Source organism: Gordoniibacillus kamchatkensis (genome assembly GCF_000829455.1).
GTDB lineage: Bacteria > Bacillota > Bacilli > Paenibacillales > NBRC-103111 > Gordoniibacillus > Gordoniibacillus kamchatkensis.
In genome coordinates, this window is sequence record NZ_JXAK01000048.1 from 1 (window position 1) to 57,191 (window position 57,191).

Sequence of the window (57,191 nt, forward strand, 5' to 3'; positions counted from 1 at the left end):
ACCGCTTCGGCCGGCAGCCGTACCGCCAGGCGCTCCAGCTTCGCCCGGAGCGCCTGGCGCGCGGCGTGCACCGCCGCCGCCCGCCACGCGGCGCCGTCCGGCGCTGCGCCCAGCCCGGCGAGCAGCACGTACGGCGCCGGCCCGTGCCCGTACGTCGGCAGCAGCGCCGTCTCGCCGTCTTCGCCGGCGAACGTCTTGCTGCCCGCGCGCCGGCGCACCTCCGCCTCTACGCCATCGCCCAGCGTTATCGTCCGCTCCGCCAGCGGCTTCGCGCCCGACGCCTGCTCCGGCGTCACCGGCAGCACCAGCGCGTCCGGCTTCGCGGCTGCGATCGCCGCAGCCGCTCCGCCTTCCGCCGCCTCAATCCGAAACTCGATTGTATTTCGCTCTCTCATGCTGCCGTCTCCTTTGCTTTATCCGAAATAAGCCGTCGCTTGGCGAATTACCGTGCTCATCGGCAAATGATACGGACATTTCTGCTCGCACAGCGGAGTCTCCCGGCAAGGCTCGTAGTCCGCGCACGAAAATATTTTCTCCTTATGCTTCTGGTAAAATCCGTCGCCCTTAGGCAGCAGCCCGAAGGAGTCACGAATGCGGCTGGAAATCATGACGTCGGGAATCGGAATTTCGAGCGGGCACGAGCAGTAGTTGCAGCGGCGGCAATTGTGCTCGCCGAGCTCCCGCGCCAGCCGCTCGAGCTCATCTTTCTCCGGCTCTTCCACATCGCGCGCCATGGCCGCAAGATTTTCCTTCACTTCGGCTGCGCTGGTCATGCCCGATATGATCGTGTGCACGTCTTGGCTGTACGGGTAGCGAATCGCCTTATCGACCGGCTGAATGAAGCCGCCGGACAGAGGCTTCATCGCCACCCGCATCATATCGCGGGCCGCCGCTGCCGGGATCAGTTCGTCAAGAGCGAACGGCTGCGCCAAATTCAAATGGAACAGCACCTGATCGAATTCGTGCTTGGTCACCCACTTCGCCAGCAGCTCCGGCCGGTGCCCGGTAAGGCCGATATAGCGCACCTTGCCCTGCTCGCGCGCTTCGAGCGCCGCACGGTAAGCGCCGTCCTCGCTCATAATTTGCTGAAATTCCTGGACGTAATTGACGTAATGGATTTGCAGCAGATCGACGTGATCCGTCTTCATCCGCCGCAAGCTGCGGTCGATCTCTTCCTTGGCGCGGCGTAATCGCGTTTGTTCGTTTTCGTCGCGAGGAAAAACTCGCTTCTGCGATGCGAGATGCTCTCGCCGATAATTTCTTCGCTGTTGCGGTACGCCGCCGCCGTATCGATATAATTAATGCCTTGATCGAGCGCGTAATTGAGCGCTTCGCGCGCTTGATCAAAGGGCACTCCGGGCAAATTCATGGCGCCGAAGCCGAGCGCCGATACGCGATATTCCGATTTGCCGAATCTGCGGTAATGCATCGCGAGTCTCCATCTCCCTGTCCATGTTTATCTCCAACGCTCCGTGCCCCTCCACATAGCCGGTATCGGCTTAATGAAGCGGCAGTTGAACGCGGAATGTGGTGCCGACCGATAGTTCGCTATCGACTTGAATCGTGCCGCCGTGATTTTTGATAATCCGGTAACAGACGGACAAGCCGAGACCCGTCCCTTCCGACTTCGTCGTGAAGAACGGGTCGAACAGCCGGCTGAGCGTTTTGGCATCCATTCCTCTGCCGTTGTCCCGGAACGAGATCCAGACCGAATCGTTCGACCGCTGCACGCGGATATGCACCCGGCCGCCCCGCTCCGGCTGGCTCTCCCCGATAACCTCCACCGCATTTTTGATAATATTGAGGAACACTTGCTTGATCTGCTTCGTATCGACCGAGATGATGATGTCGTCGTCGATCGGGTCGACGTCGATCTGGCACCCTTTCAGCAGCGCCTCGCTTTGAAACAGCAGCGTCACTTCGTGCAGCAGCTCGGCGACCCGCACCTTCCGTTTGTCCGGGGCGCTCGGCTTGGACGAATTGAGGAATTCGTAGATGATTTCGTTCGCGCGGTCGATCTCGTCCAGAATGATGCGCCCGTACTCGCCGCGTCCGAGCTTTTGCAGTTCCGGCAGCAGCAGCTGGATAAAGCCGCGGATCGAGGTGAGCGGATTGCGGATTTCGTGCGCGATAGCGGCGGCGATTTTGCCGAGCATCGCCAGCTTGTCGTTATGGTAGGCGGACTGCTCGATTTTTTTGAATTCGGTGACATCTTTGACGCTGATGAGGATGTCGCCTTCAAGCTCCTCGTCGTATTTCGCCGATACGAGAAAATGTCTCCCGTTCCCGCTCGTCATCTCCTTGAACGGAACCCTATACTCGACGAGCTCCCGGTACAGCCGGATGAACATTTTGCGCTGCTCCCGGTCGATGCCGGGCGCGCGAAGCAGCGAGATGAAATCGCGGCCGAGGAGCGTTTTGCGCGGAATGCCGATAATTTGGCTCAGCTTCAAATTGGCGAACGACAAATATCCTTCCTGATCGAACAGGGCGATGCCGCTGTCCATGTGCTGCAGCACATTCTCGTATTTGCTCTTGATTTGCTTGAACGAATGCTCCGTCTTGATCAGCATTTGCCGCAAGTCGCTCAGCAGGTCTTCTTCGTGCCCGGTTTGCCGGCGCATCCGCGTGAAGACGATGAGCTCGATAAGAAAAACGAACGACTTATGATAATATTGAAGCGCACGCTCCAAGCTTACACTCCGAATAAGCACCTGCATGCTCTCTTCATGAAGGGCGATCAAGTCTTCCGGGAGCAGGCCCGCGATCACCGGGCCGAGCTCGGACGTGTAGGCCATGCTATCGTCGCCCGCGCTTTGTACGTATTTCGTCAAGGCGTTCAAATACATCGTGCGTATGTCGGGCATGTGGCTCCTCCTTCAGCAGCGCGATGCCGTCCCCGGGCAAGAATCGCCCGGTTCGCGCGCAAGCGAGCCCGGCCGAACGCCGCCGGGTATCAGTACAACTCCTTATTCAGCCATTTCCGAACCATAACTTTAGTGCCGCTTCCGATTGCCGTATCGACGGAAAACTCGTCCATGATTCGTTTGGTGCCGGGCAATCCCATTCCGAGTCCGGCGGACGTCGAATACCCGTCCAGCATCGCCTTGTCCAAATCCGGAATGCCCGGTCCCTCGTCGATAGCCCTGATCTCGATTCCTAGCGTACCGGCGCAGCGAACGATCTCGATCTCGATCTTTCCTTTTCTTGCATACAGAACAATGTTGCGCGACAATTCCGAAATGCCGATGGCAATGCGAGTTTGGTCGACGAGATTGAAGCCGGCGGAACGAGCCATTTCCCGTCCCCGCCGCCGAGCGAAAATCGTATCGCTCTCAGATACGATCGAAATGGACTCCTTCATAGCTTCGCTCCTGTCCGTCCGAACGAGACGAACGTTATGTAGGTTACGAGATTGACGCCCTCATTCTATCATAAAGCGATCGAGAAAATCGAGGGATAACAAACAGATTTGGAAAAATTAACAACGATCCCTAACGGGCAGCCATCGACAAAAAAATCCCGCCCTTGCAGGCGGGAGACGATTTTCTGCTGTACATCGCAAAGTTCGACAATATTCAATCTTGCCCGTCTTTTTTCTGCTTGTCGTCCTTTGCCCCGAATCTCCCCGCCGCGGAATCGTCCTGCTTGCCGTCGTTTTTCCGCTGCGGCGTATCTTTCTTGCCGCCCTCCCCGGACTTCGCTCCGGATTTGCCGTCGCCATCGTTTTTGTCGTCGCTGTTCGAATCTTTTCTGCTGCCGTTGTCCTTGATGTTGTTCGATTTATCGTTATGTAAGGAAGAGTCCTGCTCGGAGGATTTCGATCCTCCGGCAGGCTTTTCGGGTGACGGCTTGCCGTTTGTGTTTTTGTTGTCGCGGCCGTTGTTGCCGTTTTTGTTGTTGCCGTTGTTGCCGTTGTTTTTGCCGTCTTTCTTGTCCTGGTCGTTCTTGTTGTCGTTTTTGTTTTTGCCGGGAGGCGTTTGCCGTCTTTGTCGCCATCTTGCGCTTTCGAGTCGTTTTTTCCGTCTGGTTTATTCGACTTTTTGCCGCTGCTGCGCTCTTCGGCCAGCTTCTTGACCCGTTCGTCCAGCTTTCCCGACTTCTCGTCGTCAAGCAGCTGCATGAACAAGCCTTTGGCCGGGGGCTGCTGCGGGTTGACGAGCGCCTCGATGCCGCCGTTCTGCTTCGCCAGCTGAAGGACCGATTCTTTCTTCAGGTCGTCCAGCGCCAGCGGCGTCCCGTTGTTCTTCGCGCTGAGGTAAATGGCGTACTTGCCCATCGAGATGCCGTTCGCCTCGGCGGCCTGGCGAACTTCCTGCGGCGTAGCGAACGCCGCCACCTCGTATTGATTCGCCTGATTCGGATGCTCCATCCGAATATGTTTCGTCACTTGTTCCTTCAGCTTGTCGGCAATCGCGACGTCGCTGATCTTATCCGTGTTTTTGACGACGGAGCTGGCGATCACGATGTCGCCTTCGCCTTTGGCGAGCGGCCCTTGTTCGGCCCGCTGCAACACCTCGTCCGTCACCGTTTCCAGCGGCTTGCCTTTGTACTTAAGGCCGGCGATAAGCTTGGTGCCGTCATCGTTGAGCCCTTTAAGATCAAGCACCTTCTCGGAACTGTCGATGCCAAATTCGACGCTCGGGTTAATATCCATGGATACGTAAGCGACGACTTCGGCGCTTCCGGTCAATCTGGTCATCGCCCCGACGATGACTATGCACATCACCACCGCGGCAACTAGCCCGGACAGTTTCGCCATGGGGGGGGCTTTGCGCGCGACCGGCGGCTCGGCGAACAAAATCTCTTCACCCACTTCGCATGTGCGCCCGTCTCGAGGCAGCTTGCGGAACACGCCGCCCGATGTCATCACAATCACATGCCGGTCGCTCAGTTCCATGACGATCCCTTTATTCATGGGCCATTCTCCTTCCTGCAGGAGCGTCTGCTTCGTTGTCTTCTTCTTCGAATCGCAAGTATTCGCGTAAATAAGGGTAAGGACCGTTAAGAATGAGAGCCAGCGCAATCAGAAATTTGCGGTTGCGTTCCAACGTCTTGCGTGACACGTTCACTTGCTCGAGCAGCTCCTTGATCGGCAGCATCCGCTTCGTTACGACAACTCGCATAAGCCCGGCGTCGGCGGCCAGCTTGTGCCCGATGCCGACAAGCATGCGCCGCGAGTCTTCGTGCTTGGGCGAAAGCTCGGCCAGATCGGTGAAGGAGATGCCGAACTCCTCCAGCACCCGGCTGAAGTCCGCAATCTCGCTCTTGCGCTCCTCCAGCCCTTTCTGCTTCTCGTACTGCTCGATCGCCTGATGAATTTCGACGGGGTTGATCATATTGTCCTCGTCGTCCTCGATCTCGAACGAGCTGTACGGAATTTGCCCGCGGAACCGCTGCTCCTTGCGCACGAAGTCGATCAGCCGGCGGCGCATGACTGTCTCCGCGAAGCTGAGGAACGAACGCCCCGCTTGCGCCGAAAACTGGTTGATCGCTTCGTTGAACGCCGCCAAGGCGATGCTGAACTCGTCGTCGCGGGCAGGGTCTATGTACCGTTTGCAAAAACGGCTCGTCACCTTGGCCACGTATGGCTGGTAATCCGCAATAAATTGATTGCGAAGCCGTAAATCCCCCTCCTGAATGCGCTGAACAAGCTGCTCCGGCAGCGCTGCTTCATCTATGGAACTAGGGTGGTAAGCCTGACGTTTACCCAGGAACTTTTTGAATAGTACCAGTAACAAACGTTCCACCTCACACTACAGATTTTTCGCTCACCATGATGCCGATGCGGGGGTACTTCCCCGCTATTTAGCGCAGGAAAACAAAACTATTATAGCATAAGTTTACTTATCGATGTCGGCTGGCGAAACCTGGCAAACCGAACGGGCGGAAAACGGGCTTATTCGCAGCAAAATGGCCCCGTGACCGAATTCGGTCGCGGAGCCATTTTGGCACGGGCATTATCCTGCCGGATCGTTATGGCGTGTTGTTGAGGAAGCTTAAAATGAACGTCGTTTCGTACTTGTCGGACACAAAATCGATATCGCCGTTGTTTTTTTTCATAATCTGCTTGCATATCGCCAGGCCCAGCCCCGTACCGTCCAATTTGCTCGTCACGAACGGTTCGAACAACGAATCTCTCAGTTCCCGCGGGATTTCCGGGCCGTTGTTGGCGATCATCACATACGTGCGCTTCTCGTCTTGTCTGCTGTAGATTCTCATCGTTTTTCCGTCGTGCTTGTCTTTTAACGCATCGATGCCGTTGTTGATCAAGTTGGATAGCACCTGCTGGATCGGCACCTTTTGTACGTGCAGCAGCACGTCGCATTGAATATCTACGGCCAGGTCGATATTTTCGTTAATCATGCGCGGCTTCACCAGCACGAGCACCGATTCGATCAATTGGCCCAGGGCGATGTCCGAGCTCTCTTCCTCGATGACACGCTTCTTCGAGAAGCTGAGGAAGCCCGTAATTTGCATTTGAATATTTTCAAACTCGTTCTCGATAATATCCATATATTTTCCCACATGCTCGAGCGATTGCTCCGAGAGTTGGCCGCGCATGAGACTGATGAAGCCTTTGATCGATGTGAGCGGATTTCGGATCTCGTGGGCCATGCTGGCCGCCATTTTGCCGATGAGATTGATTTTGTCCTCGTGCAGCTCGTCCAGCCTTCGGTCCTGCTCCTTCATTTTCAAGCTGGCATATTCCCAATAGAAGTGTACTACCGCCCGGTCAAACGAATCGACTCTCGATCTGATGGCGGCCATAACGTCGCATATTTCCGCGCGGTCGTGATCATACGGCGACAAGATCTGTATGACGGCTTCCCTTAACAGATGCGAGCCGTGCAAAGCGTGTACGACCGGCACCCCTTTTTCGGCGATATTCCGGCACCAGTCCGGAACTTTTTCGTACACAGGGTGAGACTCGACAGGGGTTTGAATATCGAATATCAATTCAAGATAATGGCGTCCGTTTCGGTGCATTCTCTCTATATCTTTGTATTCGGGATATTCCTTTTTCATGGATAAGGACCATTGTTCCAATATCTGATTGATATGCCGATGCAGAAAAAGTATGGCCGATCTATGATCCACGCGGCAGACGCCCCCAAATTCATCCAGATACTTATCAGTATATTTTATAACAGGCAAATTCCGCAACGGGAAAAGGTACGCCGGCGTCTTCGGAAATGCAAAACGCCGCCCTCCCCAAGACGGGGATGCGGCGGCATTTTGCCATGCGGATCGTTTACGAACTGCGCTGATTGTTCCATTGGTTGTTGTCGTCCCGCTTTATCTTCACGCTATGCTCCGGAACCTTCTTCACATTGCGAAAGCAATACTTCAGCTTGGTCAACTTCTGCTCCGCGTCTTCTTCTGGCATGGGACCGGCCAGGATTTTGTCCTTGTACGTAATGTAAAATCTGTCCATCGCCTGCCTCCCCTTTCGCGAGCGTGTCTTACCTACATGAATTCGTTCTGCGTCCGGCGATAAAGGGGGTAGGCGCATGAAAAAGAGGCCGCTCCTCCGCCATCTGCGATGACGTTCGGACCGGCCCCGGATTTATGCGGTTGCGTTACAGACAACCTTAATTCTTCATTCATTGGAACACGGCGCAGCCATACTTTCTCGGGCAGTCTGGAGCGCTATGACTTATTTTTCGACGTACGTTTGGCTTGCAGCTTTCTTTGCCGGTTGCCCAGCATTTGCAAGCGCCGCTTCAGCTGCTCTTCCCATTCCTCGTCGCCGATTGTCTTGGCTACGGCAAGCAGGTCAAGCGCCATATCGATCTGATTGCGCACAACGTCCATCGGATCTTCCTCTTCGTTGCTCACGCAATTTTCAAACAGATCCCGGTCGCTTTTCGTCTCCACGTACTCGAGGAAATCGACGTCCGTCGCTCCGTCGCCGTGGGCGTATTCGGCCAAAATCTCGTATTCGTCTTCTACCAAATAATGAACTTCGGTGCGATGGCAAACCGGACAAAACAAGACCGGCACGTTATGAATGCGCGTGCGGATATGTTTCAGCGTGCCTCGAGTGCCGATCATACTGGCGCCGCAACAAAAGCTCATGAGCGGTCCCCCTCCTCCAACATGTACTCCCGAAGGCTCGATAAGGTTTGAAAAAATATATTCCACAGCATACATGATAATTCCTTTTTTTCATAGTAGCAGATTTTAGGGAGCCGCATAATCGGCAGTCCGCCGCCGCATCCTATATGGGGATTAGGCTTGGGAAGGGGGCGGAGCTACGGGTTGGAATATGGGGTTACGGCTCCGTTGAACTCGTGTTCCTTGGTCAATACTTCAAGGTGGGAACACGAGTTCAAAAGTCGCTCTTCACCCCATATTCCACCCTCCGCTCCACCCCTGCACCACGCCTGCAAAGATGGGAAGTGATGGCTTGCCTAGACATTTGGTCGTTGGAAACGGAAAGTTCCTCATCAATCTTGACCGCTACGGCTACATGCGCGACTTGTACTATCCGTACGTCGGCCAGCTCAACCATATTTGCGGCTATCATTGCCGCATCGGAGTATGGGTCGACGGCAGCTTCTCGTGGCTGAACGGCCCGGGCTGGGATATCCGGCTCTCTTACGCGGAAGACTCCCTCGTGACCGAACTGGCGGCGGCGCATGCCGGACTCGGCATTACGCTGCTCATCAACGATGGCGTGCACCAGCGCGAAAATATTTTTCTCAAACGCATTCGGATCGTTAGCCGCAGCGGAACCGCGCGCGAAGTCCGCGTGTTTTTCAATCAGGATTTCGTTATCAACGAGACCGAGGTAGGCGACACCGCCGCTTACTATCCTGCGCTGAACACGGTTTTCCATTATAAGCGGGACAGCTATTTCATGGTGAACGGTTCAGCCGGAAGCGAGGGCATATACCAGTATACTACTGGCGTCAAGCGGTTTCGGCACGCCGAGGGCACTTGGCGCGACGCGGAGGACGGCCATTTGATGGGCAACGCTATCGCCCAAGGCTCCGTCGACTCGACGGTGTCCTTGCGCCTGTTCATTCCGCCGGAAGGCGAGCAGACCGCATATTACTGGCTCACCGCCGGGAAAACGCTGGAGGAAGTAAAGAAGCTCGACGGCTACGTTCGCGACAGCGGGCCCGGGAAGCTGCTCGACCGCGTAAAAATTTATTGGCAGCGCTGGGCAAACAAAGAAGAGCGCAGCTATGCGGACCTTCCGCAGAGCGTAGTTCGGCTGTTCAAGCAAAGCCTGCTGATCGTGCGCACCCAGACGGATGCGGGCGGGGCGATTATCGCCGCCAACGACTCCGACATTATGAACAGCAACCGCGACCACTACAGCTACATGTGGCCCCGCGACGGAGCGCTAATCGCGTATGCGATGACAACGGCCGGCTACAATGAGATGGTGGCGCCATTTTTCAACTTTTGCGCTAACGTGCTGTCGCCGGAAGGATACTTGCAGCACAAATTCAATCCGGACGGCACCGTAGGCTCAAGCTGGCATCCGTATATTCAAAACGGCCACATGCAGCTGCCGATCCAGGAGGACGAGACGGCTCTCGTGCTGTTCGCGCTGTGGCAAGACTACAAGCTGCACGGCTCGCTCGAGAAGGCGCAAAGCCTGTACCGCAGCCTCATCCGCCGCGCAGCCCGCTTCATGACGAATTATATCGAGCAGGATCTGGATTTGCCGAAGCCGAGCTACGATTTGTGGGAGGAGCGTTACGGCATTTTCACCTTCACCGCATCCGCCGTGTACGGCGGGCTTATGGCCGCCGCGAACTTCGCGTCGCTGTTCGGCGACGACGAGCGCAGCGGACGGTACCGCCGCGCCGCGGAGCAGATCAAGGCCGGCATTCTGAAGCATTTGTATGACGAGGAGCTCGGCCGTTTCGTGCGCGGTCTGTACAAGGACAACGGCGCTTGGATCCGGGATACGACACTCGAGAGCTCCGTATACGGCATTTTCGAATTCGGCGTTCTGCCTGCCGACGACCCGCGAGTCGTGCGCACGATGGAGGCGAACCGGATAGGCCTTGCGGTAGGAACCGCTGTAGGCGGTTTGGCGCGATATAAGAACGATTACTATTTCCAGCGCTCGTCCGATATCGACAACATCCCCGGCAACCCATGGATCATCTGCACGCTGTGGATCGCCGAATGGGAAATCGCAGCAGCCAAAACGATCGCCGATCTCGAATCGCCGCGCCGCACGCTGGAATGGGTCGTGAGGCACGCATTAGAAAGCGGCATTTTGCCGGAGCAGCTCGATCCGTTCGACGGCTCGCCTTTATCGGTCGCACCGCTGACGTGGTCGCATGCGACTTACGTGCTGGCGGTTACGAAGTATGCGCAAAAGTACAAGCAGCTCGCTGCGGCAGGCGAACCTTCCAAGGATAAGGCTCGCTTGAGTTTTGATGCCAAGTAAACGCTAGACGAAAACCGCCGCCAGTCCCTCAACCGAGGAACGGCGGCGTCTATGTTATAATGAAAAAATTTTTATTGATGTTCGTTTAACAATTGAATAAGCGGATGTAAACGACAACACACTACATACAAAAATCAAAACTGAAAAGGGTGGTTGCTGTATGATGTTTGGAAATAGTTCTCGCAACCGGTTCGCAAAAGCGCTTTGCGCGGCGGTGATTCCCTGCCTGCTCATTGCCGGCGGCTGCACGAACCAACAAGTTCAGCCTAAAGCAATTCAACCTGCTTCGCCAACGATCCAGAGCGCAAGTCTGCTTGTAGGAAACAACCCGGTTTTCTCCAACGTTCCGGTCTATAAAGAGACGAGCGGACTCGTCTGGGTACCTTTGGAGGAAACGGCCAAAGCGCTGGATTTCGATGTGCATTACACCAACGCCGGTTATTCGGTCGGAAATACGGATTCGCTCTTTCACCTGAAAATGGACCACCCTCAAGCGACAGCAGCCGATCAAACCGTCGGCCTTCCTCAAGCGCCAAAATTAATCGGCAATAAGCCTTACGTAACAACACAAGCGTTATCCACGCTGCTAGGCAGCCCGGTGAATTGGAACAACTCCGCTAACCAGGTCGTCGTTTCGCCAATTGATGACAGTACCGCATCCAATCAGCAAAACGGAACCGGCGTTGGAACGACAAGGAGCTTGGCGGCAACTGCAGCCAATACCGGCAGTATAATCAACTTCGCCAAAAGCTTCCTGGGAACGCCGTATCAATTCGCTGCCGGCCCTTACGCTCAAACGCATACGTTCGATTGCTCATCCTTCGTCCAATATGTGTATGCACATTTTGGCGTCAATCTTCCCCGATCTTCACGCGCACAATCGCTTGTCGGTCAAACCGTATCCGTTGATCAACTGCAACCGGGCGACCTGCTGTTTTTCTACACTCCCGGCCGGTACGCGAGCAACAAAATGGTCGGTCACGTCGGGATGTATGCCGGAAATGGCCAAATTATTCACACCTTCGGCCATCCTGGCGTTACGATATCTCCGTTAAACGGGTATTGGAGAAATCGTCTTCTATCCGCCAAGCGCGTCATCTAGCTCCGGAAAGGGGCTTATAGCATTCTGCGCGAAAAAGCTCCAGGCACAGCGCGTTAAGCGCATTGCCTGGAGCTTTTTACATGCCCGTACGGGCTTGTCCGTCTTACTTCGCAACGAGGTGCTTGTCCCCTTTTTTCCAGCCGATCGGGCACAGGCCGCCGGATTGGAGCGCATCAAGCACGCGCAGCGTCTCGTCGACGGAACGGCCGATGTCGTTGTGGTGAACAACGGAATATTTCAGTTCGCCTTCCGGATCGATGATGAACAGGCCGCGCAGGGCGATGCCTTCCTCTTCGATCAGGATGCCGTAGTCGCGAGCCACTTGCTTCGTGATGTCGGCAGCGAGCGGATAGTTGATGCGGCCGAGGCCGTTCGAGTCGCGAGGCGTATTGATCCAGGCGCGGTGCGAGTGGATGCTGTCCGTCGATGCGCCGAGCACTTCGCAGTTGCGCTTCTGGAATTCGGTGTACGCTTCGCTGATGGCCGTAATTTCCGTCGGGCACACGAAAGTGAAGTCCAGCGGGTAGAAGAAAAACACGAGCCACTTGCCTTTATAGTCGGACAAAGATACTTTGCCGAAGCCGTCTCCGTTGCCGAGCGCGGTTTCCATGGTGAAATCGGGGGCTTTTTTGCCAACCAAACGTTCTGCCATTGTTACGTAGTTCCTCCTTTTATATACTGTGGTTTCTCGACTAAAATCGTATCATTCGCCTATTCGAATGTCAATATTACACGAAATATTATTTGATAATGATTCTATTTAACGTTCACAGATCGAACTGAAAATCGGCATCCGCGAGCGGCTCCACATGAATGGCGCGAACGTACCCGTTTCCTTTCTTGGAAAAGAAGTCGTGCTGCTTCGTCCGAGTGCTGATGCCATTCAAAACGATAGGGTTGATATCCTCCTCCGGAAACAACGGCTCCAGCCCCAAATTCATCATTGCTTTATTCGCATTGTAGCGCAAAAATGCTTTTACTTCGCCCGCCAGCCCTACTGCAGAATACAGCTCCTCCGTATACCGCTCCTCGTTGCCGTGGAGGAAGCGGAGCAGCCCGCGGACCGTTTCCAATGCCGAATTCTGCTCTTCCTGATCCATTGCAGCGAAAACTTCTTGCGCCAGCACGCCGACATACAAGCCATGAATGCTCTCGTCCCGCAAAATCAAATCGATGATTTCGCCGCTGCACGTCATTTTGCCTTGTCCGGCCAAATAGAGCGGGTAAAAAAATCCGCTGTAAAACAAGTAGCTTTCCAGCAGCACGGATGCCGCCATTGCCAAATACAGCTCTTTGCGCGTCTGGATGCTGTTGTAATACTGAGCGATCGTTTCCGCTTTGGTCTGCAAAAAGCGGTTATTTTCCACCCAGCGGAACACCCCGTCGATTTCCTCGGTTGTTGCCAACGTTGTGAAAATGCTGCTGTACGACTTGGCGTGGATCTGTTCCATCATGCCCATAAAGCCGAGCACCGCTTTGCGCTGCAGCCCTTCGACATGCTCCAGTATTTTCGGCATGCCGACGCCGCCCTGCACCGTGTCTAGCAAGGTCAGCCCGCCCAGCACTTTCATATACAGCTCCCGCTCGTCATCGTTCAGAGTCAGCCAGGACATTTTGTCGTCGGATAGCGGAATTTCCTCGTCCGTCCAAAACTGCATCATATTTTGATTCCAGAAGGCGATCGTAAAATCGTCATCCGGCCGGTTCCAATTCACGGCTTTAAGCGCGCACATCCGTTGTCTCCCCATTCCTGTTTATATGGCGCAGCTGACGCACTCTTCGACGGACAGCTTGTTCGTCCGGGTGTAGTAGAGCGACTTCAGGCCTTTTTTAGCCGCGTAAATGTAATATCGGGCGAGCTGCCTCGTGGTCACGTCGCTGTTGACGTGCAGCACGGTCGAAATCCCTTGGTCGACGTGCGCCTGAATTTCCGCGATGACGTCCAGCACTTTGAACTGATCCATTTGATAAGCCGATTTATAAAAGAAGAAATTGTCCCGGCTCAAATACGGCATCGGATAATAGGTCGTCGAATTGGCATAAGTGCGGGTTTCGATCGGTTCCACGATCGGCATGACGCTGGACGTTGCGTTCTGAATGTACGAAATGCTCTGCGTCGGCGCGATCGCCAGCCGATAGGCATGATACAGCCCGTGCGTTTGCACTTTGGCCTTCAGCTGTCCCCAGTCTTCCGGCGACGGCACCGTCATTCCTTGAAACAGCGCCTTCACTTTGCTTGTGACAGGGCGATAATCCATCTCCAGATAACGGTCAAAATATGTCCCCTTGGCGTATTCCGATTGCTCGAAGCCGGAAAACGCGACGCCGCGCTCTTTGGCGATCTCCATGCTTTTTTCCAGGGAATAGTAATTCATCATCATAAAAAACGCGCGGACGAAATCTTTCGCCTCGTCGCTTTCGTACGCGATTTTGTTTTTCGCGAAATAGCCGTGCAAATTCATCGCGCCGAGGCCGACCGAATGCAGCTCGCGGTTCGCTTTGACCACGCCGGGAGCGTTGGCGACGCTCGACATGTCGCTTACCGCCGTCAGCGCAATCATGCCTTCGTATACCGATTCCCGAACCATGTTGCGCTCCATCACGTTCACGATGTTCAAGGATGCCAGATTGCAGCTGATGTCCCTGCGAATCACATCCGGCTTGCCGTAGTCGCCGATTTCCGAAGTCTCCTGCAGCTGGAAAATTTCCGTGCACAAGTTGGACATCTTGATCGAGCCCAGGTCCTTCAAAGCGTGGGAACGGTTGGCGCTCGTCTTGTTCATGATATAGGGATAGCCGGATTCGAGCTGAATCGTGGCGATTTTGGTCAGCATGTCCCGCGCTCCCATAACCGCTTTTTTGCGCACGCGGTCGTCGGCCAGCAGCCGGTCATACATCTCATCGAGATCCATGTCGTCCAAATGCGTTCCATACGCTTGATATACGGTGTATGGAGCGAACACGCAGAGCGGCTTGTTTTCCTCGGCCAGCTTGTAGAACTTGTCCGGCACGATCAGTCCGATCGACAGCGTCTTGAGGCGCGTTTTCTCGTCCGCGTTAATTTTCTTGCTGTCCAGAAACTCCATGATGTCCCAGCCGAAAATGTTGTAATACGCCGCCCCCGACCCTCTGCGCTGCCCCATCTGATCGGCGTAGGAGAAGGCGTCCTCCATCAGCTTCAGCACCGGCATAATGCCTTTCGCCGCTCCTTCGACGCCCTTGATCGATTCCCCGCGTCCGCGCAGCTTGGACAAGTTGACGGCGACTCCGCCCCCGATTTTCGACAGCTGCATGCAGGTGCCGAGCACATAGTTGATCGAGTTGAGCGAATCGTCCATCTCCAGCAGGAAACAGGACACCATTTCGCCGCGCCGGCTTTTGCCCGCGTTGAGGAACGTCGGCGTCGCCGGCTGCAGCCGTTGCTCCATCATCGCCGCGGCCAGCGAACGCGCCGTCCGGAAATCGCCCCGGGCCAGATAGAGTGCCACGATCGCGACTCTGTCCGGGTAGTGCTCCAGATACAGCGAACGGTCGTTGCTTTTCATCGCGTAGTCGGTATAAAACTTCGACGCCGCCATATAGGACGAAAATTCGAAACGATAGCCGCGCGTCAACCGGAAAATCTCTTCGACTTCGGACTCCGTGTACCGATCATACACGTCCTCGTAATAGTCGTTGTCGATCATGTAGCGGATCTGGGCCCGGGTATCGGCGAAGCCCATGCTTTTGCGTCGCACTTCCTCCATAAATTCTTTGACCGCTTCTTTATCCTTGTCCAACTGGAAAAAGCCGTCGGCGTCTCTTTGCATCAGCAAATTGTTCAGCTCAATGTGCCGCAACCCGGCTCACCCCCTGCATAAACTGTTCTACATTATGGCTTGTTCCCGACAGCTCGAATTTGCCCAGCACCGGCACACCGTACCGCTCCGCAATGCGGTCGGCGCTGCGCGCAAACCCTTCTCCCCAATTGCGGTTGCCGCTGGCCGACACGCCTCGCAAATAGCGATAGTTCCGCTGCAGAAAAGCCTTTACTTTATCAGGCACCTGGCCGAACCCTGTCGTATACGTGATAAGCACGAACGGCTCGTCCACCGCCATCCCGTCCTCAATTTGAACGGTCGGCACCGGCAATTTTTCGGCAAACCGCCGAACATTGCCCGTTCTGGAATCGTACACAATCAACATGCTCCTTCGTCTCCTCCCGTTCCCCTCTGAAGCTGAAGCACATAAACGAAAAGGCGCATCCGGCAATGGAAGGGCCGAATGCGCCTATGCTGCGTGCAGGTCAAATCCTGCATATCACGTCAAGGACGAAGCGGACACCTTCCTGTTCTCCGCAGGGGTCGTGTCAATGAACAGGCTGGTCTCCTGGCTTGAGGATCATGGTTCCCGGTTCGCCTTCCCAGCTTCAAGCCAGTGGCCTTTCGAACCGCTACTCCCCTCTTACAGTGGCGGGACCGCGCCGGCTTCGCACCGGACTTCCCAATTAAGCTCTTTCGTCTTTTCGACAAAAAGCACCTGTTAAAACAATATGTAGTTTGTAATCTGAAATATATCTCAATATATGGTGTTTGTCAACCAAACAATTTGCTAGTTTCCTGTCGAAATGAAAAAGGCCCGCCCGTTTTCCGCTTGCCGCCGCAAGCGGAAACTCGTCGAGGCCCTTTCATTTCGCAACTTATTTGCTCATCGCAGCTACGATCAGATCTCCCATCGCGGTCGTGCCGATCGCCTTGCTCTTGTCGACGGCGATGTCGCCCGTACGATGGCCTGCGTCCAGCACGTTCTTCACCGCGCGCTCGATGCTGCCCGCCGCATCATGATAGCCGAACGTGAGGCGGAACATAAGCGCCACCGACAAAATGGTCGCAATCGGGTTGGCGATCCCTTGGCCGGCAATGTCCGGCGCCGAACCGTGAACCGGCTCGTACAGGCCGAAGCTTCCTTCGCCCAGCGAAGCGCTCGACAGCATCCCGATCGAGCCCGTCAGCATCGCGGCTTCGTCGCTCAGGATATCGCCGAACATGTTTTCCGTGACGATGACGTCGAAGCTCGACGGACGGCGCAGCAGCTGCATCGCGCAGTTGTCGACAAGCACGTGCTCCAGCTCGACGTCCGGGTAGTCGGCGGCGATCCGGTTCACCGTCTCGCGCCACAGGCGGGACGTCTCGAGCACGTTCGCTTTATCGACGGATGCGAGCTTCTTGCGGCGGGTGCGGGCAATATCGAACGCCTGGCGCACGATGCGCTCCACTTCGCTCACGTTGTATACGCACGTGTCGACGGCTTCCTGGCCGTTGGGCGTGTCGCGGCGGAACTTGTCGCCGAAGTAGATGCCGCCGGTGAGCTCGCGCACGACGATCAGGTCGGTGCCCTCCAGCACTTCCGGCTTCAGTGTCGACGCGTCTTTCAGGCAGTCGAAAATAACCGCCGGACGAATGTTCGAGAACAGGCCGAGCGCTTTGCGAATGCCGAGAAGGCCCGTCTCCGGACGAAGCTCCTTCGGGTTATTGTCCCACTTCGGGCCGCCTACTGCGCCGAGCAGGACGGCGTCAGCCTTTTTGCACATCTCCAGCGTTTCCTGCGGCAGCGGCGTACCGCGCTGATCGATGGCGATTCCGCCGAACAAACCGTGCTCCGTCTCGAACTTGTAGCCGAACAGCTCCTCGGTGCGCTTCAGTACCTTTTCCGCTTCCGCGATTACTTCAGGACCGATGCCGTCGCCGGCAATTACTGCAATTTTTTTCACGTCAGCCATAGCCATACTTCACTCCTAGTCTACTCTTGTTAATTTTAGTTGTAGCATATTTCGGATGGGGAGACAAAGACGTATAAGCTATGAGCTTTATAGGCGGAACCTATCGTTTACGGCTTCATGATCATAAAGATGAAGAGCAATACGCCGAGCGTCGAAGCGCAGTAATACAGGCTGCTCACTTTGCCAAGCAGGCTGCGCTGCTGAGGCGGAATCTCCTGCGCCCGTTCGTTGGCCGGATCGAACACCCAGCCCGCCAGCTTTTTCTGATTCGGCGTTATGATGCCGATCACAATAACCTGGATCAGCACGTACAAAATCAACGACCCGTACAGCCACAGCTGCGCGAATGAACCGTAATTCCCAACCCAGATCAAAATCAACCCGGACAAAACGGCGATGCTCCCGCCAATCTTCGGGAAAGCTTCCAGCCGTTTGCCGATGCGCAGCGAGGCCCGCAGATCGTGCAAGCTTTGCTTGCGCCGCAGCAGCACGTGCCCGAAGAACGTCGGCCCAACCCCGATGATCGACGACAGCACATGAAGTAAAATCAACCATTTCATGCTTTCTACGCTCCTTCATCCCCAATAAGTTTTTAGTTCACAAGTCCTAATGTAGCAACAAGAGGAACAAAATAGAAGATGTTTTTTTGTATGGCTCGTCCGATTTTATATGCTTTATGCGACAAATGGCAAAAGCGCCTTCGTTCCTTGCCCAGCCGAACGCGAAATTGCTCCCGACTATTTCGGTTGGGGCGGAACAAGCTTGTCTTCATTTCGGTAGTCCCGAAAAAACCATGTTTGGTACCCGTCGACTTTGGATCGCGCTTCCTCGCTTGAGACGTCGCTTGTTTTATAGTAGGAGGACTCATATGAACAATCCGGCGCGCGTTGATCGGGAAAACGGAAACTGATGGACAGAGAGGGGTAAATCCGTTCTGCCTTGACATATTTTTTGAAAAATTGGTCCTCGATAACTTGCGTCTGAAAGGAAGAGCTGAGAACGGTTTCTTTAGTTTGATAAAAAATGTCCAGCCTATCCGCTTCCTCTATAGGGCCATTCATCCAGTACGTGAGCACCAGCTTAGAAGGCGAGAACTTGGTGTCAAGCTCGCGGATTTGATTATGGCGTGTTTTCATGGTTTTGCCCAACTGCTCCAACACCGGTGCATGAACTTTCGTATACGTGGTACAGCCGTTTAAGCAAACCAACATGACGACAATTAGCGTCCAAACGGAACGATTCTTCATGATGATTCATACCCGTTCAGTTTGCTTCGGGTACGCTGTTAAGCACAGCGTCCCATGCAATATCTGATGCAATGAGGCCGAGGTTGTTTATATCCAAATTCTGATTTTCTACTTCATTTGTGCTCGCCATAAATAAAACATCGCCGTCAAACAAAGTATGGAAAGGATAAATGGCGCGAGCCATCGATGTATGAATCTGTTTGGAAAGCTGCCGCAGCGCACCTGCCGGCAATTTTTGATTGGTGACAACAAGAGTCAATGTTGTGTTACCGGCGGTTTTATCTGCAATGATTTGCTCCACGTTCAAATATCGCGCATTTTTTTCCTCATGGAAGAATCCTCTTACGTACTCGCCTCTCCGGTTCATAATCCCGCCCAATGCATTCACGATGGTGAAGACGGCAATTTTGGTTTGTCCGATCTGCCTGAATGCGCCTCCTTGTCCCGCGCTTTCCCATTGGTTAAATCCCTTTCCAACGGTTGCCGCACGCCCTGCTCCGCAAGCGCCGCAAGGAAATTCATTCTCGACAGCGCTTCGAAACGCCGCCCTGCCCAACGCCTTATCCGGATAAATGGAATTGTTTCTTGCCACAAAATCATAAATTGTCGCTCCGACTACTTTTGGCATCCATTGGGTTGTATAATGATTCAATCGCAATAGTTCTGCGGTCACACCGGTTACTGCTTCCAAACCGTGCACCGAACCGCCAGTAAAACATACAGCGTCCAGTATGCGTTCCCCAGCGGAAAGATTGTGATTATCCGTAGTGAATGTTGAAGGGGATCCCCCGCGTATATCAACGCCAGCCACCGCCTCGTTTGGAAAGTAAAATACCGTGCAGCCCGTCGGACCTTCCGAATACTCTGCTACACCTATTTTCAAAGAGGGGAACTCAAAATTCAATTTTTTGTGGTTTAATGCCGGATGATTTGGCTTAAGATTAACAGTGTCATTGGATATCATTTCATTCATTGTAATCCCTCCCATAGGGAATATATGTTTCTATTATTATAGATCATCGCCTCCTCTGTGGATATAATTCCTTTTTATGATAACTGTCCGGTTCGCCAGCTATCCAATTGTCGGAACATGCAAAGCAACCGGCCTACCACCGCATGGAGACGGCCGCGCCCCCTGTATCGCCGTCCGTCCCCCGCTGCAGCCGAGCGCATTTGCCGCAGCAGAGTCAGCCAAGCACACAGACCGCCAACGCCCCCCCAACGCCACAAAAAAAAGCGGACCTTCAAGTCTCCGTCGACCTGAAAGTCCGCTTATACTCATGCGCCCGGCGCAACAGCCCTTAAATTGCCGCCGCGCGCACCGCCCGATACTTTTCCACCGCTGCCGCCAGCCGGTTCATGCCGACGCGCATCGTGTCCGCATCGGAGTGCGTGTAATTCATCCGCATCGTGTTGTACGCCGGATCGCCCGCATAGAAGCTGGAGCCGGGCACGAACGCCACGCCTTCCTCGACTGCCAGCCGCAGCAAATCTTCGGCTTTGACGCCTTGCGGCAGCTCCACCCAGAAAAACATGCCGCCCTTCGGCTCGAGCCACGACACGCCTTCCCAGCCCTGTTCGCGCAGCAGGCTCGCCATCAGCTTCATGCGCTGCTTGTAGTCGCTGCGGATGACATCAATGTGCGCATCGATATCAAAATGTTCCAGCAGCTGATACAACGTCATCTGGTCCATCGTGCTCGAGTGCAAATCGGCCGCCTGCTTCGCTTTCGCCATATTGCGGATCACTTCGCTGTCGCCGATCGCCCAGCCGGTGCGCAGCCCAGGAGCGACGATTTTGGAAAACGTGCTCGTGTACACGACCGGATTGCCCTTCGCCTCGCCGTACAGCGAAAAAATCGAGGCGTAGCGCTCTCCTTCTTCAAACTGCAGCTCGCCGTAAGGATCGTCCTCGAGAATGAGCACGTTCGCGCGCAAACACTGCTCCAGCAGCCCCTTCCGCCGTTCCAGGCTCCACACTTTGCCGGCGGGGTTGGAGAACGTCGGCGTGACATACACCATTTTCGGGGCGTGTTGCGCGATTTTGGCCGCGAGGTCGTCCAGGTTCATCCCGTCATGGTCGCTTTCGACCGAGACGATGCGCGCGCCGCGCGCCTGGAATACCTGCAGCGCGGCAAGATACGTCGGCCGCTCGACGAGAATGACTTCACCCGGATCGATGTAAATGCGCGACAGCAGATCAATGGCTTGCTGCGAGCCGGTCGTCAAAATCATCTCCTCCGGCTTCACGCGCATCCCTTTGCGCGCCATCCGCCCGGAAAGCGATTCGCGCAGCGGCAAATAGCCTTCCGTCAAGCCGTACTGCAGCGCCGAGCAGCCTTGCGCCAAGACGCGCTCCACCGCTTCGCCGACAGCTTGCATCGGAAAATGCTCCTCCGCCGGAAGACCTCCGGCGAACGAGATGATCGATTTGCCCTGCGTCAGCTTGAGAATGTCGCGCACCGCCGACGATTGAAACCCTTCGAGCGATTGAGAAAAACGATAGTCCATATAGCGATACCTCCATTCCCGACTGCTGTTTTAGATAAGCGTCACATTGCTGCGGCTCGCGCTCGGCAGCTTGCGCTTCTCGATCAGGCGGTTGATTGCATCCAAATAGGCTTTAGCGCTGGCTTCCAATACGTCAGTGCTGACGCCCCGGCCGGACACGGTCATTTCGTTTTGCTTCAGAACTACGTGCACCTCTCCGAGCGCATCTTTCCAATGCGTTACGGATTTGACCGAGTAATCCTCCAGCTCCGCTTCTTCTTTCGTCACTTTGTCGATCGCTTTATAAATCGCATCCACGGACCCGTTGCCGTCCGCCGCTTCCTCGACCACGCTCCTTCCGCAGTCTTGATCCGCACGACGGCTCCCGGCTGCGGATTGTCGCCATAGACCAAGCGAAGCGATTCAAGCGCAAAAATTTCCGGAGTGCCGATCATTTTTTCTTCGACGAGCGTGCGGATGTCCTCATCCAGCACTTGTTTTTTCTTGTCTGCCAAATCCTTGAACTTGGCAAATGCGCTATTGAGCTGCTCTTCGTTCAACTCGTAGCCGAGATCGATCAGCTTCTCGCGGAACGCGTGGCGGCCGGAATGCTTGCCGAGCACGAGCTTGCTTTCCTTCAGGCCGATCGTCTCCGGAGACATGATTTCGTATGTCGTTTTCTCCTTCAGCATGCCGTCCTGGTGAATGCCGGACTCGTGAGCGAACGCGTTCGCGCCGACAATCGCCTTGTTGCCCGGCACGACCATGCCCGTCAGCTTGCTCACAAGACGGCTCGTGCGGGCGATCTCGGACAGGCGCAGCGTCGTTTTCGCCTGATAAAACTCCTGCCGCGTCTCCAGCGCCATCGCCACTTCCTCCAGCGACGTGTTGCCGGCGCGCTCGCCGATACCGTTGATCGTACCCTCCACTTGATCGGCGCCGTTCAAAATAGCCGCCAGCGCGTTCGCCGTCGCCATCCCGAGGTCGTCGTGGCAGTGCGCGGACAGCTGAATTTTCTCGATGCCCGGCACTTTCTCCCGAAGCGTCTTGAAAATGTTGCCGAACTCCGAAGGCGTCATATATCCGACCGTATCCGGGATGTTGACGACCGTCGCGCCGGCGCGAATGGCCATCTCCGTCACCTCGCACAGGAAGTCGAGCTCGGTGCGGCCCGCATCTTCCGGCGAAAACTCGATTTTGCTAAAATATTTCTTCGCATAGCGGATCGCCGCTTCCGCCGTTTCCAGTACCTGCTCCTTCGACATCCGGAGCTTATGCTCGCGATGGATCGGCGAGGTGGCAAGAAATACGTGAATAGCGGGATCCTGCGCGTTCTTCAGCGCTTCATGAACCGCGTCGATGTCTTTTTCGCGCGAACGAGCCAGACCGATGACGCTCGAGTTCCGCACCGCTTCGGCAACTGCGCGCACACCGGCCAAATCTCCCGGCGACGCCGCCGGGAATCCGGCCTCGATCCGGTCGATGCCGAGCTTCTCCAGCTGCAGCGCAATCTCGACCTTCTCCTGCATGTTGAGGTTAACCCCCGGCGACTGTTCCCCGTCCCTCAGCGTCGTATCAAAGATGTAAATTTTTCTCACTGCTACTACCTCCTATTGTCAAATGACCTTGACCGTTCACCCTTCCGAGCGCGGAGCGGAAGATGGAATATGGGCCGAAGAGTTCACGCACCGCCTTTGAACATCGTGTTCCCTCCTGCAATGAAGTTCAGGGAACACGATTTCAAGAGCGGCCGGAGGCCCATATTCCAATCCGCAGCGGAGCTGCTACTCGGAAGGTATGTTTACCGGTTCAAGGTCATTACGACAATTTCTTACTTCTTAATCCAGTGCATCATTTCACGCAGGCCGCGGCCGACTTGCTCGAGCGGATGCTCGGCTTCGCGGCGGCGGGTCGCATGCATGAACGCGCCGTTCGATTGGTCGACAATGAAGTTGCTGGAGAAGCGGCCGGTTTGGATATCGTTCAGCACGCGCTTCATTTCCGCTTTCGTTTCAGCCGTAATGATGCGCGGTCCCGTTACGTAGTCGCCGTACTCGGCGGTGTTGGAGATGGAGTGGCGCATCGAAGCGAGGCCGCCTTCGTACATCAGGTCGACGATCAGCTTCAGCTCGTGCAAGCATTCGAAATAAGCGATTTCCGGCTGGTAGCCCGCTTCGATCAGCGTCTCGAAGCCCGCTTTGACGAGCGCGCTCGTGCCGCCGCAAAGAACGGCTTGCTCGCCGAACAGGTCGGTTTCGGTTTCCTCGCGGAACGTCGTCTCAATAACGCCGGCGCGGGTGGAGCCGATGCCTTTCGCATATGCGAGGCCGAGCTCATACGCTTTGCCGGTCGCGTTCTGCTCGACGGCGATCAAGGCCGGAACGCCGAAGCCTTCCACGTACGTACGGCGCACCATGTGGCCCGGGGATTTCGGCGCGATCATGAAAATGTCCTTGTCGGCGGACGGCTTGATTTGGCCGAAGTTGATGTTGAAGCCGTGCGAGAACATGATGGCGGCGCCATTTTTCAAGTTTGGCTCGATCGATTCGCGGTACACTTTCGGCTGCGTCTCGTCCGGCATCAGAATGTTGATGACGTCCGCGCGTCGCGCCGCTTCGTCGACCGTCAGCACCTCGAAGCCGTCGTTTTTGGCGGTGTCCCACGATTTGCCGGGGCGAAGACCGATGACAACGTTCAGGCCGCTGTCGCGGAGGTTTTGCGCTTGAGCATGGCCTTGCGAACCGTATCCGATAATTGCGATTGTTTTGCCTTTCAGTGCTGCCAAATCTGCGTCTTTTTCATAATACATCTTAGCCATGCTGGTGAATCCTCCTCATATTTGTATGGTTTGTCTCCCCTTGAGCGGTGGTTTCTAACGGTTTAATCATTTTAAGCACTAAAGGATAAGCCGCTGAAAGCCCCGCTCAAGGGGCCTTCCTTGCCTCGCGCTGAAGTTGCGTTTACTTTGCGGCGCCGCGCGTCATCGCCGTCACGCCCGTGCGGGACATTTCCCTGATGCCGTACGGGCGGAGCAGCTCGACCATCGCGTCGATTTTCTCCGAGCCGCCGACGACCTGGACGATCAGCGAGTTCGGACCGATGTCCACGACCGCGGAGCGGAACGTTTCGACGATGCCGAGAATTTCCGGCCGCACGCCCGGCTCGGCGTTAACCTTAATGAGCGCCAGCTCGCGCTCGACCATCGGGCTTACGCTAAGATCGACGACTTTGATGACGTCGATAAGCTTGTAAAGCTGCTTCTGCACCTGCTCGAGGGTATTGTCGTCGCCGGTCGTGACGATGACCATGCGGGACAGACCGGTTTCCTCGGATTCGCCGACGGTGATGCTCTCGATGTTGAAGCCGCGGCGGCCGAACAGGCCGGACACCCGCTGCAGCACGCCGGGCTGGTTGTTGACGAGAACGGAGATCGTATGTTTATGGATCATTAGTTTTCATCCCCCATGAGCATGTCGCTGATCGTGTTGCCCTGCGTGACCATCGGGTACACGTTCTCGTGCTTGCGGACGACGAATTCGACGACGACCGGACCAGGCGTATCGAGCGCTTCCTGCCAAGCTTTGCGGGCCTCTTCCTTGTTCGTGGCGCGCAAGCCTTTGACGCCGTAAGCTTCCGCCAGCTTCACGAAATCCGGCGATCCCGCCAGATCGATGTGGCTGTAGCGGTTGTCGTAAATGATTTCCTGCCATTGCCGCACCATGCCGAGCACCTGGTTGTTGATGATGACGACTTTGACCGGAATGTTGTTGATCGCGCAAATGGCGAGCTCTTGCGCGCACATTTGCATGCCGCCGTCGCCGTTGATCGAGACGACGAGCTTATCCGGATTGCCCATTTGCGCGCCGATGGAGGACGGGAAGCCGAAGCCCATCGTGCCGAGGCCGCCGGAGCTGACGAACGAGCGCGGATGCTTGAACTTGTAAAATTGCGCTGCCCACATCTGGTGCTGGCCGACGTCCGTCGTCACGATCGCTTCGCCCTTCGTCGTCTCGCTGATCATTTCGATGACGAATTGCGGCTTCAGCTCGGTGTCGGAATCTTCGTATTTCAGCGGGAAGTTCGTCTTGTTCGCTTGAATTTCCGCGATCCAAGCCGCCGACTTGGCCGGCGTCGCTTTCGTATTCGCGTAGGCGAGCACCGCTTTCACGTCCCCGACGACCGGAATGTCGGTTTTGACGTTTTTGCCGATTTCGGCAGGGTCGATATCGATGTGGGCGATCTTCTTCGCCTTCGGCGCAAAGCCGTCCAGCTTCATTGTCACGCGGTCGTCGAAGCGGGCTCCGATCGAAATGAGCAGGTCGGCGTTCTGAATCGCCATGTTCGCCGTGTACGTGCCGTGCATGCCCGGCATGCCCATCCACAGCTCGTGGCCGCTCGGGAAGCCGCCGAGGCCGAGCAGCGTCGTCGTGATCGGAATGCGCGTCTTCGTGACGAACTCGACCAGCTCCGGAGCCGCATCGGCGTAAACGACGCCGCCGCCGGCGATGATGACCGGACGCTCCGCTTCTTCGATCGCTTTGAGCAGCTTGTCGACCTGCAGCTTGTTCGGCTGCACGGTCGGGTTGTAGCCGCGCAGCTCGACGGTTTCGACCGGTTTGAAAATCGTCTTCTGGTTGGAGACGTCCTTCGGAATATCGATCAGAACCGGCCCTTTGCGGCCCGTGCTGGCGATATGGAACGCCTCGTGCACGATGCGCGGCAAGTCGTTTACGTCACGCACCATGTAGCTGTGCTTGGTGATCGGCATCGTGATGCCGACGATGTCCGCTTCCTGGAACGCGTCCGTGCCGATAGCCGACGAAGCGACGTTGCCGGTAATGACGACGAGCGGGACCGAGTCCATATAAGCGGTGGCAATGCCGGTTACGAGGTTCGTCGCTCCCGGGCCGGACGTCGCGATGGCTACGCCCACTTTGCCGGTGGAGCGCGCATAACCGTCTGCGGCGTGAATCGCGCCTTGCTCGTGGCGGGTCAGCAGGTGATTGAAATCGGAGAAGCCGTACATCGCGTCGTAAATATAAAGCACCGCGCCGCCCGGATACCCGAAGACGCAATCGACGCCCTCCAGAAGCAAGGAGCGAAGCAATATTTCCGATCCGTTGATCAGATCAGGCTGTTTCCATTTCTCCATCAGTTCCTGTTTGGATCTTTTCGATGCAAGCTGAACGTTCATTCGAATTTCCTCCCTTCATCTGTTGCGGCGGTGCGACCGGCACATGTGTCCATGACAGCTAAGGATAGTCGGCTTGCGCCGTCCTTTCGGACGAGCTCGTTTACCGGCGTTAAGCTGGCTGTGAGACAGTAAGCGCGTTGTTCACCATTACTCCTGCAGCTTAACGCCCCGTTAACGGAATCGGCCAAGTAAAGGTGCAGCATATACTTTCCGATATAGCCAAAAAACCCCTTTCGTCCCAGACGTTCGGAATGAACATCTGAAGGGACGAAAGGGGTTAACTCTTCCGTGGTACCACCCGGGTTTACTGCATGCCTTACGGCAGCAGCCTCATCAGGTCTCGCGAAGCGAAGCGCTTCTGCAGAAACCCTGGCGTTCGTAACGTGCGCCAATCCGGTTTTCCCTACTAGCCCGGGGTTCGAACCTTGCTGCGCCGGCTTTTCAGGAAAACAGCTCCGAGGTGAGCTCGTCGTTAAGGGATTATGGCCGTGGTTTCAGCTGATCCACTAGCTCTCTGGTGCATAAGGGCCCTTAACACTTCGTCCTCATCATAGCCGTTATCGATCATACTTAAGTTTTATGATTTAGTAGTTATTATATGCATCGCTTTTCCAATAGTCAAGACCATTTGCGAAAATCGGACTGCCCGGGCTGCACGGCGATTGCGGGAGGCGCGAGGGGTGTGGTATGATGAGGGTAACATTTTGCCGATACTTGTAGCAGACCGCAGGTGCTGCGAACATCTGCGGTCCGGCTGCAATAGCCGCTTGAAGAGCGGATGGCGATCACAGTCTAGTAACGAAATAGACCGGGACCTTGGCTAGAGGAGCGGTCTATTTTCGTTTCCGGGAAAAGAGCGCGACGACGATGTTCAGCACAAGCGTCAGCAGCGCGATAAGCAGCGTACCGAAGCCGATCATGATCGTCAGCGTATCTTTCGCATCCACGGGCATCACCTCCTTCCGAAAGCTCCGCATAAGCGAAACTTCGTCATGAGGATCGCCAAGAACGCCCAGCAACCTTCTATCGCAATTCTATTATACCATCATATGGGATTATATCAACAAAAAGCGAACATTTGTTCCTTAATTGCGTTTGTTTAAGCACCGGCGCGGGAAGGAGAACCGATCATAACGGAACGTTGTTCCGTTATGATCGGCATTTCCCGGCATTTCCCAGAATTAGCGGAACGGCGTTCCGTTACTTGCCTGCCCCATCGCGAAAAATGAGCTTGGTTACGTTTTTTTTCGCTGCGATCTTCCCATTTTTGCAAAATAGCGGAATACAGTTCCTCTATCGTGGGCGCGAGCTTGAACGCGAGTGTTTTTCGCGCTTTGCTCGGATACCCCGCCGTCGCCATGGCCGCCGCACCGTTGCTCAGCCGCAGCTCCACGCACCGCGCATTTCCCACCAGCCCTCGCCGGCAGCACCGCGGCTCAGCCGCAGCATCATGCGCCGCTTCATGCCCAGACCCACCACCCGTACCGTATGCCGAATACTCCACGCCCATGCCTGCCAATCCCGTGAAATGGCCTCACCGTCCGATGTCCCGGGTTTGGCGCATAGCCGGCTCTGCGGCCCGCATCCGGGTATACCCGAGCGTCAAAGCGTACGACGCCGCGAGCACAGCCGCGATCCCTATCGCGTTAATGAGCGCGTAGCCGGCGCCCCGCGGCTCGACAGGCACAATAGCGCGCCAAAGCGACAGCAGCAATGGGTGCACCAGGTAGACGCCGAACGAAGCTCGGCCGAGAGCCGCGAGCGGACGCAGCCGCCCTTGCAGCCGCCGCGCCCAGGCGACGAGCGCAGCCGCTGCCGCCAAGCCGAAGCCGGCGTAAGCGAGCTCGTACCATCCGCTGCCCGGAGCCGCCCCGTATGCCGCGCCAATATGCAGCCCCGCATACCCGAGGCCGAAGCAGCATGCCGCCGCTGCCCACCATCCCGCTCTTCGTTCGGCTGATGCTGCCCGCGCCCCATAGCGGAGCCCGAACCAGCCTCCGAACGCAAACAGGGACGCATAGTCGAACGCCCATAAGTAAGAAAACGGAACCGGCTGCACATACCGGCCGAAAGCGTAAAACGCCAGCTGCAGCGTGAGTCCCGCCGCGAGTAGCAGCTTGCCGCCCGGGTCGTAGCGCCGCACCGCCGCGGCCGCTAACGGAAACACCGCGTAAAATTGCATGATGATGACCAAAAAATACAGATGGTAGCTGGCTCCGCCGGTAAGCAGCACTTTGCCGAAATAGACGGGATCCGGCTTCATTTCGGCGCCGTGTGCCAGCCATTGGTTCGCAACGTAAAAGATCGCCGACCAAGCCAAATACGGAACAAGAGCCGTCTTCATCCGACGGCCGTAATACCGCCGCAGCGATTCCCGGTTCCAGCCTGCCGGCGCGCCATAAAACAAAACGAGCCCGCTGACGAAAATAAACGCCGGCACCGCAAACGCGCACAGCTTATTGATCAGCAGCCCCGCCGCCTGCACCCCATCCGGTCCGGCGGAGCCGGCAGCGCTTCCTTCCGCCGTGCCGTGAACGAGCACGACGGCCAAAATCGCGACGCCCCTTACCACGTCAAGCTCCAGCAGTTTCGGCTTGCTCATCCGCTCGCACCTCCTTCAGGCCGCCCCCAACAACGAAAAACCGCCACGCACAATGCATGGCGGCTTACGCGAACGATGGTTTACGCGTTTACTTTTTGCTTTGCAGTGTTCGCCAAATCCGTGAAAGCTTTCGCGTCGTTGAGCGCGATGTCGGCGAGCATCTTGCGGTTGATTTCGATGCCGGCTTTTTTCAGGCCGTACATCAGCTTGCTGTAGGACAGGCCGTTCGTGCGGGCAGCCGCGTTGATCCGGACGATCCACAGCTTGCGGAAGTCGCGCTTCACTTGGCGACGGTCGCGGTATGCGTACAGCAGGGATTTCATGACCTGCTCTTTAGCGGTTTTAAAGAGTGTATGTTTAGAGCCGTAATAGCCTTTAGCCAGCTTCAGAATCTTTTTGCGACGACGAGCGCGGACGATGCCGCCTTTTACTCTTGCCATGATGATGACCTCCTAAAATTATGCGTATGCTTGGGACAAACTTATTTCACGTTGCCGATATTGCCGAGGGACTGCTTCAGACGGCGCACGTCGCCGGGAGCCATAACCGGGTTCGTCGCATAGCTGCGCTTTTGGCGCGCGGACTTGCCGGAAAGCAGGTGGTTTTTGAAAGCTTTGTAGCGCTTCACTTTGCCCGTGCCGGTAATCTTGAAACGATCCTTCAGCGAGCTGTGTGTTTTCATTTTAGGCATATGGAAGTTCCTCCTGTACGGTTATGAAGATTGTTTAGGCGCGAGAATCATAATCATGCTGCGCCCTTCGAGCTTCGGCACGCGCTCGACGACGCAGTGCGCGCCAGCCTCGGTAGCGACGCGCTCCAGCACGCGCCTGCCGATATCGGCGTGAGCGATTTCCCGGCCGCGGAAACGGACCGACAGCTTCACCTTGTCGCCGTCCTGCAAAAACTTGAGACAGTTGCGCAGCTTCGTCTGGAAGTCGTGCTCGTCGATCGTCGCGCTGAAACGAATTTCTTTCAGCTCCACGACCTTCTGATTTTTACGCGCTTCCTTCTCTTTCTTCTGCTGCTCGTAACGAAACTTGCCGTAATCCATAATCCGGCATACCGGCGGCTTCGCCGTCGGAGCAACGTTGACCAGATCTAGGCCTGCATCTTGGGCCATCTGCATCGCTTCGCGGAACGGCTTAATGCCGAGCTGCTCGCCGTCTGCACCGATAAGCCGCACTTCTTTGGCGCGGATTTCGTCGTTGATCATATGATCCTTAGTAATAATGCTACACCTCCAAGCGGAATTGCCGTTCCCGGCCAATAAAAAAGACGCGGGCAGCAGAAGCCCACGTCACGTTCGCATGTCGGATTCGTCGGCACGCGCACGCAGCGCGGCCAAAGCCTGGCACGATCGTCATTGAACCAGCCAACCGGAGTCGGACAGGTGAGAAGCGGGCGCTTCTGCTTGATGTACTAAAACAATATACCATGCGGCGCAGCCGTTGTCAACGCACTGCCGTGTTCCTTTCGCAGCAAAATGCAGCCGGCGCCCTCACGCGGCGGCGGCTGCATTTTGCCCGTTAGCTGACTTGCTTGCTTTGCACTTCGTCGAGCCGGATGACGCGGGTATGCTGCGTATGGCTCCACTGCTTGTTGTTCTGGGTGAAGAACGCGTAGAACGTGATCGGCCACCAGGACAGCAGGAACACCGGATACAGCACGATCCATTTGTACGTCGCCTTCGGCGCCCTCTCGATCGCCATCGCCAGCGGGAACTGCACGTATTGCAGCACCGTCAGGCTGCCGAACAGCCATGGCGCATGATTGTACAGCGACGTGAACTGGTGCAGGCCCGGAAACGTCATAGTAAAGTACATAGCGAGCGTCAGAATCGATCCGATAAACAGAACGTAGACGTTAGCCGCATACAGGGCCGAATCGATCTTCGCCAGATTGCGCTCCTTAATGCCCGCCCACAGCAGCGGGAAAAAGTAGCGGCGGGCCACGTCGAAGTGGCCTTGCATCCAGCGCAGCCGCTGGCGCGCGGACGCTTTGAACGTGAGCGGCTTCTCGTCGTACACTTTGGCGTCGTAGTTGAACACCGGATTGATGCCGCGCTTGACGCAGCGCATCGTGAACTCGAGGTCCTCGACGAGGCTCGTCGCGCCCCAGCCCATCTCCTTGAGGAGCGCCGACTCGAAGCACATGCCGGTGCCGCCGAGGAAGTTGGCCATCTTCAGGTTCGAGCGCGGCAGCTGCCACAGCCGGTTGCAGTACCAGTACGTAATCGCGTAGGCGGCTGTAACCCACGAATCGTTTGGGTTTTTCGTGTCGAGGTACGCCTGGATGACGCGCGAGCCGGCGCACAGCTCGTCGTTCATATGCTGCAAATAGTCGGGGCTGACGAGGTTGTCGGCGTCGAACATGACGACGGCGTCGTATTGGCGCGGCCGCTTCCACAGCTCCTTCAGCATCCATTCGATGGCGTAGCCTTTGCCGCGAAGGTTCAGGTTGCGCCGCTCCATCGCGTACACGCCGTGGCTGCGGGCGATGTCCGCCGTACGGTCCGAGCAGTTGTCGCAAATGACGAATACGTCGTAAAGCTCTTTCGGGTAATCGAGATGCTTCAAGTTTTCCAGCAGCGCCCCGACGACCTGCTCCTCGTTGTGAGCCGCCACCAGTACGGCGAACGACTTCTGCGGCTCTTGCCGCGGTTTTCTTGCCGGACGCCGCCAGCCAAAAAACGTAAGCAGCAATTGGTAACCGCCAATGAGCGCCAGCACGATTTGCAAGCCAAAGATGATGTTGTCCAGCATGATAACCCCCCTTTTGTCTATAACACCCAATGTTTATACGATCTGTCTCTATGTATTGGATGCTTACTCTCAGGTTTCCATAAACTTGCCATCTTTACGCAAACTTCGCCGTATCCGATTTTCCTCCGTTTGCCTTCGTTTGTCAAAATCGGTTTCCCGGGCGAAAACGTCCAAAAATCTAGGATCAGGTGAAAAGAGGCGCAGATTATTAGCGCTGCCGCGTGTTCAGCGGTTTTCGCTCGATTTTCATCGTTTTTCATAGATCGAGTAGGCAAAGTACGCTGGTTGTGGCGACTTTGTGAACAGCAAGTGCGCATAACGAGCGGACGGACCTGGTATATTATACTATTTCGGGAAAGGATATACAAGTATGCCCGCGCCCGTTTTGCGGAGCGGACGATCTCAGCCCGTTATTTGGGCATCGCCGGTCAGGACGCCGGACGCGCCGCCGAGCACTTCCTCGTAGCTTGCGTACAGCCGGGCGAAAATGGCATCCCACGATTGCCGCAAGCTGTATTCGCGGCCGCTGAGCGCCATGGCGCGGCGAAGTTCGGGCTGTTCGTACAACAGGCATACCGCCTCGACGTAAGCGGCGATGTCGCCGGGCTCGCACAAAAAACCGGTGGTGCCGTGCTGCACGATGTCTTTGACGCCGCCCGCTCTCGCGCCGACGACCGGTGTGCCGGACGCCATTGCCTCAAGCACGACGTTGCCGAACGTCTCGTGCTCCGACGGAAACAGGAACACGTCGCTCGCCGCGTACAGATCCGCCAGCGCCTTACCCTCCACGTAGCCGAGGAACGAAATGTTCCCGCCTTTATATTGTTCGGAGAGCATCTGGAAAAGCGGTCCGTCGCCGGCCAAAATAAAATGCGCATTCCGCCGCAGCGCGTCCGGAAGCGCGCCGATGACGTCCAGCAGGACGTCGATGTTTTTCTCGCCGGCGATGCGGCCGACATAAAGGACGACAAATTTGGCCGGATCGACTCCATACTTTGGCAGCACTTCGCTTTTGTCGACATGAGGCCGAAACCGGTCCGTATCGACGCCTCTGCTCCAAATTTCGAGCCCCGCGAAGCCTTTCGCCGCGAGGTAATCCAGCGTTGTGCGCGATGGAACGTACACCTTGCGGCAGCCCTGGTGGAACCAATGCATGTAACGCCACAATATCGGCTCGATCCACTGGATTTTGTAGAACGGCAAATATTGGTCGAAGTTCGTGTGATACGACGCCACCAGCGGAATGCCGTGCTTCAGAGCGAAGCGGTTGCCGAGCAGCCCGAGATTGAACGGCGTGGCGACGTGCACGAGCGACGGCCGGAAGCTTTTGAAAGTGCGGCTTAGCTGCAGAGGGTTCGGAATCGTAAACCTGCATTCGGGATATAATGCGAAAGGAATGCTGTAAAATCGTTCCACCGACAAGCTGTCGAGCGTGTCCGATTCGTCCTTCTGCGGCGCAAACACTTTGCATTCCGCCCCGCGACGTTCCAAGTAGCGCACCCAGCGCTCCAGCGTCTTGGCAACGCCGTTCACATCCGGCGGGAACGTATCCGTAAACAAGGCGATTCTCACGACAGATCAGCCTCCTTCCCGATCGTACTTCGAACGTAACACATCATTATCAACGCAGTGTAAGCGGATCGTTAATTGTTTTGCCCAAAAATTGCGCTCCGCTTAACGCTCCACTAACAATCTTACTCTACAATGAGAATGCTTAAACGTCGCCGTCACCCGGCGTTATCGGAGGAGGATTCCATGAGCAAAGTCGCCCTTTGGCTGCAGCGCCACGAATACCGCATGTTTCGCTTCGTGAACCGGCGCATTCAACATACGCTGCTCGACGTATTTTTTGCCGCGGTTACCCGCCTTGGCGGGGCTGCCGCCACGATCGCAACTTCGCTGCTGCTTGCCGCATTCGGCCACGGCATGCTGCGCACGGCGGCATTGCAAAGCCTGGTCGCCCTCGCCGCCAGCCACATACCGGTCGCCGTCATGAAGCGGGCGTATCCGCGGCAGCGCCCTTATTTGGTCTTCCCCGATACGGTCATCTGCAAAAACCCGCTGAAGGACCACTCTTTTCCGTCGGGACATACGACCGCTGTGTTCTCTTCCGTTCTCCCATATATGTACGCCTTTCCCGTGCTCGGCTTCGCGCTGCTGCCGCTGGCCGTGGCGGTCGGCGTGTCGCGCATGTATTTAGGCTTGCACTATCCTTCGGACGTTGCCGCAGGCTGCTTGCTCGGCACGGCGGCAGCGCTCGTGACGATAGCGAGCTGGATGTAGCGAAAAATCCCTCTGCACGAGCCGGCGGCCAGGGCAGAGGGATACGCGTTCATAAACCAGCTTTTATTGTCATCGGGCAGTCTCATGTTGTTGCCAACGCCGGCTTAAGGCTCCTGCACGGCCGAGTTGCCCTCCGGCTTATCCGCAGGCTTGTCTGCAGGCTTCTCTGCAGGCTTGTCCGCTTGCGCCAGCGCTTCCTCGTGGCGGTCAAGTGCGGCCTTGCCGATGACGACCTCGCAGCGGTAAATCGGTTTGCCCTGCTCCACGAATTTCGCCTCGTATTCCGTCATCACGTTGAACGCCGGATTGCCGTCGCGGTGCAAACTAAGCGTAATATTGCGCATGCGGAGACCGAGATCGGCGAACGAGTTCAGCGAAAATTCGAAAAGCATCTCGGAGTCCGTTTTGAAATGGATTTCGCCGTTATTGTTCAGCATCCGTATGTACTTGCGCACGAAGTTCGGATGCGTGAGCCGGCGGCGGTGGTGGCGCTTTTTCGGCCAAGGGTCGCTGAAATTGAGATACACCCGCTCCAGCTCGTCCTCCGCGAAAATGTCTTCGATATGCTCGATGTTGAACAGTACGAGCGCAAGATTGTTCAGCTCCGGGCGCCCGTGCTCGGCCCGCGCTTTGACCGCTTTGCCCGCCCCGCGATGCAGCAGCTGATCGAACATGTCGATGCCGATGTAATTGATATCCGGATTTTGCGCGCTCAGCTGGGTAATGAACCGCCCTTTTCCCATGCCGAGCTCGACGTGAATCGGATTCCCGTTGCCGAACCGCTGCGCCCAGCGCCCTTTATACGTACGCGGGTCAAGCACGATCAAATCCGTCTGCCGCTCGAGCTCGTCGCGCGTCCCTTTTTTGCCTCTTAACCGCATGAATCGCATCCTCCCGAAATTCCGGCTAACTACTGATATTAGTGGATTTTCGAGCAAAAAGCAAAGCCGGCGGGGGGCGGATTGATTTTTCATAGCGTGCGGCCTATAGTGAAGTTAAATCGTTTGAGAGACGAGGGGGCTCGCGGATTGAACAAGCAACCGCCTTCCGCCGACCGGTTCTTCGCCAGCTTTCAGCAAGTGCAGCAGCTTTTGCGGCAGCAGCTGCAAGCCCATTTGCAGCGGCAAAGCGGCGACAGGCCGCTGACGCGCGGCCAGTTTTACTTGCTGCGCTACTTGTATGCGAACGGGCCGCTGACGATGACGGATTTGGCCAGCTGGAGCCGAGTGACGCCGGCGACGATGTCGACGCTGGCGGACCGGCTGGCGAAGCACGGCTGGATCGAGCGGCGCAAATCGGGGGACGACCGGCGCGTCGTGAAGCTGCAGCTGACAGAGGCGGGCGGCGCTTTCATTCGCGCTTCGAAGCTCGTGGCGGCAAACGCTGGCCGAAAGGCTGGAGCATTTGAGCGCGGAGGAGCAATGGACGCTTACCGGGCTGCTCGAAAAGCTTGCCGCCGGCGCGGCGGGTGACGAGTCCGGCGTGCAGCGTTCGGACGGCTGATCCTGCTGCCAGCAACAGACCCTTCCGGCCCGGAAGGGTCTGTTTTGTGTTTCGCAGCGTTATTTTGCCCCGACATCGTCGCGGCCCCGGCCGCGGCCGCGGCTGCGCAAGCCGGCAAGGCCGAGCAGACCGGCCAAGCCGAGCCAGCCCCAATTGGTGCTGTAGTCGGGTGTGGCATAAGTACGGATCGAGTTCGTATCGTAATTGCCGGCGCCCGTGCCCGGAGCGGTAGTGCCGCTATAGTTGCTGGTGCCTTTGCCGATGCCGGTCGTGCTCATGCGATCAAGCAAATTGGTGCCGTAATTGCGGACCGAGGCGGTGCCTGTCGTCGCAGCGGTATTCGTACCGGCGTATGAGCCGGCGCCGTAAGTCGTGCTGTTCGTCGCCGAGGTGGTGCCGTATGCGCCGGTGCCGTAAGTGGTGGTACCTGTCGCTGTTGTTCCGTTTGTGCCTGTGGTCGACGTCGTCCCGGCCGCCGGGCTCATCGCGGCGGTACCTGCCGTAGTCCCCGTCCCCGACGTCGTCGAGGTAGTCCCCATACCGGCCGTCGCCGCCGCGGAACCGGCGAACGCCAGAACGGATGTCAATGCAACAGCCAAGGTGACGGTATGAAACTTGTTCATGAAGAGTCCCCTTTCGGTCGATTTGGGTGCTGCATGCTTAGGATTGGCGCCTGTCCTCGCTTTCACCCAGGGGACTTGTTGGGAATCGGGCCGGTGGCGGTGCCCCGCAGGTCGCGCGCCGGGCCGGTTTTCGGGTACAATAGACAGGATAGGAGGGATTCGCATGATCCAGGCGGAGACAAGTGCATTCGCCGCTCGACCCCCGCTGCTATGGGGAGACAAGCGGTTTCATACATGGAACAACGAGATGCGCGAACAGTTCGGCGGCAAAGTGTTCAAAGTGATGCTCGACGCCGGCTTCACGTGCCCGAACCGCGACGGTACGATCGCCACGGGCGGCTGTACGTTTTGCAGCGCGCGCGGATCGGGCGATTTTGCCGGCAGCCGCCGCGACGATCTGATTACGCAGTTCCGGAAAATCAGCGACCTGCAGCACCGCAAATGGCCTGACGCCAAGTACATCGGATATTTTCAGGCTTATACGAATACGTATGCGCCTGTGGCCGAGCTGCGCGAATATTATGAGACGATTCTTGCCTTGCCGGGCGTCGTCGGACTGTCGATCGCGACGCGTCCCGACTGCTTGCCGGACGATGTCGTCGATTATTTGGCGGAGCTGAACGAACGGACTTACCTGTGGGTCGAGATGGGCTTGCAGACGGTACACGAATCGACGTCGCAGCTCATCAACCGCGCCCACGACACGCAGTGTTATATCGATGCGGTAACCAAACTGCGCAGCCGCGGCATTCGCGTATGCGCGCATATCATATACGGATTGCCGCAGGAAACTCATGAAATGATGCTCGATACCGGGCGCGCCGTCGCCGCGATGGACGTGCAGGGAATCAAAATTCATTTGCTCCATCTGATGCGCAAAACCCCGATGGTGAAGCAGTACGAAGCCGGACTGCTGCGTTTTCTGGAAAAAGACGAATACGTCGGCCTCGTCGCCGATACGCTAGAGATGCTGCCTCCCGGCATGATCGTGCACCGGCTGACCGGAGATGCGCCGCGCGACCTGTTGATCGGTCCGATGTGGAGCCTGAACAAATGGGAAGTGCTGAACGCCATCGACGCCGAGCTGGAGCGGCGCGATACGTGGCAAGGCAAGTACTGGAGAGGCGGCGCGTAAGCTTATGGGATTCGTATCGGTGCTTGGCTACGCGCACGAGCTCGTGCGGCGCCGGCTGCGTCCGGGCGAAGCGGCAGTCGATGCGACGGCGGGAGGCGGCAACGATACGCTGCTGCTGGCGCAGCTTGTCGGCCGCACGGGCCGGGTCATTGCCTTCGACATTCAGCAAGCTGCGCTTGAGCAAACCGGCCGCAAGCTGACGGAAGCCGGCATATCGTGGGTTCAAGCGGAGCTGGGGGAGGCGGTCGGCGTTGGGATTGTGGGGCGATGCGAGGCTCCGTGCCGTCTCGTGCCGGCCAGCCATGCGGAGATGGGACGAGCGGTCGGGTTGGCGGAAGGAAGACCCGTCGGGGCGGTTATGTTCAATTTGGGTTATTTGCCCGGAGCCGATGCCGATCAAACGATCGTGACCTGTCCGGAATCGACGCTCCCGGCGATGGAGGCGGCTCTGCGGCTGCTGCGTCCGGGCGGCGTGCTGACCGCGGTGCTGTACCCCGGGCATCCGGGCGGAGCCGAGGAAGCCGCCGCAGTCGATGCTTGGGCTGCCGGACTGCCGCAGGCGGAAGCCAGGTGCTGCTTTACAGGTTTCATAACGCGCCGGCCACGGCGCCGTATCTGATTGCGGTGGAAAAAAAATCTCCCGCTGAGGTATAATCAAGGCTGTCTAATTACGCAATCGGTTTGAAGGTAGGAGGACTTAATATGGCTGTTAAACCGTATCCGCTGCAATTTCGGTCGGAGATGAAAGAACGCGTCTGGGGCGGACGGGCTCTCGCGCAGTTCGGCCTGGAGCTGCCGGAGGGACGCATCGGCGAAGGCTGGATGATCGGCGACCACCCGAACGGCACGACCAAGGTGGTGAACGGCGAGCTTGCCGGCCGCGGCTTGGACGAGATCCGCACGCAATTCGGACGCGAATGGTTCGGTTCGAAAGGCTTTTCCGAGAAAAACGGCAGGTTCCCGCTGCTGATCAAGCTGCTCGACTGCGACGACGACTTGTCCGTGCAAGTGCACCCGAACGACCGGTATGAGCGTCTGCCGAAAGGCGAGCTCGGCAAAACGGAAATGTGGTACGTGCTGGACGCAAGGCCTGGAGCCAAAATCATTTACGGCTTGAAGCCGGGCGTCACCCGCCAGACGCTGGAGCAAGCGATCCGGGACGGGCGCATTATGGACTGCCTGCAAGAAGTGCCGGTCGAAGCCGGCGATTCGTTCTACATTCCGGCGGGAACCGTGCACGCGCTGTGCAGCGGCGTGCTCGTGGCGGAAATCCAGCAAAATTCCGATACGACTTACCGGCTCTACGATTATAACCGGCCGGGGCTGGACGGCAAGCCGCGCGAGCTGCATATCGAAGATTCGCTGAACGTGATCGCTTATGAGGGGGCCGGCGCGACGCGGATGAAGACGCATTTGAGCGGCCCGAACGAATGGCTGACGCTGGCGGAATCGCCGTACTTCATTACCCAGAAAGGCCGGGTCGACGGGGAATGGAAGCTGGCTACGTCGGCTGAAAGCTTTACGATACTGATCGTTTGCGACGGCAGCGGCTCCATTGTGTGGGACGGCGGACGGCTTGAAACGAAAGCCGGGCAATGCTTCCTGCTGCCGGCGACTTTAGGCGAATACGCCCTGACGGGCGGGATGACGGTTCTGCGCAGCTGGGCGCCGTGAGGTAGCGGCGAGGGTAGGTTAGGCTGGGTTAGGTTAGGTTGGGTTAGGCTATATTAGAATTGGTTAGGCTTGGCTTGGCTTGGCTTGGCTTGGTTTGGCCAGGCTGGGTTTGGCTAGGCTAAAGTTATCCAAGTGGCCAGTCCGTAATGATGGTGTTTAAGCAGCTTTGTTGCGCAAAGGCTGGCGCACAGCTGCTTCTGGTGTTTGATGTATGGCTAATGCCCCTGTCAGAAGCAGGATATTGAATTTGCTATTTCCGGCATGACAAAAGAAGCCTCCACCCCCAGCTGTTTAACAGAAAGGGTTGGAGGCTTTTTGTTCATAATGAATGATTGTCTGCTCGTTCCATCAAGGAAGACTCTTGGGACCCATCGTCGTTACCCGGCATGCAGCGTTGCTCGGATTGTCGGCGTTTATGGCGTTTGCGGCGTTTGTGGCGTTTGCGCCGTTTGTGCCGTTTGTGCCGTTTGTGCCGTTTGGCGCGCTAGGAAGCTTGTCAGGTCAGTAAAGTGAGTAAGGCACAGCGACCAAATTCTTTAATTTAAGCATCGCGGGACGCTATTTTACGGCAAATCGGTGCAAAAAGTGCGATTAAGACTTGGTTGACTTTTAGAGAGTCAGTTGTTCTTTAATTATGGAATCTCCCTTCGCAAACCTCACATTTCGCCGATCAAGTCGCTATTAACGCATAAATGGGCGCTTGTTAGCGACCTTGTTCTCAATCGGCCTGACGGAAGCTTCGACACGTACCATACCCACCGCCTTACGGACGTACCGGTACACACCATGACCACGGCAGACGGATACATCGACACGTACCATGACCACGGCCGGTTGCCACGCTGGGGCGGTCAGCTAAGGCCAGTAATTATGGCAAGCGCCGGCAACGCGCGCTGCAGCTGCGCATGCCTCGTCCACCGGAGGCGGTAGCGGAACGGCCAAGGTCTTAGGAAAACGCAAACGCAAGCCGGTCACGTAAGCGTCGCAGAGACTTCATCGCAAAAGCCGCTATCGGCAGGCCTGCGAGCCGCCGAAAACGGCAGCAATGATGAACAAAACTCAGCCCGAGGTACAAAGAGGGAAAAAACAGTAAAAACATTTCCATTTTTCTTCCTCACTACTCATATACAATGAAATTATCCTATCTGCATGAGGAAAGAAGGAATACCTTTGTCCGAACATAACCGACAATCTTATGCTGCGCATTGGCCGGGTGCCGATGCGGTGCCGCTGCAAGCTGCCGTGTGGCGGCTCAGAGTGCGCGGCTGCTGGAACGAGGCCGCGTCCTTGCTGGCCGAAGCAGCGCGGCACAATCCGGCCGCGGCGCTGGAATGTGCAGCTTTGCTCACGGAGAAATGCTTGTTTACGCACGACGGGTGGCAGGACGCCGAGGAGGCTATGACCCACGCCGAAGCGATGGCCGGCGATGACAAGGCAGCGGTCGGCGCAGCCGCAAGCGAGCGCGCTTTTCTCGCCTATGCGGCGGCGCTGGCCGGGGGTCAAGATCGGAAAGCTGAAGCTTTTGCCGCGCTCGACAAGGCGGGTAATTGCTTGGACGAGCATTCTCCCGGCTGGGCGCAGCACGAGTTCAGGCGGGGATTGTTATTCGAAAACCTGACGGGCGATCTGGTAGCGGCACAAGCGGCGTATGAACGCGCGCATGCGGCGGCGGAGGCGAACGGAGACGCTATGCTGCTGTCGTATACTTCACGGCACTTGGGTTCGATAGCTCAGCGGTCAGGCGAGTTGAACAAGGCTCATCACTATTATTCCGAGTCATTGCGGCTGCGCGAAGAAACGGCGTTTGCAATCGGCATCGCTCCCGCTCTCGCCGCACTCGCTTCGGTCAGCGCAGAGCCTGAAGCTTCCCGCCTGCGTGCCGAAGCGCCCGGTTCGTACGGGCTTTCGACGGCGTGCCGGTATGGCTCGCCGGATTAAGCGAATAACGGCCTGCAACAAAATCGCCAGCACCGCAATAAAACGCGGCACTGGCGATTTTTTCACGCAATCCTTACACCGCCGCCGCATCGCGCAGCTTCATGCCGTAATGCGATGCCGGCGCATCGGCCTCCGGCGGGTAATACACGACAAGCAGTGTCGGCCCCTCGCGCAGCCCCCCGCCCGCTTCGTACGCGGCGAGGTCGAACGGCAGCAGCTCGACGACGGCGTGCTTGTGCAACTCCTTCTCGCCAAGGCCGAGCGCGGCGAACGCCGGCGACACGTCGTGCGGACGTTCCGCGGCGCGCCGAATGTACTCCGCCTGCTCGGACTTGCCGAGCCCGAACTGCCACCAAATTTTGCGCGGCTTGTATTTGTGGCCGAGGAAATAATCGAGCTTCATGAGCCCGAGCGCCACGTCCGGCCGCTTCACGCCGCGCCGCTGCAAAAACTGCCACAGCCGCACGAACAAATCTTCTAGCTGGTGCCCGATTTTCTGCCAGCCGCGCTCCTCCCAATAATCGCCAAACTCCTGGAAGAAGTCGAACGCGGACGGGAATTCCTCGCGAATCAAATAGTTCAGCGTCCGATCCATCCGGTGCGCGTTCCAGTACTTCTCCAGCACGTCCTCCACCCGCTTGATCCGCATCAGGTCGTCGAACGGCATAATGTCGTTGCCGAGAATTTCGTACGGCGCATGGTCCATGTAGACGTAGCCCCATCGTTCTGCGTCTAGGCGCAGCCCGGTGCCGCGCAGCATTTTCAGGAAACCGAGCTGCAGCTCTTCCGGTTCGAGCGCAAACACGTCGTTGAACGTTTTGCGGAACGAGACATAATCTTCTTCCGGCAGGCCGGCGATGAGGTCGAGGTGCTGGTCGATTTTGCCGCTTTCCTTGACCATGGTGACGGTGCGCGTCAGCTTGGTAAAATTTTGCCGGCGCTGCACGAGCGAGTTGGTCAAGTCGTTCGTCGACTGGACGCCGATCTCGAACCGGAACACGCCGGGCGGCGCATGCTCCTGCAAAAACGCCAGCACCTCCGGCCGCATAATGTCGGCGGTAATTTCGAACTGGAACGTGCAGCCGCCGTGGTTGTCGATCAAGAATCGGAACATTTCCATGGCGTAATCGCGCTTGATGTTGAACGTCCGGTCGACGAACTTGATGAGCTTCGCCCCGGCGCCGATCAAGTAAAGCAAATCGCGCTTCGTCCGCTCGATGTCGAAATAACGGACCCCGACCTCGATGCTGGACAGGCAAAACTGGCACGAAAACGGGCAGCCCCGGCTCGTCTCGAAATAAACGACGCGGCTGGCGAGCGAAGGTACGTCCTCGGGAAAACGGTGCGGCGACGGGATGTCGTCCAGGTTCAGCTTCGGGCGGCCCGGCATGAGGACGATTTCCTCCCCTTTACGGTACGCGAGGCCATAGACAAAATGGAACTTGCGCTCGCCCGAAAGCTCCTGCAGCAAGTGCTTGAACGTCTCCTCGCCCTCGCCCATGACGATGAAATCGACGTCCGGCAGCCGGCGCATCCAATAATCGGTGTCGTACGATACTTCCGGTCCGCCGAGAACGATCTTCAGGTCGGGGCGGATTTTTCGCAGCATGCCGATGACGACGATCGTCTCTTCGATGTTCCAGATGTAGCACGAAAACCCCACCACATCGGGACGCCTCGCGTACAAGTCGGAAACGATGTTCATGGCAGGGTCTTTAATCGTATATTCGGCAATGTCCACGTCGAACTCGCCCTGGCAAAACGCCTTCAAATAGCGCAGCGCGAGAGAGGTGTGGATATATTTGGCGTTAAGCGTGGCAACGACGACATTCATGGCGGTGCATCCGGCCTTTCGTTCTGTATCGGTAGCGGTCATGCTACCATTCTACACGACGAAACCCTTCGTGACAAAACCGGGCGCACGCTACTGCAAGCCTAGCTCGGGACTCGTCAGCACCGGAGGCTCGTACGCATTCGCCGGCACATCCTGAGGCGCACTGGCTTGAGTCGACGCCAGCCACTCTCGCGCCGGACCGTACAGCCTCTCCTCCAGCTCCTGAATCTGGCTTTGCAGCGCGTTAGCCGCATCGCCGTCCTGGCTGCGCAGTTCCCGCTGCAAACGCTGGCGCTCGTTCAGCAATTGCGACATCTGATAGAGCAGCATAACGCTACAGCCTCCTTCCGGCAAAACGTTTCGGGCAGCGCTAAGCGCTTTCAACCCGACACGTACCAGCATGCCCGTTTTCACCCCCGGTTATGCCTGCCGGGAAGCAATATGGTATAGTGGAAAGCAGTGAAAACGAGGGGATGAATGAAATTGCCAAGCGATAAACGAAACGGTAAACATAGTGATAAACGGAGGCCACGGACGCAAGGATCGTCTGCGGGCGGGCGCCAGCGCAAGGCGGCGGAACGGAACGGCAGCAACGAGGCGATGCGGGGCGGACCGCGCGGCTCGCGGCGCGCCAAGCAGGACGGTGCTGCCGGGCCGGGCGCGGCGAGTCGGCGCGGGGGCACTGCCGCGGCTGGTGCGGCGAGCCGGCGCGGGGGCACTGCCGCGGCTGGTGCGGCGAGCCGGTCGGAGCGTGCAGCTGGGCCTGGCGATGCGGGCAAGCCGGGCCGTGCCGCAAAATCGGGCGCTGCAGGCAAGCCTCAGCCGCCGCGCTCTTCCGGAGACAAAAGCTACACCGTCGACCAGCCGGCAGAGCTGCTTGCCTTTTTGCTGGAAACCGTAGCGAACCGCGGCCGCAACTCCATTAAATCGATGCTCGCGCGCGGCCAAATCGAAGTGAACGAGAGAGCGGTAACGGCCTATAATTACCCGCTCCAGTCAGGCGATATTGTCACCGTCCGCAAGCAAGCGGCGGTGGAGACGATACCTTTGGCGGGAATGGCGATTTTGCACGAGGATGAAGATATTGTCGTCATTTTGAAGGAGGCCGGGCTGCTCTCGATTGCCGCTTCCCGCGAGGACGACGAACTGACGGCGTACCGCCAGCTCACCGCGCATGTGCGGCAAACTGACCCGAACGGGCGCATTTTTGTCGTGCACCGGCTTGACCGCGATACGTCGGGAGTGATGATGTTCGCCAAAAGCGAGCAGGTGCAGCAGCAGCTGCAGACGGGCTGGCAGGACGTCGTCCAGGAGCGCACATATGTAGCGCTGGTGGAAGGAATGGTGCGCAAGCCGGAGGGCCGCATCGAGTCGTGGCTGAAGGAGACGAAGACGCTCAAAATGTACTCCAGCCCCCACCCGAACGACGGCCAGCACGCCGTGACGCACTACAAAACGCTGCGCGCGAACCGCGATTTTTCCTTGCTCGAAGTGCAGCTGGAAACCGGCCGCAAAAATCAGATCCGCGTCCATCTGTCGGACATCGGCCATCCGATCGTCGGCGACAAAAAATACGGCTCTCGCTCGCGCGCGATCGGCCGGCTCGGGCTGCACGCCCGGGTGCTGGCGTTCCTGCACCCGCGCACAGGCGAGCCGATGCGCTTCGCCACCGACATTCCGAAGGCGCTGCTGCGGCCATTTCAATAGTTGCAAATCTGTCGCAAATTACAGTCCGACGGCTACAACTTTTCCGCGCTTGCTACGTCTAATTATGGTAGAATCTGGATTGAAGTTGGAGGCTGGTTCGGATGCGAATCAAGACGTTAAGGAGCGTTGTAGCAGTCACAGTGTGCCTCAGTTTGGCGGCTGCACTTACGGCTGCGGTGGCTGCCGCCGACGTAAAGGCACCGCCGCCGGAAGAGAAACACTGGGTATATGCCGAGCTGAAAGAGTATAAGCAGTTGATCGCACCGCTTCGGGACGAAGCTTTGGCGTCAGGGCCGCTGACGCAGAAAGAGTGGAGCGAGTTCCAAACGGATGTCCTTGACGGCGGCAAGCTCGACGCCCCAATCGCTCCGGACCGCTGGGCGACTATGCTGAAGCTGTCCGTCCGGATGCCGAAGGACCGTGTCGACGAGCTGCTCGCCACCTATGTTTACGGCCTGCTCACAGCGCCGGATGCGGCGGCTATTGCCCGCGAGGACGCTGTAGGTGGACTCGTCAAGCTGCTGACGATCGAAACGATCAGCGGCGAATGGCAGAGCGAAGGCGAAGTGGACGCCTCGAGGCAGCTCGCCGATTTTCGCGACATAGACGACAAGCAAACCGGGCTCGTCAGCATTGCATACCGGGACGGCATCCTCGACGCCACGGTAACGAACGGCAAAGCGTTCCGGCCGAAAGCGAAGCTGACGCACGCCGAAGCCATTTCGATGATGGATCGGGTCGTCAAGACGTACGCCGGAGTTACGCGCAGCGTCTCGTGGCCGTCCTCGCATTGGTCGGCGGGCGAAATGACCGCCTTCTTGAACAGCTACGGCGCTGCAAGCAACATCGCGTTGAAAGCGCTGCTGCAAAGAAACGCCCCGGCACAAGCGGCAGAGCTGGATAAACCGGTCCCGGTGAAGCTGTGGCACGAGCTGCTGATCGCCGCGTTGAAGCTGCCGGCCGACAGCAAGCTCCCGAACGGCCGCATTTCCTATGAGGACTATACGATCAAACTTGCCGGCGGAGCATACATCGCGCGCGATCGTGCGATCGCAGGCGCGGTGAAACTCGGCGGCCCTCTCCGCGACGCTACTCCGAAAGAACGCGAGGAGGCGCGGAAAGCGTTCGCCGATTACGATGAAGCCTTCGACGACAGCAAGCTTGCGCTCGCTGTTCACGAAGCGCTTGTCGGCGGTTACGCGGACGGCACGTTCAAGCCGCGCAGCGAGCTGACCTACGGCGAGGCGTTCGTCCTCGCAGCACGGCTCTCCGCGCGCGGCACGAGGTCTTGAGGGAACAAAGGGACGGATTCGACAGACGGGGATCTCTGCCGGGCTGGGGCAAGCGGAAGCGGCTCGGCGGCGAGGTTCGCCCGCGGCCGGCCCGCCGCTGTATGTGCTCGCACCGCAATTGCAGCGGCGGGTTTGGGCAGCTCGCCCGCTCCAAGTGCCTCCGCGACAATTGCAGCTGCGCTCTCCCTGCCGGTTCGCATCCAGGAACCGACATCCATCTCCCTGCACAGCACAGCCCGCCTTACATTGCACAGTGCAGCTACTCGAAATCGACCTGATGATCCAGCCTGATCTCTTTCACTTCGTGGACGAGCGAATACCCTCCCGGCACGAGCGACAAGCCGATGCCGGACATATCGTCGGGAAGCCTGGGGGCGACTTGGAACCGAAGCTCCGCCCGCATGCCGCCGCCGCTCCTTCCGATGCTGCGGGTTTCGTAATCGGCGTTTTCGCCTAATACAACGAGATCCAGCATCGGTCTGAGACTGACGTTCGGTTCCGCCTCACCCTCGAGCTTCGCCTCCACCGCCAGTTCGCTGTAGCGCTCGTATTGCAACGCGTGGGTAATGAGAAACGTGCAATTCATCGCCCGCGCTTTTTTCATAATCGGAAGCACCCCGATCGGCGATTCCGGTTTGGCCGGAATCATCGGTGCATGGGCATTCATGGCATGAAGGAAGCGGCTTATTACGTCGACCTCCAGGCCAAGCTCGCTCGACCATTGAAGCAGCGTCTCCTTCGGCGGAAACATCCGTTTCTTCCCTGCCAACCGGCGGCGCTCGCCGTAAAGCCGGAGCATCGATTCGTCTATGCGCTGTATCTCGTCGCTGTAATGTTGCGGTACGGCTCTCATTTCTCCCCAGCCCATACAATCCCTCATCTCTTCCAAAAGTCGAACATATCGTAGCATAACTCGGGGAAACTTTCCTTCGCAACTCGAGCCCGGCGTATCGACATATTGCTCCCAATCGCGCTCTGATCAATCGTGCCAAGCGGCCCCTCGGCGACGAGGGCCAACCGATATCCAGGAAATGGGGACCGAAACATGATCGCTCTATTCCAAAACCGCGCGTTCACGAAGCTGTTCCTCGCCAATTTCGCGTCGCAGCTCGGAACGGTCGTCGGCAATATGGCTTTTGCCTTCTACCTGCTCGACCGCTTTGCCGAACAGCCGTACTACGCCACGCTGGCGGAGCTGATGTACGCGCTGCCGACGCTGTTTGTTTTCTTCGTCGTCGGCGTCGCCGCCGACCGCTTGAACCGCAAGCGCATCGCCGCGAACAGCGACTGGATTCGCGCCGCACTGACTGCGCTGCTGCTGCTTGCCGTTCATCTCAATTGGTTGGTCCCGGCCTTCGCCTTGCTGTTTTTGCGCAGCGCCGCGTCCAAGTTTTTCGCTCCGGCCGAAGCCGGACTGCTGCAAGGCATTTTGGCCGAGGACCAGTACATACAGGCATCGGGCTTGAATCAGACGGTTGCGGGGCTGTTTATGCTGTTCGGCATGGGGCTTGGCGTCATCGCCTACCGGACGTTCGGCATCGAAGGCGCGGTCGCCGTTGACGGCGTCAGCTTTCTCGTCTCCGGCGCGCTTATCGCATCGTGCCGGTTTGCGGATGAAGTCGTGCTGCCGAACGGACCGGCGCGCCGGGAGCATTTTCGCTGGAACGCCGTCTGGTCCGACTTTCGCGCCGGGCTGTCGTACATTGTCCGAAACCGGCTGCTGCTTGCCATCATCTCGGGCTACTTCATATTCGGCTTCGTGAACGGCGTATTCGCCGTGCTGCCGATGTTCACCATGAAATATAAGCTGAGCCCGGAACATTACCAGACGTACTCGTCGCTCATTATGATTTGCCTCGGCATAGGGTTCCTGCTCGGCAGCGCGTTTGCCGCTCCGCTGATCAAGAAGCTGTCGCCCGCCCTCGTATTGATCGGCGGTGTGCTGCTCTGCGGCGGCATGGCGTTCGCGCTCGGGCTGGCAGACGCCGTTTGGTTCTATTTGGCGCTCTTCCTCATTCTCGGCGTGATCATCGCTCCGATCAACGTTGTACTGGGCGGCTGGGTTCCCGAGCTCACCCTGCCAAGCCAAATAGGGCGCGTGAACGCCTGGATCGATCCGATTCAGATGCTCGCCCATTCGTTGTCGCTCGGCCTTGTCGCCCTGCTGTTTCCGGCCATTGTCTCGATCAGCGCCATGCACTTCGTGCTCGCCGGATGCTTGCTTGCCGCCGGCCTGTACTATGGAATCGTCCTGCCGCCGCTTGAGCGGAGGCGGCGTCTCGCCGCTGCGCAGCAGCGGTCGGCTTCGTCCTGACGGCAAGCGCAAGCCGGGACTCCCAACGCGGGAGCCCCGGCTTTTTTTCATTCGGCTCACGTTTGGCGCATAGACATTTGGGGGAAAATGGAACCGTCGCCCACCTCCCCCCAAGGGGCACACAAGAAACGGAGATGGTACGCATGGCATCCGAGCCGCCTGTACTGATGATTGTCATACCATGCTATAATGAAGAAGAAGTGCTGTCGTCCACGATCGCGACGCTGTCGGACGAGGTGGCGCGGCTCGAAGCCGAGGGGCTCGTGGCGCGGCGCAGCGGGCTGCTTTTCGTCGACGACGGCTCGCGCGACAGCACCTGGCAGCAGCTCGAGCAGCACGCCAAAGTGAACCGGCGCGTATCCGCGCTCAAGCTGGCTCGCAACGCCGGCCATCAAAACGCCCTGCTGTGCGGGCTGCTGCGGGCGAAGGAGCTCGCCGACTGCGTTGTCTCGATCGACGCCGATCTGCAGGACGATATCGCCGTCATCCGCGAATTCGTCCTCCGCTTTCGCGAAGGCTGCGACGTCGTCTACGGCATTCGCCGCAGCCGCGCCGCGGACTCCCGGTTCAAGCGCCTTACTGCCGTCGGCTTCTATCGGACGATGGCCCGCCTCGGCGTGCAGCTTGAGCACAACCACGCCGATTGCCGGCTGCTCAGCCGCCGCGCTTTGCAGCAGCTGGAACAGTTCCGCGAAGTGAACTTGTTTTTGCGCGGGCTCGTGCCGATGCTCGGCTTGCCGAGCGGGCGCGTCTATTACGACCGCAAGCCGCGCCTTGCCGGGGAAAGCAAATACCCGCTGCGGCGCATGCTCGGCTTCGCCATGGAAGGAATCACCTCGCTCAGCATCCGGCCGATCCGGTTTGTCGCCGCGCTTGGCTTCGCCTTGTCTGCGGCGAGCTTCGCCGCCGCTCTCTATACGCTCGCCAGCAAGTGGCTCGGCCTCGCGATCAGCGGCTGGTCGTCGCTCATGCTCTCGGTCTGGCTTCTGGGCGGAATGCAGCTGCTTGCGCTGGGGCTGATCGGCGAATATGTCGGTAAAATTTATTTGGAAGTGAAGAAGCGCCCGCGTTTTCTTATCGAGACGGAGCTGCTCTCCGCGGATACAGCGCTGCAGCCGGAGGACGGCGCTGCTCTCGTTCCCGCCATCCTCCCGGAAGCGAATATTTCATAAATGCAAAGGGGCGAATCCGGGCATGATCCGGTCTCAAATGCTGCGCAGCGGAGCTGCGGGCTTGTTTCGTTATGCGGCCGTTGGCATCGTCAATACAATCGTCGGCTTAGCGCTGACAATGCTGCTCCTCAATAAAGCCGGCTGCTCGTACTGGACGTCCGCCGCTGCCGGCACGGCCGCCGGGGTCGCCGTAAGCTACGCGCTGAACCGCCGCTTCACGTTCCGTTCGCGTTTGCCCGTCGCCGGCACATTGCCGCGCTTTATCGTCGTTGCGGCGCTGTGCTATGCCGCCGCCTACAGCTGTTCGCGGCCGCTCGGAACGGCGCTGGCCGGCCTCCTGGCGGGACCCGTAGGCGCCAGCGGCGAAGATGAGGTTGCGCTTGCCCGCAATATCGCCGCACTGCTAGGATGCGTTTTTTACACCGTGCTCGGTTACTGCGGGCACCGCTGCTGGACGTTCCGTTCCCACTACGCGCAAGGAGGCTCCGAGTTTCCTCATGACCACCCCGACCCGTTATAAGCTGCCTCGCATCTTCCGTCCGAAGCCCGGAATCGACCGGCTCGCTTTGCTCGCGGCGGCCGCCGTCATCGGCTTGCTGCTGCTTGCGCCTCCGCTTATCGGCGTCGCCAACAACGGCGATTTCGAGCGCATAATGGGCACGGTCGGGCTCGCTTACCCTGACAGCGGCGAACCCGCGGAGAACCGTTATTTTCACTACATTTACGGTAAATTTCAAATCAAAAGCCTCGGGCTCGGCGGCTACGTCTCCTCGGAAATCCCGATTGTGCTCGCAGCCATTGGGCTTAACCGGCTGTTCTACAGCTCGGACCTGTTCGACATCAGGTTCCTCGGAGCCGTGTACGCGGCAATGTTCTTGGGGGCTTTTTACATCGTTCTCAGTTGCCTTCGTCCCCTGCCGCGGGCAGTACGAGTGGTGCTGGCTGCTCTGTTCGTCGCCGTTTTTTGCGATATCGGGTATGTCGCTTACTACCACTCCCTCTATGGAGAGCCGACGGCGTTTGTGTTCCTGCTCCTGACGGCCGGGCTCGCCCTAACTCTGGCCCATCGCGCCGAACGGCCCTCCGCTGCGCTGCTGGCCGTCTTTTTTGCTTGCGCTGCCGCATTGACCGCAGCCAAAGTGCAATACGCGCCGGTCGGACTGCTGCTGATGATGCTCGCGTGGCGTTTTCGCCGCCTGCGCAGCGATTCCCGCTGGCGGCGCACATGGTTATGGGGCATTGGGCTGCTCGCCTTAACGGCTATCGGCATTTACGTCACCGCGCCGAAGGAATTTAAGGCCATTAATCATTATCAGTCCGTTTTCAACGGCGTGCTGTTCCGCTCGCCGGACCCTGCCGGCGATCTTTCCCGTCTCGGCCTCGATCCGAGTCTTGCCGTGCTGGCCGGAACGAACTTTTTTACCGCTAATCCGCCCATTGCTCCTACCGATCCGCGCCTCAAGCCGCTGTTTTACGACAAAATTTCGCACTCGCGCATTGCGGCGTATTACGCCCTGCACCCGTCGCGCCTGTTCGACAACGTGCGTTATGCGGCCGACAATGCGATGATGATTCGACCTTATTACCTGGGAAATTATGAGCGTTCGGCATCGTTCGCCCCAGGCGCACTGTCGATGAAATTCGGCTGGTGGAGCGAGTGGAAAAAAAGCAGGCTCCCGCGCAGTCCGGCTGCCTTTGCCGTCTTTTTTTGCGGATGTATGGCAGTGCTCGCCTATTACCGCCACCGCTCGCAGCCGATTCGCGTCCAATTGGCGGCCGAGGTGCTGCTCACCGTCGTGTGGATCGCCGCGTGCGCCTTTCTGACGCCTCTCATCGGAGACGGAGTTTCCGACATTAGCAAGCACCTCTTCTTGTTCAACGTATGTTTGATTTGCTGGCCGTCTGCGCCGCCACCTGGCTCGTCCACGTTGCGCTTCTCGCCGCCCGGGCGGTATGGGGGCGTTTGGCACAGCGCGGCGGGGAGGGGCCGCTGCGCGAAGGAAGGGCATAACTTCGCTCATATTCGCCTGCTCTCTGGGTACGCTACTAGTACGATTCGTCATTTTCAAGGAGGTGCAACGTACATGTCGCGAAGACGCAGCAACCGGCCGCTTGTGCCTAACGCCGGGGCGGCGCTGGACCAATTCAAAGCGGACGTGATGCGCCGCGAAGGCTACCCCGCAGCGCGGCCCGAAGAAGTGAAATACGAAGTGGCCAAGTCGCTCGGCATCCCGCTCAATTCGCGCTATAACGGACAGCTCAACACCGAGGATGCCGGCCGCATCGGCGGTCAAATCGGCGGCTCGATGGTGCGCGAGATGGTGCGTCTGGCGCAGCAAAAGCTGGCCGGAAGCCGTCCCCCCGGCGGCGCCAGGTAAGCCGGCGCAGGAAAGCTTTCCGGAACGGATCCGAGACACCCGCATGTGTGACGAAATCGCATAATTGCGCCCGCCAAGTCTCATCCTCAGGCTATTAAGAAAGACACGACGTGGGCCTAAAACATGTGCATTGCGGGAACGCCTGTTGGCTGGCAATGCATGAGCAGCGCTACTTTCCTTGGAAGCCTTAAAGGAACTTGTGGTTCCGTTATTGCCCGGATAGAGGGGCATCGGATTATCCTTAACGGAACGAGGTTCCGTTATAGGCCCTGAACAAGAGCTATTTCTCCCTACCAAGTGGAAATAACGCACTCCCGTTCCGCTAAATTCGGGAAATCCCCGGGAAATACGCCATTAACGGAACAGATTTCCGCTAACCGAAAGGAACAGGAGATATCTCGCTCAAAGGCCCGCATCGGCAAGCAAAACTTGGCCTGAAACGCACTGTTCGAAAACAAAAGCTATGAACTTAAACATTCTGAAGCGGTAAAATCGGAGCTCCCCCCACTGGCCGGTTCCGCCAAGCGAACGCAAACAAAGGCGCCCTTTCCCGTGGGAAAGGAGCGCCTTTGTGCGAAGATGGCTGCCTTAGATTACGAAAGCTCTCGAAATAATGACGAGGAGAATAAAGAGTACGAGAATAGCGGCAGTGGAAGTAAAACCGGCACCGTAACCTGCTACATGAGACATATTCGTCACCCCCTTCCTCAAGTTTTCCGTGCGGCAAGTTGGGGGCAAGGCATGTTACCAGAAGTAACCGGGATACCCGTAGTAGCCGGGATAACCGTATCCGTAGCCGTACGCATACGGCGCCGTGCCGATCGCGAGCAGATCGAACAGAACGAGCGGAGCAATGAATGCTTTGGTTTGAATTCTTTTCTTACCCGATTTCGGCACGAGCACCAATTCCTGGCCTTTGATGCGCACAAGCTTCCCTTCAGCCACCGTACCGTCTTTTTTGAGCGCATACACATACTTGCCGATAAGCGGCCGAACTTGCGACTTTGTAATTGTCGGTGTCAATCGATTCCACCTCGATTCGCCTGCGAATGTATAACGATTCATACAGTGTAGCTTATGCCTTATGCCGGTTAGCGTTTTGGATATTTGTCCCATATCGCCCGAAAATAGGCGGCAGATGTGCGTCGCGCATATGGATCGCAAGCAGCAAAAGGCCTCCCCGATCCGAAGCCGGAAAATCCGGCTCCGAAACGGAGAGGCCTATCGTTAACGGCATGAATGTGCGAACCGGTTACGCTTTGCGAAGCTTGCCGAGCTCCGACGTGATGGCGTCGATCTCGCTGATCGAGAACGCCGACTTGGACATCACCATGTCGTACAAATCTTTCAAATCCTCGTACAGCGCCGGGTCAAAATGGCCCCCCTTGAGCGACCCTCCGGTCGCCATGCGCAGCTTCTTCTTGATTTCTTCGAACATGAATTCCACGTTCGCTTCCGACCACTTAGACAAATCCATGCGCCGGCATCCTTTCCTCGAACGGGCGTCGGCCCGCCTGCTGTTGTATACTTAGCATAGAGGACCGGGGGAAGCGAGTCAAGCCGCAATGAGGCTCCGCTCCCCCGCAGCGAATTACCAAGGAGGGCATTCCGGTCATGCTGCATACGTTCACGCTTACTACTTCCCGGCGCGACGAAGTCGTCGACCTTACGCACCGGGTAACCGAGCTCGCCGCCAAAGAGCGGCTGCAGGACGGGTTCGCCATCGTCTATTGCCCGCATACGACAGCCGGCATCGCCATTAACGAAAATGCCGATCCCGACGTCAAACGAGACATTCTCATGCGTCTCGACGAGCTGTACCCATGGCGCCACCCCCGCGACAGGCATGCGGAAGGCAACACTGCGCCCATCTTAAAACGCTGACGGTGGGCACATCGCAAACCGTGCTGATCGACAGCGACCGGCTCCTGCTCGGCACGTGGCAGGGCATTTACTTTTGCGAATTCGACGGCCCCCGCTCACGCACCGTACATGTCAAGCTGTTTCGCGGGTAGGCTTCTTCTGGTTCCCCATCGGAAATTCCATCGACGGCCCTTCCGGATACGACTCCGTTTTGCGGCTGACGGTCTGATGCTCGCTTAGCGCGATTTTAAAGCTGTGGCTGAGGAAGTGCACGTGATCCTCGGCCAGCTTCTCCACTTCGCCGTACGCCTGCTTGTAATGAATGCAGTAGGAAATAAATCCGTGCAGCGACATGAACATCGACCACGGCAGCGTATAAAAGGTGTCGGCGCTGCCCCCGTAGCTGGCCACCACCTCGCGCACGACGGAAGAGAACAGGTCAAGGCATTGCGCCTGCTCGGTTCGCGAATACGACAAAATTTCCGCATCGTCGATCATGAACATGATCTCGTAATGGTTCGGGTTGTCGAGGCCAAAGCGGATGAACTCCAGCATCCAGCTTTGCAGCAGCGCAATGCCCGGCTGCGGATGCAGCTTCATCAGCTCGCGTTGACGGTGCAGCAGCGTGCTGAAGTCGTCCCGGATCAAGGCGTAAAACAGCTCCGCCTTTTCTTTGAAATGATAATACAGCGCACCATGGCTGTAACCCATTGCCTTTGCGATGCTTCGCATCGTTAAAGCGCGATAGCCGTGGGTGGCGAACAAACCTCTGGCTTCCTCCAAGATGCGCTCGCGGCTCAGTTCTTGAGCGACCGCTTTCCTTGCCATGGAAATCCCTCGCTTTGCTAGGCTCGATATGAAATTTTCCGATTTCCGACTCTGCTCCACTGCCTATTCCTGTTTAGGAATATACGTGCTTTCCCCCGACTCGATTTGAGCCTGCCCTTGCGTCAAGTCCGTCATCCAGGCGATGAACGCTTCCGCTTCGCTTTCGAGCGGATAGCAGACGACCGTAACCCGGTCCGTATACACCGTGGCACCGAGCAGCATGCCCCGGGCCCGCAGCTCGTTCTCGACTTTGCCGAGCCATGTGTAATCGATGCCGACCCGTACTTCGCGCCTATACTCCATCCACACCGGGCCTGCGGCTTGGATCGCCGCAACCGCTCCGTCCGTGTACGCCCGGATAAGCCCGCCCGCTCCGAGCATAATGCCTCCAAAATAACGCGTAACGACGATGGCCGCATCTTTGATGCCTTGACTCTTGAGCACTTCCAGAATCGGCTTGCCCGCAGTCCCGCTCGGCTCTCCGTCATCCGACTGCTTCTGAATTTCGTCCCGCTGCCCGATCACATAAGCGTAGCAGTTGTGCGTAGCCGACCAATGCTCCTTCCGGATCTCCTCGATGAAGCGGATCGCTTCCTCCTCGCTAAGAACCGGGCGGCAATGGCCGATGAAACGGGATTTCTTGATGACAATTTCGGCGGCTGCGGATGACTGAACGGTTTTGTACTTGTCGATCATGGAAGGCCCTTCCGGGATGGTGACGTTGCTATTTCATATTATTGTACCTGAAATGGCTTGCGTTGCACAACCCTAAATTCTGAAAAAATTGCCATGTCCGAAGTGCAAAGGTTTGTGCAAACGCTTGTGCGGAACGGGCTGCCCGTTTCGACCGTCGTCCAAACCGGTGGCGCATGCGTAAATGCAAAAGCCCGCTCCGGCGCAAAAGTGCAACGTGCTGTGCACAATGGACGAAGCGGGCTTTGACTTTATTTTGCCGGGTTTCCGCGCCGCCCGAGAAAGGCGGGGCAGAGGCTGGGAATGCGGGTACACCATTGAACTCGTTTCCCGCCATGTTTTCTAATTTCGGGGAACACGAGTGCGGGCGAAGCAGGAGACGCACATTCTTAAATCCCCAGCGCAGCCATGCTTTCTCGGGCAGCCCGGTTTTCCACGCTTACTGCTTCAACCGCGCCTCAAGAGCCGCCTTCTCGTTCTCGAAGCCCGGTTTGCCGAGCAGCGCAAACATGTTCTTCTTGTACGCCTCGACGCCAGGTTGGTCGAACGGGTTGACGCCGAGCAGATAGCCGCTGATGCCGCACGCCTTCTCGAAGAAATACACCATGTAGCCGAACGTATACGGGGTCACGTCCGGCAGCGTCACGATCAGGTTCGGCACGCCTCCGTCGGTGTGCGCCAGCATCGTCCCCTGGAACGCCTTCTTGTTGACGAAATCCATCGTTTTGCCGCTCAGGAAATTGAGGCCGTCCAGGTTCGCCGGATCGGTTCCGATCGTTACTTGCTCCGGCACGTCCTCGACTTGCAGCACCGTTTCGAACATGATGCGCGAGCCTTCCTGAATGAACTGGCCCATCGAGTGCAGATCGGTGGAAAAGTCGACGGACGCCGGGTAAATGCCTTTGCCGTCCTTGCCTTCGCTTTCGCCGTACAGCTGCTTCCACCATTCCGATACGTAATGCAGCGCAGGCTCGTAGTTCACGAGAATTTCCGTGGACTTGCCTTTTCGGTACAGAACGTTGCGCACCGCCGCATATTGGTAGCTGATGTTTTCTTTCAGGTTCGGGTTCGCGAAATCGCTGCGCGCGTCGGCGGCGCCCTTCATCATTGCTTCGATGTCGATGCCGGCCGCAGCGATCGGCAGCAAGCCTACCGCCGTCAATACGCTGTAGCGTCCGCCGACGTCGTCAGGGATGACGAACGACTCGTAGCCTTCCTCGTTCGCCAGCTGCTTCAGTGCGCCGCGCGCTTGTCCGTCGTCGCGTAGATCCGTTTGCGCGCCGCATCTTTGCCGTACTTTTTCTCCAGCAGCTCGCGGAAAATGCGGAACGCGATCGCCGGTTCCGTCGTCGTGCCCGATTTGGATATGACGTTGACGGAGAAGTCTTTTCCATCCAGCAGCTGGAGCAAATGGTTCATGTAAGTGGAGCTGATGTTTTGGCCGGCGAAAACGATTTGCGGCGTCCGGCGCTGCTCCTTCGGCAGCATGTTGTAAAACGAATGCGTCAGCATTTCGATCGCCGCGCGCGCGCCCAGGTAAGAGCCGCCGATGCCGATGACGACGAGCACGTCGGAGTCGGACTGAATTTGCTTGGCCGCTTGCTGAATGCGGGCGAATTCTTCTTTATCATAGGCTACCGGGAGGTCGATCCAACCGAGGTAATCGCTCCCCGCCCCAGTCCCGTTATGGAGCTGATCGTGCGCCAGCCGCACCGGCTCCGCCAAATAATCGACTTCATGCTGGGCGAAGAACCCCAGAGCCTTGCTGTAATCAAACTGCAGTTTCTTCATCCGTAAAAGCTCCTTCCTATATATGGATCTCTATGTGCTACGTCTAGGATATCGATTTGCTCCGGCAAAAGCAAGCAAGCCCCAATGCCGAACAACCGACATTCCCATCCGGCGCCGGCCCGTGATACAATACGAGACAGAGGTGATTATCATGAAGCGAATCGGATTCATCGGGTTGGGCACGATGGGGAAGCCCATGGCCGCCAACCTGCTTAAAAAAGGCCACTCCGTCACCGTGTACAACCGGACTGCCGGCAAAGCGGACGAGCTCGTTGCGCTCGGCGCCGAATCGGCACGGACGCCCGCGCTCGCAGCGAGAGGCGCCGACGTTGTGTTCACGATGCTGAGCAACGATGCCGCGCTGCTCGAAGTGTTCCACGGCGAAAACGGCATTATGGCCGGCCTCGCGCCCGGGCAAACCGTCATCGATTGCAGCACCGTCTCCCCGGCTACGAGCCGCCGCTTGTATGAGGAGCTGGCCGGGCACTACGTCGATTTCCTCGATGCTCCCGTCACCGGCAGCAAGCCCGCCGCGGAAGCGGCTACGCTCGTCTTTATGGTCGGGGGCAACGAAGATGTGTTTGGC

53 protein-coding genes, 5 pseudogenes and 1 riboswitch (1 of these 59 running past the window's edge) are annotated in these 57,191 nt (G+C 57.5%); of the genes and pseudogenes, 17 read left to right on the forward strand and 41 right to left on the reverse strand.

The genetic code is table 11. From position 1 onward, the window contains the following. The 9 genes and pseudogenes from SD70_RS23305 to SD70_RS23345 form a co-directional block, all read right to left on the reverse strand. On the reverse strand, positions 1-395 hold a 395-nt coding region (locus SD70_RS23305; RefSeq protein WP_041050174.1), incomplete at its 3' end, for a M17 family peptidase N-terminal domain-containing protein. An 18-nt stretch (positions 396-413) separates the two neighbouring features. Then, positions 414-1,429 (reverse strand): annotated as a pseudogene (locus SD70_RS23310) (aldo/keto reductase). A gap of 70 nt (positions 1,430-1,499) precedes the next feature. Then, the gene (locus SD70_RS23315; protein WP_041050175.1) at positions 1,500-2,867 is read right to left on the reverse strand and encodes an ATP-binding protein; all 1,368 of its coding nucleotides are present in this window, start codon (positions 2,865-2,867) and stop codon (positions 1,500-1,502) included. A gap of 89 nt (positions 2,868-2,956) precedes the next feature. Then, entirely contained in the window at positions 2,957-3,364 is a 408-nt protein-coding gene (locus SD70_RS23320) for an anti-sigma regulatory factor (protein ID WP_041050177.1), read from the reverse strand. A 117-nt stretch (positions 3,365-3,481) separates the two neighbouring features. Then, a complete protein-coding gene (locus SD70_RS33845; RefSeq protein WP_052487797.1) occupies positions 3,482-4,918 on the reverse strand; it encodes an anti-sigma factor domain-containing protein in 1,437 nt (478 codons plus the stop codon). Next, the gene (sigI, locus tag SD70_RS23330; RefSeq protein WP_041050178.1) at positions 4,911-5,741 is read right to left on the reverse strand and encodes an RNA polymerase sigma factor SigI; all 831 of its coding nucleotides are present in this window, start codon (positions 5,739-5,741) and stop codon (positions 4,911-4,913) included. Before sigI ends, SD70_RS33845 begins: the two co-directional genes overlap by 8 nt. Positions 5,742-5,976: 235 nt before the next feature. Continuing rightward, the gene (locus tag SD70_RS23335) at positions 5,977-6,921 is read right to left on the reverse strand and encodes a sensor histidine kinase (protein WP_197081122.1); all 945 of its coding nucleotides are present in this window, start codon (positions 6,919-6,921) and stop codon (positions 5,977-5,979) included. A gap of 334 nt (positions 6,922-7,255) precedes the next feature. Beyond that, entirely contained in the window at positions 7,256-7,438 is a 183-nt protein-coding gene (locus SD70_RS23340; RefSeq protein ID WP_041050179.1) for a hypothetical protein, read from the reverse strand. Positions 7,439-7,653: 215 nt separating this feature from the next. Then, positions 7,654-8,082, reverse strand: a complete 429-nt coding sequence (locus SD70_RS23345; protein WP_041050181.1) for a hypothetical protein — start codon at positions 8,080-8,082, stop codon at positions 7,654-7,656. A gap of 331 nt (positions 8,083-8,413) precedes the next feature. On the opposite strand from SD70_RS23345, the gene SD70_RS23350 reads away from it, so the two are divergent. Together SD70_RS23350 and SD70_RS33850 are read left to right on the forward strand one after the other, a co-directional pair. After that, the gene (locus tag SD70_RS23350; protein WP_052487799.1) at positions 8,414-10,423 is read left to right on the forward strand and encodes a glycoside hydrolase family 15 protein; all 2,010 of its coding nucleotides are present in this window, start codon (positions 8,414-8,416) and stop codon (positions 10,421-10,423) included. Positions 10,424-10,583: 160 nt separating this feature from the next. Continuing rightward, complete coding sequence (locus tag SD70_RS33850; RefSeq protein WP_052487800.1) at positions 10,584-11,525, forward strand: C40 family peptidase; 942 nt, start codon at positions 10,584-10,586, stop codon at positions 11,523-11,525. A gap of 103 nt (positions 11,526-11,628) precedes the next feature. Here SD70_RS33850 and SD70_RS23360 read toward each other — a convergent pair whose 3' ends face one another. From SD70_RS23360 to SD70_RS23460, 21 genes and pseudogenes are all read right to left on the reverse strand, one after another. Next, a complete protein-coding gene (locus tag SD70_RS23360; protein WP_041050183.1) occupies positions 11,629-12,177 on the reverse strand; it encodes a peroxiredoxin in 549 nt (182 codons plus the stop codon). A 115-nt stretch (positions 12,178-12,292) separates the two neighbouring features. Further along, positions 12,293-13,258, reverse strand: a complete 966-nt coding sequence (gene nrdF, locus SD70_RS23365) for a class 1b ribonucleoside-diphosphate reductase subunit beta (protein ID WP_041050185.1) — start codon at positions 13,256-13,258, stop codon at positions 12,293-12,295. A 21-nt stretch (positions 13,259-13,279) separates the two neighbouring features. Next, positions 13,280-15,364, reverse strand: coding sequence for a class 1b ribonucleoside-diphosphate reductase subunit alpha (nrdE, locus tag SD70_RS23370; RefSeq protein WP_041050187.1), 2,085 nt, complete (start codon positions 15,362-15,364; stop codon positions 13,280-13,282). Continuing rightward, positions 15,351-15,710 carry a class Ib ribonucleoside-diphosphate reductase assembly flavoprotein NrdI gene (nrdI, locus tag SD70_RS23375; protein ID WP_041050189.1) on the reverse strand — a complete coding sequence of 120 codons (360 nt, stop codon included), beginning with the start codon at positions 15,708-15,710 and terminating at the stop codon, positions 15,351-15,353. The genes nrdE and nrdI overlap by 14 nt, the downstream gene beginning before the upstream one ends. Before the next feature lie 156 nt (positions 15,711-15,866). Further along, positions 15,867-16,062: riboswitch (cobalamin riboswitch) on the reverse strand. Positions 16,063-16,203: 141 nt separating this feature from the next. Next, positions 16,204-17,283, reverse strand: coding sequence for a 3-isopropylmalate dehydrogenase (gene leuB / locus SD70_RS23380; RefSeq protein WP_041050195.1), 1,080 nt, complete (start codon positions 17,281-17,283; stop codon positions 16,204-16,206). Between the two features lie 107 nt (positions 17,284-17,390). After that, the gene (locus tag SD70_RS23385; protein WP_041050196.1) at positions 17,391-17,843 is read right to left on the reverse strand and encodes a DUF2269 family protein; all 453 of its coding nucleotides are present in this window, start codon (positions 17,841-17,843) and stop codon (positions 17,391-17,393) included. Between the two features lie 177 nt (positions 17,844-18,020). Beyond that, complete coding sequence (locus SD70_RS23390; protein ID WP_041050198.1) at positions 18,021-18,530, reverse strand: hypothetical protein; 510 nt, start codon at positions 18,528-18,530, stop codon at positions 18,021-18,023. 16 nt (positions 18,531-18,546) lie between these two features. Next, positions 18,547-19,503: a P1 family peptidase gene (locus SD70_RS23395; protein ID WP_052487801.1), complete on the reverse strand. Its 957-nt coding sequence runs from the start codon at positions 19,501-19,503 to the stop codon at positions 18,547-18,549. 328 nt (positions 19,504-19,831) lie between these two features. Beyond that, positions 19,832-21,040: an aminotransferase-like domain-containing protein gene (locus tag SD70_RS23400; RefSeq protein ID WP_041050199.1), complete on the reverse strand. Its 1,209-nt coding sequence runs from the start codon at positions 21,038-21,040 to the stop codon at positions 19,832-19,834. A 30-nt stretch (positions 21,041-21,070) separates the two neighbouring features. Then, positions 21,071-22,617 (reverse strand): annotated as a pseudogene (locus tag SD70_RS23405) (2-isopropylmalate synthase). 233 nt (positions 22,618-22,850) lie between these two features. Then, complete coding sequence (gene ilvC / locus SD70_RS23410) at positions 22,851-23,828, reverse strand: ketol-acid reductoisomerase (RefSeq protein ID WP_156158158.1); 978 nt, start codon at positions 23,826-23,828, stop codon at positions 22,851-22,853. A 151-nt stretch (positions 23,829-23,979) separates the two neighbouring features. After that, on the reverse strand, positions 23,980-24,468 hold the full coding sequence (gene ilvN, locus SD70_RS23415; protein ID WP_041050203.1) for an acetolactate synthase small subunit: 489 nt from the start codon (positions 24,466-24,468) through the stop codon (positions 23,980-23,982). Then, positions 24,468-26,213: a biosynthetic-type acetolactate synthase large subunit gene (ilvB, locus tag SD70_RS23420; RefSeq protein WP_041050205.1), complete on the reverse strand. Its 1,746-nt coding sequence runs from the start codon at positions 26,211-26,213 to the stop codon at positions 24,468-24,470. Before ilvB ends, ilvN begins: the two co-directional genes overlap by 1 nt. 833 nt (positions 26,214-27,046) lie before the next feature. Next, the gene (locus SD70_RS38490) at positions 27,047-27,160 is read right to left on the reverse strand and encodes a putative holin-like toxin (RefSeq protein ID WP_394298005.1); all 114 of its coding nucleotides are present in this window, start codon (positions 27,158-27,160) and stop codon (positions 27,047-27,049) included. A gap of 152 nt (positions 27,161-27,312) precedes the next feature. Further along, positions 27,313-27,606: a hypothetical protein gene (locus tag SD70_RS23430; RefSeq protein ID WP_041050209.1), complete on the reverse strand. Its 294-nt coding sequence runs from the start codon at positions 27,604-27,606 to the stop codon at positions 27,313-27,315. 141 nt (positions 27,607-27,747) lie between these two features. Continuing rightward, entirely contained in the window at positions 27,748-28,815 is a 1,068-nt protein-coding gene (locus SD70_RS23435) for an acyltransferase (protein ID WP_052487802.1), read from the reverse strand. An 80-nt stretch (positions 28,816-28,895) separates the two neighbouring features. Continuing rightward, a complete protein-coding gene (rplT, locus tag SD70_RS23440; protein WP_041050210.1) occupies positions 28,896-29,255 on the reverse strand; it encodes a 50S ribosomal protein L20 in 360 nt (119 codons plus the stop codon). A gap of 41 nt (positions 29,256-29,296) precedes the next feature. After that, positions 29,297-29,506, reverse strand: coding sequence for a 50S ribosomal protein L35 (gene rpmI, locus SD70_RS23445; RefSeq protein WP_041050212.1), 210 nt, complete (start codon positions 29,504-29,506; stop codon positions 29,297-29,299). A 21-nt stretch (positions 29,507-29,527) separates the two neighbouring features. After that, the gene (gene infC / locus SD70_RS23450; protein ID WP_041050214.1) at positions 29,528-30,028 is read right to left on the reverse strand and encodes a translation initiation factor IF-3; all 501 of its coding nucleotides are present in this window, start codon (positions 30,026-30,028) and stop codon (positions 29,528-29,530) included. A 313-nt stretch (positions 30,029-30,341) separates the two neighbouring features. Continuing rightward, the gene (locus tag SD70_RS23455; RefSeq protein ID WP_041050216.1) at positions 30,342-31,577 is read right to left on the reverse strand and encodes a glycosyltransferase family 2 protein; all 1,236 of its coding nucleotides are present in this window, start codon (positions 31,575-31,577) and stop codon (positions 30,342-30,344) included. A gap of 402 nt (positions 31,578-31,979) precedes the next feature. Then, positions 31,980-33,149: a glycosyltransferase family 4 protein gene (locus SD70_RS23460; RefSeq protein ID WP_041050218.1), complete on the reverse strand. Its 1,170-nt coding sequence runs from the start codon at positions 33,147-33,149 to the stop codon at positions 31,980-31,982. 183 nt (positions 33,150-33,332) lie between these two features. Here SD70_RS23460 and SD70_RS23465 point away from each other — a divergent pair, with 183 nt between their 5' ends. After that, positions 33,333-33,860 (forward strand): phosphatase PAP2 family protein, encoded by a 528-nt coding sequence (locus SD70_RS23465; RefSeq protein WP_041050220.1) that lies wholly within the window; start codon positions 33,333-33,335, stop codon positions 33,858-33,860. 104 nt (positions 33,861-33,964) lie between these two features. On the opposite strand, the gene trmB is transcribed toward SD70_RS23465, so the two are convergent. Continuing rightward, the gene (gene trmB / locus SD70_RS23470) at positions 33,965-34,741 is read right to left on the reverse strand and encodes a tRNA (guanosine(46)-N7)-methyltransferase TrmB (protein ID WP_041050222.1); all 777 of its coding nucleotides are present in this window, start codon (positions 34,739-34,741) and stop codon (positions 33,965-33,967) included. 147 nt (positions 34,742-34,888) lie between these two features. Between trmB and SD70_RS33855 the strand changes: the two genes are divergently transcribed. Next, positions 34,889-35,332, forward strand: a complete 444-nt coding sequence (locus SD70_RS33855; protein WP_052487803.1) for a MarR family transcriptional regulator — start codon at positions 34,889-34,891, stop codon at positions 35,330-35,332. A 90-nt stretch (positions 35,333-35,422) separates the two neighbouring features. On the opposite strand, the gene SD70_RS23480 is transcribed toward SD70_RS33855, so the two are convergent. Beyond that, on the reverse strand, positions 35,423-35,986 hold the full coding sequence (locus SD70_RS23480; protein ID WP_041050224.1) for a WGxxGxxG-CTERM domain-containing protein: 564 nt from the start codon (positions 35,984-35,986) through the stop codon (positions 35,423-35,425). Between the two features lie 163 nt (positions 35,987-36,149). Between SD70_RS23480 and SD70_RS23485 the strand changes: the two genes are divergently transcribed. From SD70_RS23485 to SD70_RS23500, 4 genes are all read left to right on the forward strand, one after another. After that, entirely contained in the window at positions 36,150-37,121 is a 972-nt protein-coding gene (locus SD70_RS23485) for a TIGR01212 family radical SAM protein (RefSeq protein WP_052487804.1), read from the forward strand. A 4-nt stretch (positions 37,122-37,125) separates the two neighbouring features. Beyond that, the gene (locus SD70_RS23490) at positions 37,126-37,740 is read left to right on the forward strand and encodes a class I SAM-dependent methyltransferase (RefSeq protein WP_331436831.1); all 615 of its coding nucleotides are present in this window, start codon (positions 37,126-37,128) and stop codon (positions 37,738-37,740) included. Positions 37,741-37,823: 83 nt separating this feature from the next. Beyond that, a complete protein-coding gene (locus SD70_RS23495; RefSeq protein WP_041050225.1) occupies positions 37,824-38,795 on the forward strand; it encodes a type I phosphomannose isomerase catalytic subunit in 972 nt (323 codons plus the stop codon). Between the two features lie 1,170 nt (positions 38,796-39,965). Next, complete coding sequence (locus SD70_RS23500; RefSeq protein ID WP_197081124.1) at positions 39,966-40,733, forward strand: hypothetical protein; 768 nt, start codon at positions 39,966-39,968, stop codon at positions 40,731-40,733. Positions 40,734-40,806: 73 nt separating this feature from the next. On the opposite strand, the gene SD70_RS23505 is transcribed toward SD70_RS23500, so the two are convergent. Then, positions 40,807-42,567 carry a B12-binding domain-containing radical SAM protein gene (locus SD70_RS23505; protein WP_041050227.1) on the reverse strand — a complete coding sequence of 587 codons (1,761 nt, stop codon included), beginning with the start codon at positions 42,565-42,567 and terminating at the stop codon, positions 40,807-40,809. Positions 42,568-42,657: 90 nt separating this feature from the next. Next, entirely contained in the window at positions 42,658-42,897 is a 240-nt protein-coding gene (locus tag SD70_RS23510) for a hypothetical protein (RefSeq protein ID WP_041050235.1), read from the reverse strand. Between the two features lie 270 nt (positions 42,898-43,167). On the opposite strand from SD70_RS23510, the gene SD70_RS23515 reads away from it, so the two are divergent. Next, complete coding sequence (locus tag SD70_RS23515) at positions 43,168-44,274, forward strand: RluA family pseudouridine synthase (protein ID WP_082053605.1); 1,107 nt, start codon at positions 43,168-43,170, stop codon at positions 44,272-44,274. A gap of 101 nt (positions 44,275-44,375) precedes the next feature. Further along, entirely contained in the window at positions 44,376-45,566 is a 1,191-nt protein-coding gene (locus SD70_RS23520) for an S-layer homology domain-containing protein (RefSeq protein WP_082053603.1), read from the forward strand. A 259-nt stretch (positions 45,567-45,825) separates the two neighbouring features. Here the strand turns inward: SD70_RS23520 and SD70_RS23525 are convergent, their stop codons facing one another. Then, complete coding sequence (locus tag SD70_RS23525; protein WP_041050239.1) at positions 45,826-46,434, reverse strand: hypothetical protein; 609 nt, start codon at positions 46,432-46,434, stop codon at positions 45,826-45,828. 177 nt (positions 46,435-46,611) lie between these two features. On the opposite strand from SD70_RS23525, the gene SD70_RS23530 reads away from it, so the two are divergent. The 5 genes and pseudogenes from SD70_RS23530 (at position 46,612) to SD70_RS37130 (ending at position 51,430) form a co-directional block, all read left to right on the forward strand. Then, positions 46,612-47,880 (forward strand): MFS transporter, encoded by a 1,269-nt coding sequence (locus tag SD70_RS23530; RefSeq protein WP_052487805.1) that lies wholly within the window; start codon positions 46,612-46,614, stop codon positions 47,878-47,880. Positions 47,881-48,023: 143 nt separating this feature from the next. Beyond that, complete coding sequence (locus SD70_RS23535) at positions 48,024-49,052, forward strand: glycosyltransferase family 2 protein (RefSeq protein ID WP_231571462.1); 1,029 nt, start codon at positions 48,024-48,026, stop codon at positions 49,050-49,052. A 22-nt stretch (positions 49,053-49,074) separates the two neighbouring features. Next, on the forward strand, positions 49,075-49,572 hold the full coding sequence (locus SD70_RS33860; RefSeq protein ID WP_052487807.1) for a GtrA family protein: 498 nt from the start codon (positions 49,075-49,077) through the stop codon (positions 49,570-49,572). Next, positions 49,550-50,929 (forward strand): annotated as a pseudogene (wsfD, locus tag SD70_RS40680) (glycan biosynthesis hexose transferase WsfD); the annotation flags it as partial. The gene SD70_RS33860 and the pseudogene wsfD, both read left to right, overlap by 23 nt. 207 nt (positions 50,930-51,136) lie before the next feature. After that, positions 51,137-51,430, forward strand: a complete 294-nt coding sequence (locus tag SD70_RS37130) for an alpha/beta-type small acid-soluble spore protein (protein WP_197081126.1) — start codon at positions 51,137-51,139, stop codon at positions 51,428-51,430. A gap of 588 nt (positions 51,431-52,018) precedes the next feature. Here the strand turns inward: SD70_RS37130 and SD70_RS38495 are convergent. From SD70_RS38495 to SD70_RS23555, 3 genes are all read right to left on the reverse strand, one after another. Then, positions 52,019-52,120 carry a YjcZ family sporulation protein gene (locus tag SD70_RS38495; protein ID WP_231571465.1) on the reverse strand — a complete coding sequence of 34 codons (102 nt, stop codon included), beginning with the start codon at positions 52,118-52,120 and terminating at the stop codon, positions 52,019-52,021. Between the two features lie 54 nt (positions 52,121-52,174). Further along, entirely contained in the window at positions 52,175-52,453 is a 279-nt protein-coding gene (locus tag SD70_RS23550; RefSeq protein ID WP_156158157.1) for a 50S ribosomal protein L33, read from the reverse strand. 229 nt (positions 52,454-52,682) lie between these two features. Then, the gene (locus tag SD70_RS23555) at positions 52,683-52,907 is read right to left on the reverse strand and encodes a DUF1128 domain-containing protein (protein ID WP_041050243.1); all 225 of its coding nucleotides are present in this window, start codon (positions 52,905-52,907) and stop codon (positions 52,683-52,685) included. Positions 52,908-53,044: 137 nt separating this feature from the next. On the opposite strand from SD70_RS23555, the pseudogene SD70_RS23560 reads away from it, so the two are divergent. Continuing rightward, positions 53,045-53,445, forward strand: a pseudogene (locus SD70_RS23560) (secondary thiamine-phosphate synthase enzyme YjbQ). On the opposite strand, the gene SD70_RS23565 reads toward SD70_RS23560, so the two are convergent. The 3 genes and pseudogenes from SD70_RS23565 to SD70_RS23575 all read right to left on the reverse strand — a co-directional run bounded on the left by SD70_RS23565 (position 53,426) and on the right by SD70_RS23575 (position 56,605). Next, positions 53,426-54,121, reverse strand: a complete 696-nt coding sequence (locus SD70_RS23565; protein ID WP_082053604.1) for a TetR/AcrR family transcriptional regulator — start codon at positions 54,119-54,121, stop codon at positions 53,426-53,428. The pseudogene SD70_RS23560 and the gene SD70_RS23565 overlap by 20 nt on opposite strands. Positions 54,122-54,184: 63 nt before the next feature. After that, positions 54,185-54,817, reverse strand: a complete 633-nt coding sequence (locus SD70_RS23570) for a YigZ family protein (protein WP_041050245.1) — start codon at positions 54,815-54,817, stop codon at positions 54,185-54,187. 436 nt (positions 54,818-55,253) lie between these two features. Continuing rightward, positions 55,254-56,605: pseudogene (locus SD70_RS23575) on the reverse strand (glucose-6-phosphate isomerase). Between the two features lie 151 nt (positions 56,606-56,756). On the opposite strand from SD70_RS23575, the gene SD70_RS23580 reads away from it, so the two are divergent. Continuing rightward, positions 56,757-57,191, forward strand: the 5' end (the start) of a protein-coding gene (locus SD70_RS23580; RefSeq protein WP_041050247.1) for an NAD(P)-binding domain-containing protein. Its footprint extends 828 nt past the window's final position; only the first 435 of its 1,263 coding nucleotides appear in the window; it begins with the start codon at positions 56,757-56,759; its stop codon lies off the right edge, out of view.

What these genes read in the sequence shown, in the direction of transcription:
- SD70_RS23315 (WP_041050175.1), bottom strand. Translation starts at nt 2,867, where the DNA reads ATGCCCGACATACGCACGATGTATTTGAACGCCTTGACGAAATACGTA.
- SD70_RS23320 (WP_041050177.1), bottom strand. Translation starts at nt 3,364, where the DNA reads ATGAAGGAGTCCATTTCGATCGTATCTGAGAGCGATACGATTTTCGCT.
- SD70_RS33845 (WP_052487797.1), bottom strand. Translation starts at nt 4,918, where the DNA reads ATGAATAAAGGGATCGTCATGGAACTGAGCGACCGGCATGTGATTGTG.
- SD70_RS23340 (WP_041050179.1), bottom strand. Translation starts at nt 7,438, where the DNA reads ATGGACAGATTTTACATTACGTACAAGGACAAAATCCTGGCCGGTCCC.
- SD70_RS23345 (WP_041050181.1), bottom strand. Translation starts at nt 8,082, where the DNA reads ATGAGCTTTTGTTGCGGCGCCAGTATGATCGGCACTCGAGGCACGCTG.
- SD70_RS33850 (WP_052487800.1), top strand. Translation starts at nt 10,584, where the DNA reads ATGATGTTTGGAAATAGTTCTCGCAACCGGTTCGCAAAAGCGCTTTGC.
- SD70_RS23360 (WP_041050183.1), bottom strand. Translation starts at nt 12,177, where the DNA reads ATGGCAGAACGTTTGGTTGGCAAAAAAGCCCCCGATTTCACCATGGAA.
- nrdF (WP_041050185.1), bottom strand. Translation starts at nt 13,258, where the DNA reads ATGTGCGCGCTTAAAGCCGTGAATTGGAACCGGCCGGATGACGATTTT.
- nrdI (WP_041050189.1), bottom strand. Translation starts at nt 15,710, where the DNA reads ATGTTGATTGTGTACGATTCCAGAACGGGCAATGTTCGGCGGTTTGCC.
- leuB (WP_041050195.1), bottom strand. Translation starts at nt 17,283, where the DNA reads ATGGCTGACGTGAAAAAAATTGCAGTAATTGCCGGCGACGGCATCGGT.
- SD70_RS23385 (WP_041050196.1), bottom strand. Translation starts at nt 17,843, where the DNA reads ATGAAATGGTTGATTTTACTTCATGTGCTGTCGTCGATCATCGGGGTT.
- SD70_RS23390 (WP_041050198.1), bottom strand. Translation starts at nt 18,530, where the DNA reads ATGAAGAATCGTTCCGTTTGGACGCTAATTGTCGTCATGTTGGTTTGC.
- SD70_RS23395 (WP_052487801.1), bottom strand. Translation starts at nt 19,503, where the DNA reads ATGAATGAAATGATATCCAATGACACTGTTAATCTTAAGCCAAATCAT.
- SD70_RS23400 (WP_041050199.1), bottom strand. Translation starts at nt 21,040, where the DNA reads ATGGACTATCGTTTTTCTCAATCGCTCGAAGGGTTTCAATCGTCGGCG.
- ilvC (WP_156158158.1), bottom strand. Translation starts at nt 23,828, where the DNA reads ATGTATTATGAAAAAGACGCAGATTTGGCAGCACTGAAAGGCAAAACA.
- ilvN (WP_041050203.1), bottom strand. Translation starts at nt 24,468, where the DNA reads ATGATCCATAAACATACGATCTCCGTTCTCGTCAACAACCAGCCCGGC.
- ilvB (WP_041050205.1), bottom strand. Translation starts at nt 26,213, where the DNA reads ATGAACGTTCAGCTTGCATCGAAAAGATCCAAACAGGAACTGATGGAG.
- SD70_RS23435 (WP_052487802.1), bottom strand. Translation starts at nt 28,815, where the DNA reads ATGAGCAAGCCGAAACTGCTGGAGCTTGACGTGGTAAGGGGCGTCGCG.
- rplT (WP_041050210.1), bottom strand. Translation starts at nt 29,255, where the DNA reads ATGGCAAGAGTAAAAGGCGGCATCGTCCGCGCTCGTCGTCGCAAAAAG.
- rpmI (WP_041050212.1), bottom strand. Translation starts at nt 29,506, where the DNA reads ATGCCTAAAATGAAAACACACAGCTCGCTGAAGGATCGTTTCAAGATT.
- infC (WP_041050214.1), bottom strand. Translation starts at nt 30,028, where the DNA reads ATGATCAACGACGAAATCCGCGCCAAAGAAGTGCGGCTTATCGGTGCA.
- SD70_RS23455 (WP_041050216.1), bottom strand. Translation starts at nt 31,577, where the DNA reads ATGCTGGACAACATCATCTTTGGCTTGCAAATCGTGCTGGCGCTCATT.
- SD70_RS23465 (WP_041050220.1), top strand. Translation starts at nt 33,333, where the DNA reads ATGAGCAAAGTCGCCCTTTGGCTGCAGCGCCACGAATACCGCATGTTT.
- trmB (WP_041050222.1), bottom strand. Translation starts at nt 34,741, where the DNA reads ATGCGGTTAAGAGGCAAAAAAGGGACGCGCGACGAGCTCGAGCGGCAG.
- SD70_RS23480 (WP_041050224.1), bottom strand. Translation starts at nt 35,986, where the DNA reads ATGAACAAGTTTCATACCGTCACCTTGGCTGTTGCATTGACATCCGTT.
- SD70_RS23485 (WP_052487804.1), top strand. Translation starts at nt 36,150, where the DNA reads ATGATCCAGGCGGAGACAAGTGCATTCGCCGCTCGACCCCCGCTGCTA.
- SD70_RS23490 (WP_331436831.1), top strand. Translation starts at nt 37,126, where the DNA reads ATGGGATTCGTATCGGTGCTTGGCTACGCGCACGAGCTCGTGCGGCGC.
- SD70_RS23495 (WP_041050225.1), top strand. Translation starts at nt 37,824, where the DNA reads ATGGCTGTTAAACCGTATCCGCTGCAATTTCGGTCGGAGATGAAAGAA.
- SD70_RS23505 (WP_041050227.1), bottom strand. Translation starts at nt 42,567, where the DNA reads ATGAATGTCGTCGTTGCCACGCTTAACGCCAAATATATCCACACCTCT.
- SD70_RS23510 (WP_041050235.1), bottom strand. Translation starts at nt 42,897, where the DNA reads ATGCTGCTCTATCAGATGTCGCAATTGCTGAACGAGCGCCAGCGTTTG.
- SD70_RS23515 (WP_082053605.1), top strand. Translation starts at nt 43,168, where the DNA reads ATGCGGGGCGGACCGCGCGGCTCGCGGCGCGCCAAGCAGGACGGTGCT.
- SD70_RS23520 (WP_082053603.1), top strand. Translation starts at nt 44,376, where the DNA reads ATGCGAATCAAGACGTTAAGGAGCGTTGTAGCAGTCACAGTGTGCCTC.
- SD70_RS23525 (WP_041050239.1), bottom strand. Translation starts at nt 46,434, where the DNA reads ATGGGCTGGGGAGAAATGAGAGCCGTACCGCAACATTACAGCGACGAG.
- SD70_RS23530 (WP_052487805.1), top strand. Translation starts at nt 46,612, where the DNA reads ATGATCGCTCTATTCCAAAACCGCGCGTTCACGAAGCTGTTCCTCGCC.
- SD70_RS23535 (WP_231571462.1), top strand. Translation starts at nt 48,024, where the DNA reads ATGGCATCCGAGCCGCCTGTACTGATGATTGTCATACCATGCTATAAT.
- SD70_RS33860 (WP_052487807.1), top strand. Translation starts at nt 49,075, where the DNA reads ATGATCCGGTCTCAAATGCTGCGCAGCGGAGCTGCGGGCTTGTTTCGT.
- SD70_RS37130 (WP_197081126.1), top strand. Translation starts at nt 51,137, where the DNA reads ATGTCGCGAAGACGCAGCAACCGGCCGCTTGTGCCTAACGCCGGGGCG.
- SD70_RS38495 (WP_231571465.1), bottom strand. Translation starts at nt 52,120, where the DNA reads ATGTCTCATGTAGCAGGTTACGGTGCCGGTTTTACTTCCACTGCCGCT.
- SD70_RS23555 (WP_041050243.1), bottom strand. Translation starts at nt 52,907, where the DNA reads ATGGATTTGTCTAAGTGGTCGGAAGCGAACGTGGAATTCATGTTCGAA.
- SD70_RS23565 (WP_082053604.1), bottom strand. Translation starts at nt 54,121, where the DNA reads ATGGCAAGGAAAGCGGTCGCTCAAGAACTGAGCCGCGAGCGCATCTTG.
- SD70_RS23570 (WP_041050245.1), bottom strand. Translation starts at nt 54,817, where the DNA reads ATGATCGACAAGTACAAAACCGTTCAGTCATCCGCAGCCGCCGAAATT.